This window comes from Roseomonas sp. AR75 (genome assembly GCF_005222815.1).
Lineage (GTDB): Bacteria > Pseudomonadota > Alphaproteobacteria > Acetobacterales > Acetobacteraceae > Falsiroseomonas.
In genome coordinates this window covers 224,840-280,528 of sequence record NZ_STGB01000003.1, presented here as the reverse complement: position 1 = coordinate 280,528, position 55,689 = coordinate 224,840, and the positions used below count along the sequence as shown (strand labels likewise).

The window sequence follows — 55,689 nt, the reverse complement described above, 5'->3', positions numbered from 1 at the left end:
TGGACAAACCGCCGGTGGCCAGCACCAGCGACGCCGCGCCGAACGCACCATGGTCGGTGGCGATGCGGAAGCGGTCCGCGCGGGTGATGTCGGTGACTCGATGGCTGACGCGCAGCTCCACGCCGACGGCGCCGCATTCCGCCAGCAGCATCGCGACGATCTGCCGCGCCGATCCGTCGCAGAACAACTGGCCGAGCGTCTTCTCGTGGAAGGCGATGCGGTGCTTCTGCACCAGCGCGCAGAAATCGTGCTGCGTGTAGCGCGCCAGCGCGGAGCGCGCGAAATGCGGGTTCTGCGAGAGGAAGCGATCCGGCACGCAGCCGAGATTGGTGAAGTTGCACCGCCCCCCGCCGCTGATCAGGATTTTTTGTCCCGGTGCTTCGGTGTGCTCGAGGACCAGCACGCGGCGGCCGCGCTGTCCCGCGCGGATCGCGGCCATCAGCCCGGCTGCGCCCGCGCCGATCACGACGACGTCGAAGTCTTGCATGGTCAGGCGGCCGCGGCTTCCAGCCCGGCCATGTCGCGTGCCACCGCTTCCGCCACGCGGATGCCGTCCACGCCGGCGGAGAAGATGCCGCCCGCATAGCCCGCGCCCTCGCCGGCCGGATACAGGCCGAGCGTGTTGACGCTGCGGAAGCTGGCGTCGCGCCGGATGCGCACGGGGGAGGAGGTGCGCGTCTCCACCCCCGTCATCACCGCATCCGCCATGTCGAAGCCCGCGATCTGGCGGCCGAAGGCGGGCAGCGCCTCGCGGATCGCGGCGACGACGAAATCTGGCAGGCATCGCGAGAGGTCGGTCGGCGTGACGCCAGGCTTGTAGCTGGGGACCACCTCGCCAAGCTGCGTCGAGCCGCGTGACGCGAGGAAATCGCCGACGCGCTGCGCGGGCGCGCGGTATTCGCCGCCGCCCGCGACGAAGGCCGCATCCTCCCATCGCCGCTGCAGCGCGACGCCGGCGAGCGGATCGCCGGGGTAGTCCACCTCCGGTGTGATCCCCACGACGATGCCGGCATTCGCGTTGCGCTCGGCGCGCGAATACTGGCTCATGCCGTTGGTCACCACGCGCCCATCCTCGCTGGTGGCAGCGACCACCGTGCCGCCCGGGCACATGCAGAAGGAATAGACGCTGCGGCCTTCCAGCCCCTTGCCGCGGCAATGATGCACCAGCTTGTAGTCGGCGGCGCCGAGGATGCGGTTGCCCGCGAAGCTGCCGAAACGCGCGCGGTCGATCAGCGATTGCGGGTGCTCGATGCGCACGCCGATGGAGAAGGGTTTTGGCTCCACATGCACGCCGCGTTGCAGCAGCGTGGCGAAGGTGTCGCGCGAGGAATGGCCGATCGCCAGCACGACATGGTCGGTCTCGATCGTCTCGCCGGATTCGGTGACGATGCCGCGCATGCGGCGCAGCCCGTCACGGCCGGTCTCGACGACGAAATCCGTCACCTTGGTGCCGAAGCGGTATTCGCCGCCAAGCGCCTCGATCTTGGCGCGCATGGATTCGACCATCTGCACCAGGCGAAAGGTGCCAATATGCGGCTTGGCGACCCACAGGATCTCTTCCGGCGCGCCGGCCAGCACGAACTCCTCCAGCACCTTGCGGCCGAGATGCTGCGGATCCTTGATGCCGGACCACAGCTTGCCGTCGGAGAAGGTGCCGGCGCCGCCCTCGCCGAACTGCACGTTGCTTTCCGTGGTGAGCTGGCCGCGGCGCCACAGCGCCCAGGTGTCCTTGGTGCGTTCCCGCACCACCTTGCCGCGCTCCAGGATGATCGGCCGGAAGCCCATCTCCGCCAGGATCAGCGCGGCCAGGATGCCGCAGGGCCCGGTGCCGATCACCACGGGCCGCTTCGCCGGCGGCGTGCGCGCCCGGGTCACATGGCGATAGGTGGTGTCGGGCGCCGGCCCCAGCGTGCGCGCCAGCACCGCATCGCGCGCGTGCCGGCGCAGCAGCGCGGCCTCGTCGCGCACGGTGAAGTCCAGCGTGTAGACCAGCTCGATCGCGCTGCGCCTTCGCGCATCCCAGGCGCGGCGCGCGACGGTGCAGGACAGCAGCTCGCCCGGCCGCAGATCGAGCCGCGCGACCAGCGCGGCCTCGACCGCGCCGGGCGGATGGTCCAGCGGCAGCTTGAGTTCGGTGAGCCTCAGCATCGCCGCGCCATATGGTCCGCCGCTCAGCCCTCCGCCAGCACCGCCGGCGCGATGTCCCATGCCGTGCCGCCATCCTTGGGCGGCGCGATCAGCATGGGCAGGGCGTTCGGCGTGCGGACATTCGGCTCATGCCCGAGCGCCAGGCGCAGCGCGCGGAACAGCGCGCCATGCGCCACCACCGCCACCGGCGCCGGAAGCGCCAGCGCCGCGTTCACGCCCCGCACCGCGCGTTCCAGCAAACCTTGGAAGGTTTCGGCGCCGTGCGGCGTGTAGGTGCCGGCGATCCAGTCGTCGTACCAGTCGCCCATCGGCAAGCCTTCCTGCTCGCCGAAATTCACCTCCGCGAGGTCGTCGTTCAGCACCACCTTGAGGCCGAGCGGCGCGGCGACCACCTCCGCCGTGCGCTTCGCGCGCAGCAGCGGGGAGGCGACGATGCTCTTCACGCCGCTGCTGCGCATGGCATGCGCCGCGCGCTCCGCCTGCATCTCGCCGACACGGTTGAGCGGGATGTCGGTGCGGCCCTGGGAAAGGCCCTGCGCGTTCCAGTCCGTCTCGCCGTGACGGATGAACCAGAACGGCCGGCGGAGCAGCGCGGGGAGGCTCACGCGGCCAGGCCTTCCTGCGCCAGGGTGCGCTGCACGGCAGGCCGCGCCAGCATCGCCTTCAGATGCGCATCCAGATGCGGCGGCAGCGTCATCCCGGACCGGCGCGTCGCCCAGTATTCAACGAAGAACAGCGCGGCATCCGCCACCGAGTAGCCCGAGGGCAGCAGCCAGGTGCCGCCCTTCCAGCCCTTCTCGATCGTCTCGAAATACTTCTGGGCGTTCTGCTTCCCGAGCTCCACCGACTTCGGATGGTCTTCCTCGCGGAAGGAGAAGTTGCCGGGGCGGAACTGGCGGGTGAAGCCGTGCGGATGCACCGTGCCGCAGATGTAGTCCAGCATCTCCAGGCAGCGGACCTCGCCTTCGAAGTCGCTGGGGATGAGGCCCGCTTCCGGGTTGGACTTCGCCAGCCAGAAGGCGATCACCGGGAATTCCGTCAGCACCTTGCCGTCGCCGCGGTCGAGCGCCGGCACCTTGGACTTCGGGTTGACCGCCATGTACTCAGGCTTGTACTGCGCGCCGTCCTTCAGCGCGACGAGCGAAAGCTCATAGGGCTTGCCGATCTCTTCCAGGATCACGTGGATGCCAAGCGAGCAGGCGCCAGGCGAATAGTGGAGCTTCACGGCTTTCCTCCGTTGCGGGTGCGCCCTTCTAGGGCGCGGCGGGGGGGCGCGGCCAGCCCCCTTGGCCAGCCCGCCCGCAGGCCGCAATCTGCCGGCGGAGGACCGTTCCATGCCAATCCGTCGTCGCCACCTGCTGGCAGCCGTGCCGGCACTCTCCCTGCCGCGCCTGGCGCAGGCGCAGCAGGAATACCCCACCCGCACCGTGACCATCGTGGTGCCGTTCCCGCCGGGCGGCGGCACCGATGTGCTGGCACGCATGCTGGCGCAGCACTTCCAGGAGTCATGGCGGCAGAGCGTGGTGGTGGAGAACCGCGGCGGCGGCGCCGGGCGCATCGGGCTGCAGCAGGTGCAGCGCGCCGCGCCGGATGGCTACACGCTGATGGTGACCTCGACCGGCGGCATCATGGGCCTGGCTGGCGCGCAGCAGGAATTCCGCGTGCGCAGCCAGCTCACGCCGATCAGCCTGATCGCGGCGCCGGCCTATGTGCTGGCGGTCAATCCCGCGCTCGGCGTCCAGGATGCGGCGGGGCTCATCGCGAAGGCGAAGGCGCAGCCCGGCAGCATCGCCTTCGGCAGTTCCGGCACCGGCGCGGCCAGCCACCTGGCGGCGGAGCTTTTCGCATCGCTGGCCGGCATCGAGATCCTGCACGTTCCGTATCGTGGCACGGGTCCGGCGCTGACCGACCTGATCGCGGGCCGCATCCAGCTGATGTTCGCCCCGCCGCAGACGGTGGCGGCCGCGGTGCAGGCGGGGCAGGTGAGGAACCTGGCCGTCACCTCGGAACGGCCGACGGCCCTGCTGCCGGGGCTGCGCACGGTGAGCGAGACCGGGCTGCCCGGCTATTCCGCGGTGGGCTGGTTCGGCCTGTTCGCCCCGCGCGGCCTGCCGGAGGCGCTGGCCAGCCGCATTGCCGCCGACGCCGCCCGGGCGCTCGGCACCCCGGAGACGAAGGCGCGCCTGGCCGCGCTGGGCGCCGAGCCGGAGCCGATGACGCCGGACGCCTTCGCCGCCTACATCGACGCGGATATCGCCAAGTGGCAGCGCGTCGTCCGCGAACGCGGCATCACCCTGGAGTAGTCACCGCATGATCCGACTGGCCAGCTTCCTCTCGCCCGGCGATGTGCGCCCGCGCTTCGGCGCGGCGGAAGGCGATACGCTGCGCGACCTGACCGCGGCGCATGGCCCGGACTGGGACATGGTGCGCGCGCTGCGCCTGACGCCGGCGGAGCTGCGCGACTTCGTCGCGGCGGGAAGCATGCGGCTGCCGTTGGCGCATTGCCATCTGCTGCCGCCGGTGCCCGTGCCGGGCAAGATCTTCTGCGTCGGCAAGAACAGCAAGGTCCACCGGCAGGAGCTCGTGCGCGAAGGCATGCTGAAGGAGGACCCGCAGGAACCCACCGGGTTCGTGAAGCTGGTCGAGACCATGGTGGGGGAGGGCGCGCGCGTCGTGCGGCCGGAGGGCATCTCCACCTTCGACTACGAGCCGGAACTTGCCTTCATCGTCACCCGCCGCGCGCATCGCGTGCCGCGGGAGCGCGCGCGGGAGTACGTGGGCGCCATCACCGTGCTGAACGACCTGACCGCGCGCGAGATCCAGAAGCAGGAGGTGGTGTCCGGCACGAAGTTCTGGACGTCCAAGAACATGCCGGGCTTCTGCCCGGTCGGGCCTTATGCGGTGCCGCTGTCGGAGATCGCCGATCCCTACGACCTGTTCCTGACCTGCGCGGTGAACGGCCAGCAGCGGCTGCGCGTCAGCACCGACGAGTACATCCACCGGATCGAGGGCATCATCGCCCACTTCACCCGCTTCATGCCCTTCGAGGCCGGCGACGTGATCGCCACCGGCGCGCCGCGCGGCACCGCCATCGGCCATCCGAACGCCGCGGAGCTGTATCTGAAGCCGGGCGATGTCTGCGTGGCCGGGCTGGAAGGTGTCATGCAGTTGACCACGCGAATCGTTGCGCCCGGGGAGGCATGAGCCCGGCGGGGTGCTATGCTGCCCAGTGCGCGCCTGGGGCGCGAGGAGGATGAAGCCATGATCACGCGCCGCAACGCCGCCGCCGGACTTCTCGCCGGGACCGGGATTGCCGCCCTGAGCGCCACGCCGGCGCGCGCCGACACCAAGGCCGAGATCGACGCCAATGTCGCGGCCGCGATGGAGCGGCTGCGCCGGATGGACAATGCCGAGCCGCTGCTGCGCGTCTCCGTCGCGCAGCTGATCTTCCCGCGCATCCTGAGCGGCGGGTTCATCGTGGGCGGCCAGTATGGCGAGGGCGCGCTGCTGCGGAACGGCGCGACGGTCAGCTACTACCGCATCGCCGGCGCCTCCTTCGGCCTGGTGGCGGGCGCGCAGACCGCCGGGCTCGCGATGCTGTTCATGAAGGAGGAGGCGCTCGCGGCGCTGCAGCGCAACGATGGCTGGGAGATCGGCACCGGGCCTTCGGTGGTCTTCCTCGATCGCGGGCTGCAGGCCAATGCGAGCACGACGACGCTGAGCGAGCCGGTCTATGCCGTCAGCTTCAACCAGCAGGGGCTGATGGCATCGCTGACGATCAACGGGACGAAGATCACGCGCTTCACGCCGGGGACGTAAGGGGGCCTCACCTCCCTCCCCCGCATGCGGGGGAGGGTCGGGGTGGGGGCAGTTCCAGGTTGGCCAGGAAAGTCTGGCCTGCCCGCTACATTCGCCAGCGGCGGTGCTGCCAAAGCCACTGACCCGGATGCTCGCGGATCCAGCCTTCGACGATGTCGTTGATCGCCTGGGTCGCGGCGTCCACGGCCACCTGGCCGCGGGCATCGCGCGGCAGCGCCACCTCCTCCGTCAGTTCCAGCCGGAAGCGATTGCCGGGCAGGCGGATGGCGCGGGTGCCGTGCACCGGCACATCGAAGCGGCGTGCCAGCCGGGCGATCAGCGGGTTGGCGGTGGCGGTTCGGCCGAAAAAGCGGATCTTCGGGCCGCGGCCGAAGCGCTGGTCCACCAGCATGCCGACATGCACGCCCGCATCCAGCACCTCCATCATGCGCACCGGTGCGGAGATGCCGGCCGGGATCAGCTCGCCCATGACGTCGCGGCGCATCGCCAGGATGTCGCGTGCGATCGCGCGGTTGTTCGGCGTGCGGTAGAGCGCGGCGGCGTCCAGCCCGTGCATGCGCGCGGCGACCGCGGGCAGTTCCCAGTTGGCGAGATGGGCAGCGAAGAACAGCGCGGCGCGGCCATCGTCGCGCAGGCGCAGGAAGCGCTCAGCCGTGTCCTCGTCCATCACGATGCGACCGCGGTTGAAATCCTCGGGATCGTGGTCCCAGAGCGCGCCGAGATGGACATATTCGCAGGCGGTGCGGCCGAGATTGTCCCAGCTCTCGCGCAGGATCGCCGCGCGTTCGGCGTCGGATTTCTCGGGGAAGGCGGCGGCGATGTTCTCGTGCGCGATGCGGTTCGCCGGCGTCAGCGGCGCGATCAGCCGGGCGCCCGCGCCGCCGAGGTTGGAGGCGCGGTCGGGTCCCAGCGCACGCACCAGCGCGAAGGCGCCGCGCACGATGGCGGCGAGGGATTCGTCGGCGAGGTTGCGGAGCGTGTCGCGCATCGTTCAGGCGTCATGCCAAGCGTCGGTCGGCAGGCCCAGCGCGCGACCGCGCGCCGCGCACAGACCGAAACCACCCTCTAGCCCGCCCGTGGCCTGCGCGAAACCAGGGCCGCGGAGCGGCCGCCCGGCGTCTGACGGCATGTCATAAGGTCACGATGATCTTGCCGAAGACGCGGCGCGATTCCAGCCGCTCCAGCCCCTCGCCGAAGCGCTCCAGCGGCACGACCGTGTCGAGCACAGGCAGGATGCCCTGCGCCATCTTCGCCACGCCGTTCGCCACGTTCTCGATCCGGCAGCCGAAGCTGCCGAAGATGTGGAGCTGGCGCTGGAACAGCATCATCAGGTTGGTCTCTGCCGTGACGCCGGAGGTCGAGCCGCAGGTGACGAGCCGCCCGCCCATGCGCAGCGACAGCAGCGAGGCCGCCCAGGTCGCGGCGCCGACATGCTCGAACACCACATCCACGCCGACCTTGTTGGTGACACGCCGCGCAACGGAAGAGAAGTTCTTCTCGCTGTAGTTCACGACGTGATCGGCGCCGAGCTCTTTCGCCTTGGCGCATTTCTCGTCGTCGCCGGCCGTCGCGATCACCGTGCAGCCCAGCGCCTTCGCCGTGCGGATGGCGTAGGAGCCGATGCCGGAGCCCGCGGCCTGGATCAGGATGGTCTCGCCGGGCTGCAGCCTGGCATTGTCGAACAGCATGTGCTCGACCGTGCCGACCGTGACGACGGAGCAGGCGGCATCCTCGTAGCTGACGGAGGCCGGCACCTTCACCATCGTGCGCGCCGGCCAGTTCGCGACCTCGCGCGCGAAGCCGTCCACATGGAAGCCGGCGACGCCCTGCACGTTCTCGCAGAGGTTATCGCGGCCCGCGCGGCATTGCGCGCAGGTGCCGCAGGTGCGCGCGCCATAGGGCGTGGCACGGTCGCCGACGGACCAGCCGGTCACGCCCTCGCCCAAGGCCACCACCTCGCCCGCGGCCTCCGCGCCGACAACCAGCGGCAGCGTGCGCTGCGCGAAGGCCATGCCGCGCCAGCCCCACACATCGATGTGGTTCAGCGCGACGGCGCGCACCCGCATCTGGATCTCGCCGGGACCGGGCGGCGGCGGCGGCGCGATCTCCTCCAGCCGCAGATCCTTGTCGCCATGCAGGCGCAGCGCGCGCATCAGGCGGGCGCCCCGGAAATGACCAGGCAGACATTCTGCCCGCCGAAGCCGAAGCTGTTGGAGAGCACGTTCGTCACCTTCGCGTCTCGCGCGACATTCGGCACCACGTCCAGCGTGATCGCGGGATCGGGTTCCTCGTGGTTGATGGTCGGCGGCAGCACCTGGTCGCGCAGCGCAAGCAGGCTGAACGCCGCCTCGATCGCGCCGGCGGCGCTCAGCGTGTGGCCGATCATGGATTTGTTGGAGGAGATCGGCGGTGCCGCGTCGCCGAACACGGCGCGCATGCCCAGCGTCTCCATCTTGTCGTTCTCGGGCGTGCCGGTGCCATGGGCATTGACGTAGTCGATCGCGCCCGGCTCCAGCCCCGCATCGGCGATGGCGTTGCGCATCGCCTTGATCACCGCACCGCCATCCGGGTTCGACCGCGTGCGGTGGAAACTGTCCGACTTCTCGCCGCAGCCGCGCAGGATGCCCAGCACCTTGGCGCCACGCGCCGTCGCATGCTCCAGGCTCTCCAGCACCAGGCAAGCGGCGCCCTCGCTCATCACGAAGCCGTCGCGCGTCTTCTCGAAGGGGCGCGCGGCCTTCGCCGGATCGTCGTTCCGCGTGGACAGTGCCGAGAGCAGCGAGAAGCGGATCAGCGCCTCCGCCTGCACGGTGCCGTCCGCGCCGATGGCCAGCGCCGCCTCTGCCTCGCCACGGCGGATCGCCTCGACGCCGAGCTGGATCGCCGAGGCACCCGTAGCGCAGGCGGTGGAGAGCGCGATGGGCGCGCCGCGCGTGCCGAAGCGCTCCGCCAGCTTCTCGCCGACGCTGGCGAAGGCGGCGACGCGATAGAGCGATTCCAGCCCTGTCGCGGCTTCCGTCAGCGCCGGATAGAGCGGCGGCGTCGGTGCGATCTTCGCGGCCAGGCGGAAGCGGTCGGGCCATTCCGTCTCGACCGGCGGCATGCCGAGCATCAGCGGGCCGGGGAATGCCCCGCGCGGCAGCCCGGCGGTGGCCAGCGCCTCCTCGGCGGCAAGCGTTGCGTAGCGCGTGACGCGCTCCGAGGAGCACATCGCGCCGGTGTCCTCGTTAGGCAGGTCCACCGTACCGGCGATGGTGGTGCGCAGATGCGCGATCGGGAAGCGCGTGATGCGGCGGATGCCGGAGCGTCCGGCGCGCAGCGCCGACCAGTTGTCCTCCACGCCAACACCAAGCGGCGTGACGAGCCCGATGCCGGTCACGGCGACGATGGGCCGCCCGGCATGATCGCGATACGCGCTCATGGCTGCTCCCCCGCCGGGATCGCCGAGAGATGCGCCATGGCCTCCCCACGCCAGGCAGCGAAGCCGGTGACGAGGATGTCGCGCGGCGCCTGCTCGTAACGCGCTTCGAGCTTCTCCATCGAAGCGGGGAACACGCCTTCGGACAGGCACAGCGCCGCGAGCGCGATGTTCGCCGGGAAGGTCGCCTCCACGCCCCAGCCGAAACGGCTGCCGGTGGCGCGCACGGCCAGCGGCCGTGTCAGCGCGCCCAGCACCTCGCGCTCCAGCACGGTCGGGATGGCGGCGCCGGTGCAGCCGGAGAGCACGGGCAGCACGCCCTCGCCGAGCCGCGGCGCGATACGGGCGAAGGCCTGCGCCATCGCCTCATGGCCGGTGTCCTCCGCGGTGCGCCGCGCCTGCGCGCTGGCCACGGCGTTGAGTTTCGCAAGCCCCTGCGCGCCGCGGGCGCGGGCATGCGCCGCCGTCTCCATCACCACGAAGCCACCGAGCGTGCCGGTGATGGCACCGGGCGCATCCTCCCGCGAGAAGACCGCAGCCCAGGGTCCGCGGCGCAGCAGGCTGGCGTTGTTGTACAACATCAGCATGTCCCAGCGCGGCGCCGAATAGGCGCCCCCGGCGAGGGCGATGGGCGAGTTGCCTTCCGCCACGCGCGCAGCGGCGATGCGCACAGCATCGGCGCCGGCCTGGTCCTCGCCCATGAAGGTGCGCGAAGCGCCGGTGACGCCATGGACGATGGAGATGTTGCCCGCCAGCAGGTTGGACAATTGCGCGAGGAACAGCGTCGGCCGCAGCCCGCCCGCCAGCATCTCGTTGAGCTTCACCGCGGCTTCGGCCGGCGGCAGCGGCGCCAGCGCCGAGAGCACGGCATCGTCCAGCGCCACGTCCCGCTCGCCGCCGCCGGCGGCGACGATCAGGTCCATGTCGCCGACCAGGCCACGCGCATTCGCGTCGTCGATGGCAAGCCCGGCGGTGTAGGTGCCGAGGCGCTGCCAGGGCTCCATCTGCCGCTGGTCGCCCTTCTTCGGGATCTGCCTGTCCAGTTCCAGCGTCGGGCTCGGATGGATCGGGAAGGGGGTGTAGGTCGTGTCGTCCAGCGCGGCCGGCGCGGTGGATTCCAGCGCCGCCAGATGCGCCGCGCGGCCTTCACCGGCGGAGGACACCAGGCCGATGCCGGTGATCCAGATATCGGTGTCGGCCATCAGCAGAAACCCGGCAGGCCGATGCGCTTCGCGTTGCCGCGCATCGCCGCCTCCAGCTCCGGCGCCGGGAAGGGCATCAGGCGGAAGTTGATTTCCGCATCGGCGACGCGCTTGCCGCCCGCTTCGATCCGCGCCTCGGTCACGGCATAGCCGGACCCGTCATGCGTACGGCGGGAGGTGACGGTGAGCTCCGTTCCCGGCGTGACGAAGCCGCGGAACTTCGCTTCGGCAACCTTCAGCAGGAAGGGCATGGTCGTGAAGCCGCTGAGCGCCATCAGCAGCCAGCCGCCGGTCTGCGCCATGGTCTCCACCATCAGCACGCCCGGCAGGATCGGATGGCCGGGGAAATGACCCTCGAAGACGGGGCTTTCGTTCGGCACGAAGCTGGCGACCGTGATCGTCTCGTCCTCGAGGGCGAGCACCCGGTCCACCATCTGGAAATATTCAAGCCGCATGGCGGCCCTGACGCCCCCCCTTGCGTGGCGCGGCTCAGGCCGCGCCCTTGGCCGCCACCAATTCCTCGATGCGCTGCGCCAGGTTGCCCATGACGAAATACTGCTCGGCCGGCGCCTTCCCGGCGTTCACTTCCTGCGTCCAGGCTTCCACCGGCACCTTGATGCCGAATTCCTTGTCGATCGCGAAGACGATATCCAGGAAGTCCAGGCTGTCGATGCCCAGGTCGTTGATCACATGGGCTTCCGGCGTGATCTTCTCGCGCGGGACTTCGCTGTTCTCGGCAATGATATCGGCGATTCGGTCGAAGACCGGGGAGGTCATGGGGCGGGACTCCGGGCGGATGCGCCGGGCGGCGCTCGCCCGCGTCTTGGCCCGATCCGGGCGGCTTGTCCAGCGGAGGGGGCGAACCCCTCCGCCGGGCCGCGGCCAGCCGGTTATTCCGGCTTGAGCCCCGTCGCCTCAACCAGCGCCTTCCAGGTGGTTCGCTGCGCCCGCATCAGCGCTGCGAACTCGGCCGGGGTGGAAGGATAGGGCGCATTGCCGTTGGCCTCGAGCCGCCGGATCAGATCCGGATTCTTCAACCCCTCGTTGATGATGCGGTTCATGCGGGCGACGATCGGCTCCGGGATGCCCTTGGGGCCCATGATCGCGGAAAAGCTGGGCAGGTCGTAGTTCGGCACGCCCTGCTCCTGCACCGTGGGGAATTCCGGCGCCAGGGGCCAGCGCTGCGGGCTGGTGACCGCCAGGGCGCGCACCTGGCCGGCGCGCACCGCGGGGATGATGCCTGCGAAGCTGTCGAAGACGAGCTGGATGTTGCCGGCGATCAGGTCGGCCAGCGCCGGCGCCGCGCCGCGATAGGGCACATGCGTCAGCTCCACCCCCGTGCGCTGCATGAACAGCACGCCGAGCATGTGGTTGGCGCCGCCCGCGCCGGCCGAACCGTAGTTCAGCCTGCCGGGATTCGCCTTGGCATAGGCGATCAGCTCCTGGATGTTGCGGACCGGCAGCGAATTGGTCACGCAGACCATGGCGGTGCCGGTGGCGAAGGTGGCGATGGCGGTGAAGTCGTCCACGCCCTCATAGCCGGCATTCTTGAACAGCAGCGGCGCGCCGAGATGGCTGGAGGGGCTCGCCATCATGACCACGTAGCCATCCGGCGCGGATTGCGCGACATGCGCGGTGCCGATCGTGCCGCCGGCGCCGGCCCGGTTGTCCACCACCACCGGCACGCCGAGCCCCTCCTGCAGCACCTGTGCCTGCAGCCGGCCGGCGATGTCGCTCGCGCCGCCCGGGGGATAGGGCACGACCAGCCGGATCTGCCGGCTCGGCCAGGCGGGCTGTGCCAGGGCCGGCATGGCCAGGGTCGCGGCGCCAAGGGCGGGAAGGGCAGCGAGCACGCTGCGGCGGCGGATCATGCGGTGGTCTCCCGGTCGTGTGTCGGTCCGTCAGCCTGGGGCACGGACGTCCTGTGCGTCTGTCGAGAAGCAAGAATGAGACCAGCGCGTTCTGCAACCCAGCCGGCGTTTGCCGTGCGGATGCGACCCGCGCAGAGTGCCGCGCCGCCTCCGGAGGACGACGCGCAATGGAACACCGCAAGCTCGGCGCCAGCGGGCTGAAGGTCTCGCCGCTCTGCCTCGGCACGCTGATGTTCGGCGGGCCGACGGAGGAAGCCGAGGCCGCGCGCATCGTGGGCCTGGCGCAGGATGCGGGCATCAACTTCATCGACACGGCGGACGCCTACAATGCCGGGCTGTCGGAGGAGATCACCGGTCGCCTGGTGAAGCGGGCGCGGAGCTGGTGGGTGGTGGCGACGAAGCTGGCCAACCCCGTCGGCGAGGGGCCCAACGACCGCGGCCTGTCGCGCCGGCATTGCATGGATGCGGTGGAATCGAGCCTGCGTCGCCTGGACATCGGGACGATCGACATCCTTTACCTGCACAAGGAGGATCACGGAACGCCGCTGGCCGAGACGGTGCGCGCCATGGGCGACCTGATCAGGCAGGGCAAGGTGCTGCATTTCGGCGTCTCCAACTACCGCGCCTGGCGCGTGGCGGAGATCTGCCGGCTCTGCGACGAGATGGGCATCGACCGCCCGATCGTCAGTCAGCCGCTGTACAACGCCCTGAACCGCCAGGCGGAGACCGAGCACCTGCCGGCCTGCGCCTTCTACGGCCTTGGCGTCGCGCCCTATTCGCCGCTGGCGCGCGGCGTGCTGACGGGGAAATACGCAACCCAGGGCGCGCCGGACCCGGAGACGCGGGCCGGCCGCGCCGATCCGCGCATGATGCAGACGGAGTTCCGCCCGGACAGCCTGCGCATCGCGCAGGTCCTGCGTGCCCATGCCGAAAGCCGCGGCATCACCGCGAGTCAGTTCGCGCTGGCCTGGCTGCTGAACAACCGCATCGTGTCCAGCGCCATCTGCGGTCCGCGCACATTCGGGCAATGGCAGGACAATCTGGGCGCGCTGCGCTATGCCTTCACGGCAGAGGACGAGGCGCTGGTGAATGGGCTGGTCCCCGCCGGGCATCCCTCGACGCCAGGCTACAACGACCCTGCCTATCCGATCGAGGGTCGGGTGCCGCGCAACGCGGCATGAGGCGGCTGCGACCGATCTTCTCGCGAAGCAAGACACTTGACACCCGCGGCGTCGCGCGCGGCAATCGCCCCGATGTGGGGCCCTGGGAGATAATCACATGCCGATACTGACCCGTCGCGCCGCCATGGTGGGCGCCACCGCCTTCGGCGTCCTGCCGGTGATGCGCCTCGCTCACGCGCAGCAGAGCCGCGATGTGCTGCGCTTCGGCCTTTCGGTGTGGCCGCCCAACCTGCAGCCCTGGCAGTCGGTCGGCCAGGCGGCCGGCATGATCAAGATGCTCGTCGGGCGGCGCCTCGTCGGGTTCGACGCGGCCGGCGAGCTGCGCCCGGAACTGGCCCGGGAGTTCGGCCGCGACCCCGCCGACGGCGCCTGGGTGTTCCGGCTCGATCCGCGCGCGACCTTCCACAATGGCGAGAAGCTGACATCGGCCGACGTGAAGTGGTGCATCGAGCAGATCGCGGGCGAGCGCTCCACCGCCTATTACCGCGTCCAGATGCAGGGCATCGCGCGCATCGAGACGCCCGACGCGCACACCGTGCGGCTCTACACGAAGGAGCCAACGGCGACCGTCGCGCACTGGTTCGCCAACTACAACATGCCGATCATCTCCCGCGCGACGCGGGACATGAGCAACCCGATCAATTGCGGCCCCTACCGGATCGCCAGCCAGGAGCGCGGCAGCTGGATCGAGCTGCAGGCTGTGCCGAACTACTGGCAGCCCGGCGCGCCGAAGACGCGCACCATCCGCATGACGCTCGTGGCCGACGAATCGCTGCGCCTCGCGGCGCTGCAATCGGGCGACCAGGACTTCATCGAATTCGTGCCCTGGACCGGGATGGCCGCGGTGGAGGCGGACCCGCGCTTCAAGCTGGAAAGCACGATGGGTCCGTTCATGGACATCCTGTTCAACGGAACGCGCCCGCCCTTCGACAACCCGCTGGTGCGCCGCGCCGTGGCGCATGCGGTGAAGCGCGACGACATCGTGCGCGTCGCCTTCTCCGGCCGCGGCAAGCCCCTGGAGGGCATGCCGATCGTGGAAGGCACGCCCTGGTGGGACGCGGAGCTCTCCCGCGGCCACAACTACGATCCCGAACGCGCCAAGGCGCTGCTGGCCCAGGCCGGGCATCCGAACGGTTTCAATACGACGCTGCTGACCACCGGCGCCTTCGCGATGCACAAGGACAGCGCCGAGGTGGCGCAGCAATACCTGGCTGCCATCGGCATCCAGGCGGAGCTGCGCGTGGTGGATTGGTCCACGCGCACAAGCCTGGGCATTCGCGGCCAGTACGATCTGGCGGTGCACGGCGTCTCCGCCGACTTCAACGATCCGGACGGCCTGACCGTGGTGCTCGACACCTCGCTCTCCGCCGCGCATGGGCGCAGCTTCGGCCTGCGCACGCCGCGCACGACGGAGCTTCTGCGCAAGGGACGCGAGGAGTTCGACCAGGCGAAGCGGGTCGAGATCTACAAGGACATGCAGCGCGCCGCGCTGGAGGAGGTGCCGATCGTCGGCCTGGCCTGGCGCGAGCAGGGCTATGCCTTCACCCGGCGCGTCACGGGCTTCAACATCCTGCCCGGCTCGCTCGCGCTGTCGAGCGGCGTCAACCTGGAGTTCGTGAGCCTCGGGTAGCGGCCTTGTCGGTTCCCACATCCGCGGCACGCGGGCGCCTGCATCCGGCCGCCTGCTAGATGCTGTACGTCGCGAAGCGCCTCGCCGTCTCGCTGCTGCTCATCTGGGTGGTGGCGACGGTGGTGTTCATGACCCTGCACATGGTGCCGGGCGACCCGGCCGAGGTGCTGCTGTCCACCGGCGGCACCTCGCCCGATCCCTATGCCGTGGCGGAGCTGCGCGAGAAGCTCGGCCTCGACCGGCCCCTGCTGGTGCAATATGCCGAGTTCCTGGAGCGGCTGACGCGCTTCGACCTCGGCAATTCGCTGGTGGATGACTACCCGGTGGCGGAGGAGATCGCGCTGCGCCTGCCGCGCACGCTGGAACTGATCCTGGCGGGCACGCTGATCGCGGTGGTGATCGCGTTGCCGACCGCGACCTATGCCGCGCTGCATGCCGGCGGCGCGTTCGACCGGGCGGCATCGGCCACCGCCGCGGTGTTGCAGGCGCTTCCGGTCTTCGTGCTCGGCACGCTGCTGATCCTGTTGCTGGCGCAATGGCTGCGCTGGATGCCGGCCGGGGGCTACGTGCCGCTGGCGCAGGATCCCGGGCGGCATTTTCTCCTGCTGTTGCTGCCCGCGGTCGCGGTGGCGAAGGGGCTGGCGGCGACGGTGTTCCGCATGGCGCGCGCCTCCGTGCTGGACCAGCTCTCGCGTGACCATGTGCGCACGGCGCGCGCGAAAGGTCTGACGCAGGGGCGCGTGATGCGGCGCCATGTCGTGCGCAACGCGATGATCCCCGTTACCACCGTGCTCGGCTTGCAGATGGGCACGCTGCTGGGCGGCACGGTGCTGGTGGAATACGTGTTCAACTGGCCGGGCCTCTCCACGCCGCTGCTGCGCGCCGTGGAGGGCCGCGACTATCCGATGGTCGTCGGCATCGTGCTGGTCGTCTCCGGCCTGTTCCTGCTGATCAACCTGGTGATGGACCTGCTCTACGCCGTGCTCGATCCGCGGATCAGCCGGTCTTGAAGCGCCTTCTGTTTCCGGGCGCCCTGGTGGCGTCCATCGTGCTGGTTGCGCTGGCCGCGCCGATCCTCGGCCTGCCGGATCCGGTGCGGCAGGATGTGTCGAACCGGCTGGCGCCATACCTGCCGGGCAGTCCGCTGGGTCGCGACGAGTTCGGCCGCGACGTGCTGTCCCGCATCATCTGGGGCGCGCGCGCCTCGCTCGGCGTCGCCTTCACCTCCGCGCTCATCGCGGGGATCGTGGGCACGCTGCTCGGGCTGATTGCCGGCTGGTTCCGCGGCACGGTGGAATTCATCTCCGTCCGCATCGCCGATGTCGTGCTGTGCTTCCCGCCGATCCTGCTGGCGCTGCTGGTGGTGACGCTGCTGGGGCCGGGCGCGAGCACGCTGATCCTGGTGCTGTCCATCCTGTATCTGCCGGGCTTCGTCCGCGTTACCTATGCGGAGGTGCTGTCGGCCGGCCGGCAGGACTATGTGGAAGCGGTACGCGCGCTGGGTGCCCCGACGCCGCGCATCCTGCTGCGCACGGTGCTGCCGAACATCGCGGGGCCGGTGCTGGTGCAGTTCTCGCTGGCCGTCGCGGCGGCGGTGGTGGTGGAGAGCGGCCTCTCCTTCCTCGGCCTCGGCGTGGTGCCGCCGACGCCCTCCTGGGGCCTGATGATCCGCGGCGCGCGCGCCACGATGGAGCAGGCGCCGCTGTACCTGCTGTACCCCTGCCTCGCGCTGACGCTGACCATCCTGTCCATGAATCTCCTTTGCGATGCGCTGCGCGATGCGGTGGACCGCAAGGGCGGCGCGCGCGCCCCGAGGCTGCGCGCGGTGGACCGCATCCTGCCGGGCCTGTTCCCGGCGCGGGATCCGGCGCCGCTGCTGGAGGTCCAGGCGCTGACGGTGGAGATCGCGACGCCCTCCGGCCCGATCCGCCCGGTGGAGGATGTCGCCTTCACGGTGCGCGCGGGCGAGACGCTGGCGATCGTGGGCGAGAGCGGCAGCGGCAAATCCATCACCGCGACCGCCGTGATGGGCCTGCTGCCGCCGGTGGCGCAGGTGGTCGCCGGGATCGCCCGCTTCGAAGGCCGCGACCTGCTGGACCTGCCGGAGGAGGAGCGCCGGAAGCTGCGCGGCGGCGCCATCGCCATGGTGTTCCAGGACCCGATGAGCAGCCTCAACCCGGTGCACCGCGTGGGCGACCAGGTCGCGGAGGCGATCCGTGCGCATCGCGAGGTCTCCGCTGCGGCCGCTTCGCAGGAGGCGGTGGACCTGCTGAAGCGCGTCGGCATCGCCGATCCCGAACGCCGTGCGCGTGCCTATCCGCACGAACTCTCGGGCGGCATGCGTCAGCGCGTGATGATCGCCATGGCCATCGCCAACCGCCCGCGCCTGCTGATCGCCGACGAACCGACGACGGCGCTGGACGTGACGGTGCAGGCCGGCATCCTGGATCTTCTGGCGCAATTGCGGCGGGAGACCGGAATGGGCGTGATCCTGATCACGCACTCGCTCGGCGTGGTGGCGGAGACGGCGGAGGAGGTGGTGGTGATGTATGCCGCGCAGGTGGTGGAGCGCGGCACGGTGGCCGAGGTCTTCGCCCGGCCGCTGCATCCCTACACGCGCGCGCTGCTCGCCGCCGTGCCGGAAGGCGAGGCGGAGCCGGAAGGCATTCCCGGCGTGGTGCCGCGGCCCGATTCCTGGCCGCCCGGCTGCCGCTTCGCGCCGCGCTGCAGCTTCGCCACGGCCGCCTGCGAGCGCCCGCCGCTTCTCGAACAGGCCGGCGAACGCCTGGTGCGCTGTATCCGCTGGAAGGAGTTGGCGTGATGGCGCTGGTGGTGGCGGAAGCGGTCGAGAAAAGCTTCGCGCCACGCGGCGTCTTCGCACGCGGCAGGCCCGTCCGCGCCGTGGCCGGCGTGGATGCGCAGGTGGCGCGCGGCGAGGCGCTGGGGGTGGTGGGCGAAAGCGGCAGCGGCAAGTCCACGCTGGGGCGCCTGCTGCTCGGGCTGCTGGACGTGACTGCCGGACGCGTGCGCTTCGACGGCGCAGATCTGCCCAAGCCAGGCAGCGCGGCGTGGAAGACGCTGCGCGCCCGGATGGGCATCGTGTTCCAGGATCCCTTCGGCAGCCTCGACCCTCGGCGCAGCGTCGGCGCGCAGGTCGGCGACGGTCTGGCGATCCATGAAGGCGGCGCCGATCCCGCGCGCGTCGCTGCGCTGTTCGAGCGCGTGGGGCTCGATCCGCAGCGCCGGGATGCCTTCCCGCACGAGTTCAGCGGCGGCCAGCGCCAGCGCATCGGCATCGCGCGCGCGCTGGCGACCAGCCCGGACTTCCTGGTGGCGGATGAGCCGGTCAGCGCGCTGGATGTCTCCATCCAGGCGCAGGTGGTGAAGCTGCTGGCCGATCTGCGGCGTGACCTGGGGCTGGCGATGCTGTTCATCAGCCACGACCTGCCGGTGGTGCGGCACCTCTGCGACCGCGTGGCGGTGATGTATCTGGGACGCGTGATGGAGGAGGGGCCGGTGACGGAGGTGTTCGCGCGGCCGCTGCACCCTTACACGCGCGCCCTGCTGTCGGCGACGCCGATGCTCGATCCGGCGAAGCGCGCCACGCGCATCATCCTGCCCGGCGATCCGCCCAGCCCCTCCGACCCGCCATCGGGCTGCGTGTTCCGCACCCGCTGCGCGGAGGCGCGGCCCGAATGTGCGGAGACGGTGCCGGCGCTGCGCGATTTCGGCGGGCCGGGCCAGCGCGTCGCCTGCATCCGTGCCGAAGAGATCAATTGAGACCTGCCAGAGGAAGGCCAGCATGACCGACGTGTCCCCGCAGAAAGTCCGCATGGGCGAGATCACCGGCGACGAGGCCCGTGCGCTCTACCCGAAGAACCCGGTGATCCTGCTGCCGATGGGCAGCCATGAGGACCAGGGCCCGCATGCCCCGATGGGCGACTACTTCCTGGCCGAGAAGATGGCCGAGCTGATCGCGCTGAAGGCGACGGCCGACGGCACGCGCACGGTGGTGGCGCCCGTGCTGCCCTTCGGCAAGGGCGACTTCTTCGGCCCGATGATCGGCGGCATTGCGCTCTCCGCCGCCACCTTCCGCGCCGTGCTGGACGAGCTGTTCGCCGAGCTGCTGCGCCACAAGCTGACGAAGCTGGTCATCATCAACGGCCATGGCGGCAACGTGAATGCGATCAACGAGGCGACGCGCGCGGTGATGCACAGGGGCGGGCCGATCATCCCTTCGCTCTACCTGTGGCGCATCGCCTACGCCGAGATGCCGAAGCTGCTGGGCGCGGAGAAGGCGAAGGCGGTCAGCAGCCATGGTGCGGATCCGCTGACCAGCCTGTGCATGCATTTGTTCCCGGAGCGTGTGCGCAACGACCTGATCCCCGAGCCGCGCAAGGGCGGCGCTACCGCGCTCGGCCTGCCCTTCCAGGGCTGGGGTTCGCTGAGCTTCAACGGCGCGGAGGTCACCACGCCGCATGAATACGACAAGGTCAGCCCGAACGGCCTGGGCACGGGCGATCCACGGCTGTGCAGCGCGGAAAGTGGCAAGCTGATCGCCGACCGCCTGACCGAGATCGGCGCCGGCTTCGTGCAGCACTTCGCAAAGCAGTAGCGGCTACCTTCTCCCTCCCCTGCGAAGCGGGGGAGGGTCGGGGTGGGGGCATCCAGCAGGACACCCCTTCGCATATCCCCCCACCCCATCCCTCCCCCGTGAACGGGGGAGGGAGCCGCGACGAGCTGGGAACCAGCGCTACAGAACCCGATCCTTTTCCGGGATCTCCTCGCCGCGATGCACGTGCAGGATGTTGCCCAGCCAATGCGCCACGCTGCGGCGCGAATTCTCATACGCCGTTGAAGCCGTGTGAGGCGTGCAGATGACGTTGTCCATGTGCAGCAGCGGGTGGTCCTTCGGCGGCGGCTCCTGGTCGAAGACGTCCACCGCGGCGCCGGCCAGGTGGCCGGATTTCAGCGCGGCCACCAGGTCGTTCTCCACCACGATGCCGCCGCGCGCGACATTCACCAGCAGCGCGCCTTTCTTCATCATGCCGATGCGCCGCGCATCCAGCATGCCCGCCGTCTCCGGCGTCAGCGGACAGTTCAGCGAGACGATGTCGCTTTCCGCCAGCAGCGTCTCCAGCGGGCGATACTGCACGCCGAGCTCGAGCTCCTCGGCCTCCGGCAGGCGGTTGCGGTTGTTGTAGAGGATCGTGCAGTCGAAGCCGCGCAGCCGCTTCGCGACACCCTTGCCGATGGCGCCGAGGCCGATGATGCCCACGGTCTTGCCGCTGATCAGGATGGAATGGCGCCACACCTCGTTCTTCGGCCAGCCGCCGGCAACCACGGCGATGTGTGCCTGCACGATGCGCCGCGCGATGGCGATCATCAGCCCGATCGTCGCTTCCGCCACGGGGATGGCGTTCGATCCGGTGGTGCGCGCGATGCGGATGCCGGCGGCGCGGCAGGCCGCGATGTCGATGTTGTCGATGCCGACGCCCCATTTGTGATAGAGTTTCACGCGCGGACCGGCGGCGACGATGTCGGCGGTGACCGGCAGGTCCCACCACACGCAGTAGTCTGCCTCCGCTACGCCGGCCTTGAGGTCGTCGGGCGAGCGCCCCTTCACCGAGCCGAGCGTGAAGCCCTCCGGCAGCAGGGATGTGATGATCGCTTCCTGCTCCGCGCCGATGGGTTGCAGCATCATGATCTTCGTCATGAAGGGGCCTTCGTGTTGGGTTCGGTGGAAAAGCGCACGCCGGCTCGCGCCAGACCGCCGCCCAGCGCGGCGACGCTGCCATCGGCGCGCCAGCAGGCGGCGCCGGTCATGCTGCCATCGGGTTCGAAGGCGATGCCGTTGATGCCGCCGCCGATGGTTTTGACTCGTTTGACCGCGTGGCCCATCGCGGCCAGCGCTTCCGCGACCGTATCAGGGATGGCGGGCTCCAGTTCCAGCGCATTGCCCATCGTCCAGATGCGCGGCGCTTCCAGCGCTTCCTGCAGCGGCATCGCGTGGTCGATCAGGTTCAGCAGCGCCTGGAACGCCGAGGGGAAGATGCGCAGGCCCCCGGGCAGCCCGAGTGCATAGCGCGGCGCGCCATCCTTCAGCACGATGGTCGGCGCCATCGAGGTATAGACCCGCTTGCCTGGCGCGACCGACAGCGCGAAGTCCGGCCGCGGATCGAAATTGTGCATGTAGTTGTTGCAGATCAGCCCGGTGCCCGGCACCGCGATGCGCGCGCCGAACAGCGCGTTGATCGTTTGCGTGGTGGCCACGATGTTGCCCGCCGCATCCGCCACCGTGACATGCGTGGTGCAGTTGGATTCCGTCAGCGTGGGATCGGCTTGCCACGCCTGCGCCGCGGCCATGTGGAGCATCGCGCGCCGCCGCGCCGCGTAGTCCTTGCTGGTCAGCATCGCGACCGGCACGCGCACGAAATCGGGATCGGCGGTCGCCACCGCGCGGTCGGCGAAGGCCATCTTCAGCACCTCCGCGACCAGGTGCAGCCCCTCAACCGTGCCAAAGCCCTGCGCGGCGACGTCGAAGTCTTCGAGCACGTTCAGCATCTGCGCCACATGCACCCCGGCCGAGGCCGGCGGCGGGGGGCCGAACACCTCGAAGCCGCGATAGGTGCCGCGGATCGGCGCGCGTTCCAGCGTGCGCACGCCGGCGAGATCGGCCAGCGTGACGATGCCGTCCTGCCGCGCCAGCGCCTCCGCCATCAGCCGCCCAAGCGCGCCGCCATGCAGCAGGTCCGGCCCCTCCTGCGCCACGGCGCGCAGCGTCTCGGCATAGGCCCCCTGCACCAGCCGCGTGCCGGCTTCCAGCCGCGATCCACCAGGCAGGAAGCGCGCGGCGAGGTCGGCGTCGCGCGCCAGGTCCGCGGCGGCATCCGCGATGCAGTCGGAGAGGTAGGGCGTCACCCGGAAGCCGCGCGAAGCGAGCCGGATCGCCGGCTCCATCACGTCGGCGAGCGGCCAGGTGCCGTGCCGCGCCAGCGCATGCGTCCAGCCCCGCAGCGCCGCCGGCACGGCGACCGAGAGCGCGCCCACCGCGTTGCGCTTGCCTTCCGTCTCCCGCTCCTCCGGCGGCGATCCCGGGATCGGTCGATACATCTCCGGCGTGGCCGCCGCCGGCGCCGCCGACAATCCGTCCAGCACCGCATGCGTGCCGTCGGCCATGCGCAGGTGGCAGACGCCGCCGCCGGTCAGGCCGACCATCATCGGCTCCACCACCGTCAGCGCGAAGAGCGTGGCGATCGCGGCATCCACGGCATTGCCGCCGGCCAGCAGCACCTCGGCCCCGGCGGCACTGGCCAGCGGATGGTTGCTGCACACGACGCCGCGCGCGCCGCGTGCCGGCTGCTTCTCGCAGACCAGGGGGAACCCGTTGCGGCCGACCAGGGTTGGGGGCAAGGCGCGCTCCTTCGATGCCGCGGCAGTTTGGGCGGAGCCGCCGGGCGCGGGAAGGGGGGCGGGTTGAGCCGCGCGCCATGCGGCGCCATCTGCCGTGCCAAGCCTGCCGGGAAAGCCCCATGCCCGTTGCCGAATCCTATCGTCCCGCCACGACCCACGCCGACCTCGGTGACGATTTCTTCGATCCCGTTGCCGCGGCACGCTTCCCCACCCAAATCCTGCGCTGGCGCAACCAACGCTGGGCTGCGCGCGTCGGCCTGGATGGGCTGACCGACGCGGAATGGGTCGCGCATTTCGGAAAATTCGAGCCGCTGCCCGGCAGCTTCGAGACGCCGATGGCGCTGCGCTACCACGGGCATCAGTTCCGCTCCTACAACCCCGATCTCGGCGATGGCCGCGGCTTCCTGTTCGCGCAGTTGCACGATCTGCGCGACGGGCGGCTGCTCGATCTCGGCACCAAGGGCAGCGGCCGCACGCCCTATCACCGCGGCGCCGATGGGCGGCTCACGCTGAAGGGCGGCGTGCGGGAGGTGCTGGCGACGGAGATGCTGGAAGCGCAGGGCGTCTATACCAGCAAGTCCTTCAGCCTGGTCGAGACCGGCGAGGCGCTGGAACGGCATGACGAACCCTCGCCGACGCGCGCCGCGGTGCTGGTGCGGCTCAGCCATTCGCACATCCGCATCGGCACCTTCCAGCGTTTCGCCTTCCACAAGGACACCGACGCCATTGCGCGCCTCGTCGCGCATTGCTGCACGCACTACATCTCCGAAGCCCGCCGGGACGATGCCGGCGCGCAGGTCGTCGCCTTCTTCGAAGCCGTGGTGCGGCGCGTGGCGCGGATGGGCGCGCAGTGGATGGCCGCCGGCTTCGTCCATGGCGTGCTGAACACCGACAACACCAACATCACCGGCGAGAGCTTCGACTACGGCCCCTGGCGCTGGGCACCCACGTACAAGCCCGACTTCACTGCGGCCTATTTCGACTATGGCGGCCTTTACGCCCTGGCCCGCCAGCCGGAGGCGCTGCTGTGGAACCTCGCGCGGCTCGGCGCCTGCCTGCTGCCGCTGGCCGAGGAAGCGCCACTGCAGGCCGCGCTCGAATCCTTCCAGGACGCCCTGCAGGACGAATTCCGCGCCAAGGTGCTGTGGCGCCTTGGCCTCGCTTCGGCGGGCGGGGAGCGCGACGGCGCGCTCGTGGCCGCGCTGTATCAGTTCCTGCTCGACAGCCAGGCGCCGATTGACCAGGTGTTCTTCGACTGGCGCGGCGGCGCGCACAGCGTGGATCGCGCGGCGCGCAGCCCGATCGCCACGACCTATGCGGAGGACGCCTTCGCGCCGGTGCGCGCGCTGCTGCTGGAACAGCCGCCGTCGTCCGCCGCCAATCTCGACCACCCCTACTTCGCCGCGCGCAGCGCGCCCTGTTCCATGCTGATCGAGGAGGTCGAGGCGATCTGGGCGCCGATAGCCGAAGCCGACGACTGGTCGCGCTTCCACGCCAAGATCGCCGACATCGCGCTGATGGCGGAAGCGATGGGAAGCAGCACCCTGCCGCCCTGAACGGAACGGTTCCGCCCGCACCGGCGTTGACCCGGCCATGCTGGTCTCCGAGCTGATGACGCGGGAAGTCGAGTTCATCGCGCCCGACGCGCCCGTGCGGGAGGCGGCGGAGCTGATGGGCGAGCTCGATGTCGGCGCGCTGCCGGTCGGCGGGCCCGCGGAGCTGCGTGGCATCGTCACGGATCGCGACCTGCTCTATCGCGTCGTCGCGCGCGGCCTGGATGCCGGCAAGGTGCGCGTCGCGGAGGTGCTGACCAGCCCCGTCATCACCTGCCGGGAAGGGGACAGCCTGCAATCCGTGCTGGACCGTATGACGGCGCACCACCTGCGCCGGATGCCGGTGACGGATGCCGGCGGCCGCGTGGTGGGCTGGATCACGCTGGCGGATCTCGCCCGCACCCTGCTGCTGGAAAGCGAGCCCTTGCAGCGCGCCCTGGCGGAATTGACCGAAGCGGCGGATCAGGCGCGGTAGCGGCGCGCCAGCCCGCTGACCAGGGAAGGTGGCAGCCCGAAGCGCGCAGCCAGCCAGGACAGGAACAGGCGCTGGGCGGGCACGCGCCCGTCCATCACCAGTGCCGCGGCGGCGAAGGCGTGGGGGCCGAGCTCCGCCTGCTCAAGCGCCGCCAGCAGGGGGATCAGGTCCGGCGTGCCGGTCTCGTCCCCCTCCGCGCCGAGCCGGGTCAGCGCCGCGGCCAGCCGCGCCCGGTCCTCCTCGGCGCTGGCGCCGCAGGCCGCCAGGGAGGCACCCATCACGCCGACCAGCAGCCGGCGGTGATCGGGCGGAAGCCGGGCAAGGTTCAGCGCCAGCGGCACGCGGACCTGCTGGCGATTCTGCGACCAGGCATGCAGCAGCTTCTGCGCGAGGGCGAGGCGCAGCGTGTGTTCCGCCGGCGGTGGTGTCGAGACGTCCATGCGTCAGGCGACGCGGAGACCCGCGCCGGGTTCCCGGAAACCGTCGCCGCCCGCTGCGTTTCGCTGGCGTGACGCTTCCGGTGGGACCTTCGTGACACTCGACCAGGGCATGGCTTTCGGGATCGTCGGCGTGACGATCGGCCTCTTTGTCTGGGGCAGGCTGCCCTATGACCTCGTGGCGCTGCTCGCGCTGCTTGCCGGGCTCGTCACCGGCGTGGTGAAGCCGGAACACGCCTTCGACGGCTTTTCGGACGAGATCGTCATCATCGTCGCGTCCGCGCTGCTGGTCAGCGCGGCAGTGGCCAGGTCGGGCGTGGTGGAGACGCTGATGCGGCCGCTGCTGCCCTGGCTGCGCGGTCCGGCGACGCAGGTGCCGGTGCTGGCGGGCGCGGTGATGCTGCTGTCGGGCTTCGTCAAGAACATCGGCGCCGTGGCGCTGCTGATGCCCGTGGCGTTCCAGCTCGCGCGACGCACGGGCGGATCGCCTTCGTCCCTGCTCATGCCGATGGCCTTCGCCTCGTTGCTCGGCGGCCTGGTCACGCTGATCGGCACCTCGCCCAACATCATCGTCTCCCGCATGCGCGAGGAGATCCTGGGCGAGCCGTTCCGCATGTTCGACTTCGCCCCGGTCGGCGTCGTGGTCTCGCTCGCGGGGCTCGCATTCCTGGCGGTGGGCTGGCGGCTGCTGCCGCGCGACCGTCGCGGCAGCGCCGGCATGGAGGCCGCCTTCGCCCTTGAGGCCTACACCACGGAGGCGACGCTGCCCCCCGAAAGCCCCATGGCGGGCAAGACGCTGGCGGAGATGGAGGCGCTGTCGCACGGCGTGCGCGTCGGCGTGGTGATCCGCGAACGCTTCCGGCGCCTTCCGCCGGCGCCGGAGCTGGTGCTGCGCGGTGGCGACGTGCTGCTTCTGCAGGGCGAGCCGGAGGAGCTGGAGACGATGCAGGCGCGCGCCGGCCTGGTGCTGGCAGGCGAGAAGCAGGCCGAGAAGCGGCCCGCCGAGGACGCCGGCGTGGTCGAGGGCGTGGTCACCGAAGCCAGCCCGCTGGTCGGCCGCACCCCCGCCGATGTCGAACTGGCCCGCCGTCACGGCGTCGCACTCATCGCCGTCAGCCGCAGCGGGCAGGCCATCACGCGCAGGCTCGCGGCCCTGCGATTCCGCGCGGGCGACGTGGTGATCCTCAAGGGCGCGCAGGAGGCCCTGCCGGAGGCGCTCGGTGCGCTGCGCGTGCTGCCCTTGTCCGGCCGCGATATCGCGCTGGCGAACCGCCGGCGCAGCTTCCTGCCAGCGGCGATCCTGGGCGTTGCCATGCTGCTGGTCGGGATGAACCTGGTGCCGGTTGCCGTCGCCTTCTTCGGCGCCGCGGTCGCCCTGCTGATGGTACGCGCGCTGAGCATGCGCGAAGCCTATGAGGCGGTGGAATGGCCGGTGCTGATCCTGCTCGGCGCCCTGATCCCCGTCAGCGAGGCGATCCGTACCACCGGCGGCTCCGACCTGATCGCGGGCTGGCTGGCGGGTGCGGTGCAGTACCTGCCGCCCATGGGCGCGCTGGCCGCGATCATGGCGGTGGCGATGGCGGTGACGCCCTTCCTGAACAACGCCGCGACCGTGCTGATGCTGGCGCCGATCGCGGCGAGCCTGGCGGAGCGGTTGCAGCTCGCGCCGGATCCCTTCCTGATGGCGGTGGCGATCGGCGCAGCCTGCGACTTCCTCACCCCCATCGGCCACCAGTGCAACACGCTGGTGATGGGGCCTGGCGGATACCGCTTCGCCGACTACCCGCGGCTCGGCCTGCCGCTGACGCTCATCGTCCTGGCCGTCGGGGTGCCGATGGTGGCCTTCGTCTGGCCGCTTTCGCCCTGACGCGGGGGAACCAATGCGCGCTGCGCACGCTGCATCGCGCATGAGCGGATTGCGGGACGACAGCGGCTGGCTGCCGGTGGAAGCGAAGGATGCGCTGGAGGACCAGCGCGAGAAGGCCAGCGCGGAGGAGGCCGATCGCCTGCTCGCGCTGGATCCGCGCGCCAGGGTGTTGGTGCTGCTGGACCGGATCGCCTGCCGCAGCGTCGAGGAAACAGACTGCCCGCGGTTGCGGCCGGCCGATCTCGCGCGGGTGCTGGAGAGCTTCTCCGGCGAGGCGCAGCCTGAACCCGCGGCTCTGGCGGAGCGCTACCCGGAACTGGTGATTCCCGCGCGGGACTGACCGCACTGCCCCTTCCCCGCCTGTGGGGAAGGGGGCGGGAAGGCGCCTGCTAAGTCTCTTCGGCCTCGTCACGCTTCAGCAGCGCCGCGTCGATCTGTCCCAGGAGCCGGGAGAAATCCACCGGCTTCGGGTGGTAGTCGTCGCAGCCGGCCTCCATCACGCGGCCGCGGTCACCGGACATCGCATGGGCCGTGAGCGCGATGATCGGGATGCCCTTCGTCTGCGCATCCTCCCGCAGCAGCCGAGCGGCGGTCCAGCCATCCATCACCGGCAGGTTCATGTCCAGCAGGATCACGTCGGGCGTGAGGCTGCGTGCCTTGTCCACGCCTTCCTGCCCGTCATGCGCCAGCTCCACATCGAAGCCGCGGCGTCGCAGGCGGCGGGAGAGGAAATCCCAGAGTTCCTCATGGTCCTCCACCAGCAGGATGCAGGTCACCGATTATCCTCCGATCCGAGCGCATTCTGCGCCCCTACCCCGGGCGCATTGGGCGCCACGCCTGTCCCGGGCGCATTGGGCGCCACGCGCTTCAATTCGCTCACCAGTTCGCGCCCCGCCGCTTCGGCGGGGACGATGGTGTGCACCGTCTCGCGCAGGCGCGAAAGCTGCGCCTCGTCCACCTCGCCCCCGGTGATCGCGATCACCGCGAGGTCGCGCAGCATGGGCCGCCGGCGCAGTTCGCGCAGCAGCGCGAACCCCTCGCCGACCGCCGGCGCGCGCAATTCCAGCACCAGCACCGCCGGCACCGGCGGGGTGTCCAGCCGCGCCATGGCCGCTTCGGGATCGGCCACGATCTCCACGCTCCAGCCTTCGGCTTCCAGCAGCGCGCGCAGTTCCGCCCGCTCGCCCGGATCGGCTTCCAGCAGCAGCGCCAGCCCGGGCGCGACCTCGCAGCGGAAGCGATCCAGCACGCGCTTCAGCCGGTCCCAGCGGACGGGCTTGTTGAGGTAGTCGGCGGCGCCGAGCGAGAAGGCCAGCCCGCGCTCCTGCACCACGGTCAGCATGACGACCGGCGTTTCCGACAGGTCGGGATCCGCCTTCAGCGCGCTGAGCACGGCCCAGCCATCCATCCGCGGCATCATCACGTCCAGCAGGATGGCCGAAGGCCGCAGCCGTCTCGCCATGGCCAGCCCCTCCGCGCCATCCCCCGCGCAGCGCACCGCGAAGCCTTCGCGGCGCAGGAAGCGGGAGACGAGGTCGCGCGTGGCCGCGTCGTCGTCGATCACCAGCACAAGGCCGGCTGACCCGTCAGGCTCCTCCGCCGCCGCTTCGCCCACCAGCGTCGCCGGATCGTCGGGATCGGCGCGTACTTCCCGGATGTCCGCCGGCATGCGCAGCGTGAAGCAGCTGCCTTTGCCGGCCTCGCTGCGCACGGTGATCTCGCCGCCCAGCATCGTCGCGAAGGCCTTGGTGATGGCAAGGCCGAGACCCGTGCCGCCGAAGCGCCGCGTCGTGGAGGCGTCGGCCTGGCTGAAGCGGCGGAACAGCTTGTCGAGCTGTTCCGGCGTCATCCCGATGCCGGTGTCCTCCACCTCGAAGACCAGCATGTGCTCCGCGCGCCTGGCGCGCAGCGTGATGGTGCCGCCTTCGGTGAACTTGGCAGCATTGCCCAGCAGGTTGAACAGGCATTGCCGGATCTTCACCACATCGGAATGCGCCGCACCGATATCCGGATCGCACTCGACCACCAGCCGGTTCTGCCGCCGCTCCGCGAGCGCCTCCACCGTGCCGGCGACATCCTGCACCAGGGGACAGACGGCGAAATCCTCGGCCTGCACCTCCATGCGCCCGGCCTCGATCTTGGACAGATCGAGCACGTCGTTGATCAGGGAGAGCAGGTGACGCGCATTCGCGCTGATCTTGCGCAGGTCGTCCAGGAAGTCCGAGCCGCCCTCCAGCGCCTCCGCATCCTCCTCCAGCATCTCGGCATAGCCGATCACGGCGGAAAGCGGCGTGCGGAGCTCGTGCGACATGTTCGCGATGAACTGGCTCTTGGCCAGATTGGCGTCCTCTGCCGTCGCCTTCGCCGCGGCCAATGCTTCTTCCGTCTCTCGCAGCTCGGTGATGTCGGTGTTGGTGCCGAACCAGCCGATCGGGCGGGCGCTGTCTTCGTCCTCCTCGCCCGGCTCGAACAGCGGCAGCGCGCGGGACAGGAACCAGCGGTAATGGCCGTCCTTGCCGCGCAGCGGGAAGGTGTCTTCCCACGGGTTGCCGGCCTCGATCGCGGCTGCGAAGCGCTCCGCGACGCGGGAGAGATGCTCGGGATGCTGCACCTTGCGCCAGCCATCGCCCACGGCTTCCTCCGCTGCCTGGCCGGTGAAGTCGTACCATTGCCGGTTGTACCAGACGATCTGGCCGGCCGCGTCGGTCATCCAGGCGAGTTGCGGAATGGCATCCAGGATCGTGCGCAGCCGCGCTTCGCTGCGACGCAGCCGGTCTTCCGCGCGGCGGCGCAGCGTATCGTCGGTGGCGAACAGGCCGACACCGTCCGGTCGCCCATCGCCCTCGGCACCCAGCGGAAACACGCCGAGCAGCAGGTGGCGCGTCACGCGTTCGCGCCCGGGCGGGCGTACCGTCACCTCGAGCCCGGTCTGCGCGCGCCCGCCAGCCAGCACCTTGCGGAGCTGCGGCGCGATCTGCGCCTGCACCTCTTCCGGCAGGACGCTGTCCGTGCCGGCCTCCACCCCCAGCGTGCGCTCGCCGATCGCGGCGAGGTGCCGGTTCGCGTGGCGCAGCCGCAGGTCGCGGTCCAGGAAGCCGAGCCCGATCGGCGCGTTCTCCATCACGCCACGCAGCAGCGCCTGCGCCTGGCGCTCCGTGCGGCGCCTGGCGAGCGCCAGCGCGGCGAGAAGGCCGCAGGCCAACAGCACGCAGGCCATCGCAGCCACATAGCCCCAGGCGTTGTCGGCCTCGGCGCCCCAGGCCCAGATCGCGATGCCGATGGCGAGCAGCACCAGCGCCGCGGCCAGCAGCGGCGCACGGCGCGTCCATCCAGGCGGCGGGCGGTCGGGAGCGATGACGTCGGGGCTGCGGTTGCGGGTAGAGAACACGTCTGGCGGTCGCCTTTCTGGCCGGTGCATAGCGCGCGGAGGGCGGGCCGGTTCGCAGGAAAGAACTCTTCGCGAGCCGATGCGTTCCCGCACCGCAACGCGTGATCGGGGGACCAGTGCAGGTGGAATACGGCCCGAACGGGCGGCGGACGACGCCGCGTGCCGCTTCGGTCGCGGCGGCGGCGCCGCTTGTCTCGGCAGCCATCGTCGTGGCCGCCCTCTATCTCGGCCGCGACCTGCTGGTGCCGCTCGCGCTCGCGGTCATCCTGGCCTTCGTGCTGGCGCCGCTGGTGCGGCTGCTGCGGCGCGCCGGCCTGGGCGAGGTCGCGGGCTCGCTGCTCGCGATGCTGGCGGCGGTTGCGGCGCTCGGCGCGCTGTTCACGGTGGTCCTGCGCCAGCTTGCCGAACTCGCCAACGATCTGACGGAGTATGGCGGCAACCTGCGCGACAAGCTGGCGGGGCTGCGGATCGCCGAGCTTCTGTCTGGCGCTGAGGACGCGGTGAACGGCCTGCGGGAAATGGTGGGCGTGCGCCCGCCCCTGCCCACGCCGACCGTGTCCACCGATGATTCCACGCCGTTGGAGGTGGTGGCGTCCTTCATCGGCCCGGTCCTCGCACCGCTGGCAACCGCAGGGCTGGTGCTGGTCTTCGCGCTGTTCATCCTGCTGTACCGCGAGGACCTCCGGAACCGCCTCATCCGCCTGGCCGGCGTGCGCGACCTGCACCGCACGGTCGGCGCGCTGGATGATGCCGCCTATCGCCTGTCCCGCCTGTTCCTGGCTCAGCTTGCGCTGAACGCGGCCTTCGGTGCGACTATGGGCGTCGGGTTGTGGCTGCTCGGCCTGCCCGGCGCGCCGCTCTGGGGCATCCTGGCTGGCTTGATGCGCTTCGTGCCCTTCGTCGGCACGCCGGTAGCCGTGATCCCGCCCTTCCTGGTGGCCATGGCGGCCGATCCGGGCTGGGGCATGGGGCTGTCGGTGCTTGCGCTGTTCGCGCTGGGAGAGCCGCTGATGGGCCAGCTGTTCGAGCCGCTGATCTTCGGCCGCAGCGCGGGGCTTTCGCCGGTCTCGGTGATCGTGGCGGCGACCTTCTGGACCTTCATGTGGGGGCCGATCGGCCTGCTGCTGGCGACGCCATTGACCGTCGGCCTGGTGGTACTGGGCCGCCATGTCCCGCGGCTGGAGTTCCTGGAGGTCATGCTGGGCGACAGGCCGCCGCTGCGCCCGGAACAGAGCTTCTACCAGCGCGCGTTGGAGGGCGATGCGGACGCCCTCGTGCTCCAGGCCCGCGCGGCGATGCGCGAGGGCAGCTCCCTGGTCGCCTGGCATGACGAGGTGGCGCTGCGTGGCCTGGCGCTCGCCGAATCCGACTGGTCGCGCGAGGTGCTGGAGCCCGAGCGCCTGGCGGTGGTCCGGCAGCAGGCGGAGACGCTGCTCGACGAGTTGTCGGAGACGCCGCAGGCGACGTCAGCCGAGGCCCTGCCGCAGCCCTGGCGGTCGGATGGCACGGTGCTTTGCGTCGCCGGCCGCGGCAGGCTGGACGATCTGTCCGCCGCCATCGCCGCGCAGGGGCTTCGGCATGATGGCTTCGGCGCGGTCGCGCTGCCCAGCGCTGCGCTGGAAGGGTCGCCGGATTCCCGGCTGGATCCGGCCCAGGTGAAGCTCGTCTGCCTGTCGGTTCTGGAGGAAGGCAGCAGCGCTGCGGCGGTGCGGTATTTCCTGCGCCGCATTTCGCGCCGCCTGCCGGATGTTCCGGTGATCGTGGCGCTCTGGCACGCGCCGCCGGACAGTGCGACCCTGGCTGAACTGCGCGAGGAACGGGGCGCGGCGGCGGTGATCGCGACCTCGCTGGGGGAGGTGGTGGCCTACTGCCAGGCGGCGGCGGGGCAGGCACCCGCCGTGCCGGCGCCGGTTGCCCGGGCCTGACGCTGGACAGCCCGCGGGGCGGGCCGCATTGTCAGCCCTCGCTCTTCGTTCCGGGAGGCAATGAGACGAATGCGCAAGTTCAGCTTCCGTGCGGTGCTGCGCGCCACGGCCTGCGCCCTGGCTCTGTGCGGGGCGGCCGCCGCCACGCCGGCATCCGCGACCACCTTCACCTGGGCCACGGCCAACGACATCCTCGGGCTGGATCCGCACGCCAACAACCACGGCGTGACCAACACGATGAAGGAGAACATCTACGAGCCGCTGGTGAAGCGCCAGCCGGACGGCTCCATCCGCCCCGCCCTGGCCGAGCGCTGGGAGCAGCCGAGCCCGACGGTGTGGCGGTTCCACCTGCGCCGCAACGTGCGCTTCCATGGCGGTGAGCCCTTCACCGCCGCCGATGTCGTGATGTCCGCCGAGCGCGTGCGGCAGAACGACATGGCCTATGTGCTGCAATCCGTCGCGGCGGTGCGCGCGGTGGACGACTTCACCGTGGAATTCGAGACGCGCGGCCCTAACCCGATCCTGCTGCAGGACCTGGTGCTGTTCTTCATCATGAGCAAGCCCTGGGTGGATGCGAACAACGCGTTCAACGTGGCACGCGCGGGCCAGCCTGGCGCGAACACCGCCTTCGCGCAGCTCAATGCCAACGGCACCGGCCCCTATCGTGTGACGGAGCGTGTGGCCGACGAGCGCACGGTGCTGGTGCCGAACCCGGAATACTGGGGCGCTTCCGGCATCAACACCGGCATCACCCGCGCGGTGTTCCGCCCCATCGCCTCCGCGCCGACGCGGCTTGCCGCGCTGCTCTCGCGCGAGCTGGACATCATGTACCATGTTCCGCTGCAGAACGTGCAGCAGGTGCAGGCGGCGCAGGGCGTGCGGCTGGTGCAGGGGCCGACGGCGCGCACCATCTACTTCGCCTTCGACGTGACGCGGCCGGAGAGCCTGGACGAGCCGGGCAGGCCGAACCCGTTGCGCGACGTGCGTGTGCGCCGCGCGATGTACCAGGCGATCGACATGAACTCGATCACCCGCGTCATCCTGCGCAACTCCACCAGCGCGTCCGGCCTGCCGATCGCGCCGGCGATCGGCGGCTATGTGGAATCGCTGGCCGCGCGCCTGCCCTTCGATGCCGACGCCGCGAAGCGCCTGCTGACCGAGGCCGGATACCCGAACGGCTTCCGCATCACGCTGAACTGCCCGAACAACCGCTACGTCAATGACGAGGCGATCTGCCAGGCGGCCACGGCGATGCTGCAGCGTGCCGGCATCCAGGCTCGGCTGAACGCCATCCCCTTCGGCCGATTCCTGGCCGGCGGCGCGAACAACGAATACCAGTTCTGGCTGCTCGGCTGGACGCCCGGCAATTTCGACATGACCAACCCGGCACGAGAGCTGCTGGGCGCCGGCAGCTTCAACTGGGGCAAGTTCGAGGATGCACGCATGAACGAGCTGGCAGCGGAGATCGGCACGCTTTCGCCGGACAACCCCCGTCGCCAGCAGCTCGCCGCGGAATACTGGACGCGCTATCGCGACCTGGTCCCGCAGATCCCGCTGCACCAGGAGCCGCAGATCTTCGCCGTGCGCGACACCGTGGCCGACTTCACGATGCGCGTGCAGGAAGACCTGGAGCTGCGCTGGGTGCGCATGCGGCAGTAGCCGCCTCCCCGCGTGCCCTCCCCCGCTTGCGGGGGGTTCGATGCCGAAGGCGTCGGACGCCGTAGCCAGGCAGCGAACGCTGCCTGCTGCGCAGGCTGGTTGGGGGGGCCGCGCGCGCCTCGAACGCCGCTACACCAGCCCTCCATTCACATGGATCGCCTGGCCCGTGACGTAGCCGGCATCCTTCCCGCACAGGAACGCCGCCATCGCCGCCACGTCGTCCGGCGTGCCCAGCCGGCGCAGCGGGATCTTCGCCGTGACCGCCTCCCACTGCGCCGCGCTGAGCGCGGCATGCGCGCCCGGGTCCTTGCGTGTGTAGCCGGGCACCACCGCATTCACCGTCGTGCCGCGCGCCGCCGCCTCCACCGCGATGGCGCGCACCAGCGCCTCCATCCCCGCCTTGGCCGCGGCGCTGGCGGGGAAGGTGCTGACATCCGTGCGGAACACATGCGCGACGAAGGAGGAGATCGCGACGATGCGGCCTTCCTGCAGATGCGGCAGCGCGGCGCGCGCCGTGCGCAGGAAGCCCCACAGCACGGCATCGAGCGATTTCGCGAACACCGCATCCGGCGCCTCGGCGAAGGGCGTCTTATCCGCGAAGCCCGCGGCGAACACCACCGCATCCAGCCTTCCGAATATTTCGAGCGTCTTCGCGACCAACGCCTCCGGCACGGCGGGATCGGCGATGTCGCCGAGCATCACCGCCGCCTCGCCGCTGGCCGCGCGGATCTCGGCCGCGACGCGCTCCGCGCCCTCGGCGTTCTTCCGCGTATGCACCAGGATCGCCGTGCCCGGCCCCGCCAGCCGCCGGCAGCAGGCCGCGCCGATGCCGGAAGCGGCGCCGGTGACGAGGATCGCGCGCGTCATTGCGGGAACTCGTTCGGCGCGAAGCCGAAGGCCTCGCGGAAGCGCGCCGCATAGCGCGGCCAGGCTTCCGGGTTCACCAGCCGCGGCGGCACCTGGCCGCGGAAGATCGCGATCCATTGCTCCGCCGCGCCGGCCGCCATGTCGTGCAGCGCCTCCTCCGTGATGCCGGCATTGTGCGGGGAGACGATGACGTTCTCGAAGGCCAGCAGCGGATGGTCGGCCGGCGGCGGCTCCTTCAGGAACACGTCGAGCCCCGCGCCCGCGATGCGCCCGGCCGCGAGCGCATCCGCCAGCGCCGCCTCGTCATGGATGCCGCCGCGCGCGGTCTGGATGAACCAGGCGGTCGGCTTCATGCGCGCGAATTGCGCGGCGCCGAACATGTTCATCGTCTCGGCATTGCGCGGCGTGTGGACCGAGACGAAGTCGCTACGCTCCAGCAACTCCTCCAGCGCCACCTTCCGCGCGCCGCGCGCGGCGACCTGCTCCGCGGTGAGGTAGGGATCGCAGGCCAGCACGGTCATGCCGAACAGGCCGTTGCACAGCTCCGCCAGCCGCGTGCCGATCTCGCCGATGCCGACGATCCCAAGCGTCTTGCCGCGGATGTCGCGGCCGGTCAGGGCGAAGCGATCCGGCGCCGCTCCGCGCCGCAACGCCTTGTCCGCCTGCGCGAATTTTTTTGTCAGTGCCAGCATCATGCCCAATGCGTGCTCGGCGACGGCTTCCTTGTTCGTGCCGGATTGGTGGCAGACGATCACGCCCGCTTCGGTGCAGGCCTCCACGTCGATCACGTCGAAGCCGGCGCCGGTGGAACAGGCGGCGAGCAGCGCCGGCGCGCGCTTCAGCAATGCGGCGTCGCAGAACCAGGGCTCGACGATCTCGACGCGCGGCAGGGCGTGGTAGCCATGCGCGGCCGCTATCGCGGCATCCAGCGCGGCGCGGTCATCGGCGAAGCGCAGGCGTTGCAGCGCGATGTGCTCGGCCCCGCCCAGCATCCGCTCGGCGACGGGATTGGTGAAGTTCTCGAAGTAGACGAGGTTGGCGCGGGTCATGACTTCCATGCGGGGTCGGGGGCGGCGAGACCGCCGCGGGCGGCGGACCAGCCGAAGGGATCGGCGAGATAGCGGCGCAGCTCCGCCAGGTCATCGGCGGGCAGCGTCGCGCGCTCCTCCGCCACGGGCAGCACGTCCTGCCAGGTCGCCAGCGCGAAGAGCTCGGCGCCGATGTCCTGCACTTCCGTCACCAGCCGGTCGAAGATGCCGTAGTTGAACAGCACGAAGACATGCGCGACGGAGGCGCCGGCCTGGCGAAGCGAACGCGCATAGCGCGCCTTGCTGCGGCCATCCGTGGTGACGTCGCTGACCAGCAGCGCGCGCGCGCCCTTGGGCAGCGCGCCTTCCACATGCGCATCCGCGCCGAATCCCTGGGCGCGGCGGCGCACCGTGACGAAGGGCAGCCGGAAGCGCTCGGCGAGCATGGCGGCGAGGGCGATGCCGCCCTGCTCGGTGGCGGCGACCGCGTCGAAGCCGGCATAGCCCACGCGTTCCAGGATGCGCGCCTCCGCGCCGTCCAGCAGCGCCGCGCGCGCCAGCGGGAAGGACAGTGCGCGGGGGATGTCGAGATAGACGGGGCTCGCCCAGCCCGAGGAGAAGATGAAGGGCCGGTCCGGGCGCAGCAGGATGCAGCCGGTGTCGAGCAGGATCTGCGCGGTGCGCCGCCCGATGCTGCCATTCATCGCAAGGCATCCGCGCCGGTGAGGAGCACTTCGCGCAGCAGCGCCGCGCCGTGCAGGAAGTCGTCGAACTCCATCGCTTCCCTGGGATTGTGGCTGCCATGCTCGTTGCGGACGAACACCATCGCCGCCGGCACGCCAACGTTCGAAAAAATCGCGGCGTCGTGGCCGGCGCCGCTGGCCAGCACCTCATGCGGCATTCCCGCCGCCGTGCAGATCGCGCGCGCATGCGCCAGCAGGCGCTTGTCCATCGCCGCCGGCGGCGTGCGCACGCCGGCGCCGAGCACGATGCGCACGCCGCGCTCCCGCCCGATCTCCTCGGCTTCCGCCTGCGCCAGCGCGCCGAAGGCGTCGAGCGTCGCCTCGCTCTCGCTGCGCCATTCCAGCGTGAAGCGCAGGTCTCCCGGCACGCGCGTCATCGCATGCTCGCGCGGATCGGTGGTGAAGATGCCGAAGGTCATGACCAGATCCTCGCCGCGCTCCAGCAGCGTGCGCCAGCTTGCGTCGAGCCGCATGGCGAAATCCGCGGCGCCTAGCACCGCATCGCGCCGCAGCCAGCGCGGCACAGCGCCGGAATGCGCCGCCTCGCCGATCGCGCGGCCATTCGGATGGCGCTGGTTGCCGCGGATGCCGGAGACGAGGCCGACCGGCACGCGGCGCGCGATCAGCACCGGCGCCTGCTCGATATGCAGTTCCACGAAATGCGAGAGCGTCGCGGGGTCGCACAATACGCGGCGCGCCGCGATCGCCTCGACATCCGCGCCTTCCCGCCGCATCGCCGCGCCGAGCGTCAGCGAGGGATCGTGCAGGTTCGGCAGGTTGAGCCAGGCCGGATCGAACTGTCCGAACAGCGCGGAGGAGCCGAGATAGGGCCGGCCGTACCAGGCGCTTTCCTCGCCGCGCAGCACGAACAGATGCACGCTGCGCGGCTGGCGCGGACCGCGCGCGGCGTGCAGCAGCGCCAGCAGCCCGGCAATCACGCCGGCGGCGCCATCGAAATTCCCGCCCTGTGGTACGCTGTCCAGATGCGATCCGCAGGCGGCAGCGGGCAGCGCCGGATCGGTGCCTTCCAGCGTGATGTGCAAATTGGCCGCCGCGTCCCAGGCGCAGGCGAGCCCGGCCTCCCGCGCGATCGCCTCGATGCGCCGCATCGCGCGGGTCTCGCCGGGGCCGTAGGTCTCGCGCGTGATGCCCACGCCGTCGTGATCCGCGGCGCGCAAGGTGTCGAACAGGTCGCGCGCGAGCGCGGCGAGATCGGGCGCGACAGCGAGCGGGGCCGGGACGGCGAGGTCCATGCGCCGGACCATCGCCCGCCGCGCCGCCACCGGCAAGCCGCGCGCTTGACTTCGCGCCCCTGCGCCCGAACATCGTTCTGGCAGGCAGGGAGACCGGCCGGATGGATCTCGGGGCGGCCGCCTTCGCGGTGGCCGAGCGCAGCGTGACGGTGATCGAGAGCGCGCCGGTCGGCCGGCGCTATCATCGCATCCTGCTCGACGCGCCGGAGCTGTCGGCGCGCAGCCGTCCCGGGCAGTTCTTCCATCTGCTCTGCCGCGACGGCGGGGGCGCGGGCCCCTATCTGCGGCGCCCGATGAGCATCTGGCGCTGCGGCGAAGGCCGGCCGCTCGGCTTCCTGTTCCATGTAAAGGGCAAGGGCACGGCGGCGCTGGCGCTGCTGCGCGCCGGCGATGCGCTGTCGGTTGTCGGGCCGCTCGGCCATGGCTTCCGGCTCGATCCTGCCTGGCGGCGCATTCTGGTCGTCGCGCGCGGCGTCGGGCTGGCGACGCTGGCGCCGGTCACCGAGGCCGCCGCCGCGATGGGCATCGCGGTGGAGGCCGTGCTGTCGGCGCGCGCGGAGCCCGACCTGATGGCGGCGGAATTCGCGGGCGGATCGGGCGCCGCGATCACCGCAGTGTTCGACGCGGATGGCGGCAGCGAAGTCGCGCGCGTCGAGAATCTGCTGCGCGCGCGCTTCGCCGCTTCGCGGCCCGATGCGGTGTTCACCTGCGGCTCGAACCGCCTTTTTCTCCTGTTGCAGCGCCTCGCGGCGGAGCATGGCATTCCCGGCCAGGTCGCGCTGGAACAGCAGATGGGCTGCGGCCTCGGCATGTGCTTCTGCTGTGTGCGCCAGGTGCGCGACGAGCAGGGCAAGGTGGTGAATCTCCGCGTCTGCGCGGAAGGCCCGGTCTTCGACCTGCAGGCCGCACTTGCATGGTAGAGCTCACCACGCGGATCGGCTCGCTGACCCTGGCGAACCCGGTGATGCCGGCCTCCGGCACCTTCGGGCCGGAGCTTGCGCAGGTCTTCGATCTCGACCGGCTCGGCGCGCTGGTCACGAAATCCGTCACGCCGGAGTTTCGCGCCGGCAATCCGCTGCCGCGCCTCTGCGAGACCGAGGCGGGCGTGCTGAACTCCATCGGCATCCCCGGCAAGGGGCTGGATCACTTCATCGACCACGCCATGCCGGAGTGGCGCCGCTTCCGCACGCCGCTGGTCGTCAGCCTCTCCGCGCCGACGGTCGCGAGCTTCGCCGACTGCGCCGCGCGCCTCGCCGCAACGCCGGGCGTCGCCGCCATCGAGGCCAACATCTCCTGCCCGAATCTCGAGGAGGATGGCCGCGCCTTCGCCATGCATCCCGAGCCGGCCGCGGCGGCGACGGAAGCGATGCGCCGCGCGGCGGGCGCGCTGCCGCTCTGGGTCAAGCTCTCGCCGAACACCGGCGACATCGCCGCGGTGGCGCGCGCGGTGGAGGAGGCGGGCGCGGATGCGGTGGTCGTCGCCAACACCATCCTCGGCCTCGCCATCGATATCGAGACGGCGCGGCCCAAGCTCGGCAGCGGCATGGGCGGTTTCTCGGGCCCGGCCTTCAAGCCCATTGCGCTGCGCCTGGTGTGGCAATGCGCGCAGGCGGTGCGCATCCCCGTCATCGGCGTCGGCGGAATCGCCACGGGCGAGGATGCCGTGGAGTTCCTGATGGCCGGCGCCAGCGCGGTGCAGGTCGGCACCGCCAGCTTCGTCAGCCCGACGGCGATGCTGACGGTGCTGGACGATCTCGAGGAATTCTGCGCGCGCAAGGGCATCGCGCGCGTTACCGATCTCACCGGCGCCGCACTGCCGCGCCCGCTGCGCGAGGCGGCGGAATAGCTACTCCGCCGGCAGCGGGTTGCCGTTCAGCGCCGGGTTCATCCGCCACAGCGTCCAGTTCAGGAAGCCCGCGAAGCTGACCCAGGCGAGATAGGGCACCAGCAGCCACCCCGCCGCGGCGCTGATCGGGAAGAAGGCCAGCACCATCGCCAGGATGGACAGCCAGAACACCACCAGCTCGTAGAACGCCAGGTCCATCCGGCGCAGGCCGAAGAACAGCCAGGACCAGGCGGCGTTCAGCAGCAGGGAGACGACCCAGATCCAGATCGGCAGCCCGAAGCCGACCTGCCGCCAAACCAGCCAGCCGGCGATCGCGACGGAGATGTACAGAACCGTCCAGGCCGGGGCGAACAGCCAGTTCGGCGGATTCCAGCTCGGCTTGCTGAGCGCGTCGTACCAGGCACCCGGCCGGAAGAAGGCGCCGGTGGACGCGGCCGCGAAGCAGGCGAGCATGAAGCCGCCGAGGGCGAGGATGGGTGTCAGGTTCATGCCGCGCTAGGTGGCGCAGCGCCGGCCCGGTGTCGAGCGAAACCGCAACCGCGGAGGATCAGCGTGTCGCGACCCGCGGTGGCAGGGTGGCCGGCAACGCCCGGGCCAAGGGCGGGCGGCCGGCGATCGGCACGGGCTGGCTGCGGTAGAGATCCAGGCTCCGCCCGGCCGGAGCGGCGCCGGAGGGCAGCGCCACGCGTGCCGCCCCGTTCGACAGCATCGCGCCCCCGCCGCCGGCCCTTGCCAACGCGGCAGGCGGCGGCAGCGCCACCGGCGGGTGCGGCCTGGCCTGTTCCTGCGCCCAGGCCGCCATCACGCGCGCGCGGTAGGGCTCGGCGAATTCCGGCGTCTGGGAATGATACGCGCTGGCGGCGCGCTGCCAGTCGTTGCGGCTGGCATTCAACTCCGTCAGGAAGCGCGCGGCGTAGCGGGCATTCGTGGCGGGGTCGAAGGCCGCGTCGAGGTTCGGGAAGGCGTCGGGGTGGTGGCGCAGGTTGATCTGCATGCAGCCCACATCGATCGAGCGCACGCCCTGGGCCTGCAATTGCTGCACGGCGGCGATCGCTGCCGCCTTGGTGGGAAAGAACTGCCCGCGCCCCTCGGCATTGATGGTCCATGGCCAGGGGTGGAAGGCGCCGGTGTCCGGGTCGCGCCGGCCGGACTCGACGCGGCCTATGGCCATCAGAAGCTGCGCCGGGATGCCGGCCGCGCGCTCGGCCGCCTGGATGGCGGCGCGGCAGAGGCGGCCGGGCTCCGCCGTGGCGGGGACAGGGGCGAGCATCAACAGGACAGCCAGCAGACGGCGCATGCCGCCGGCGCAGCAACGCCCGTGCCAGCCAGGCGCTAGGGGGCCGCGACCGGATGCAGCGCCGGTGGCGCGGGGAGCGGGGCAACATCCGGTGGCGCGGCCGGCGGCGGCGGGGCAGCATCGGCAGTCGGCAGCGGCGGAAAGGGCTGCGCTGCCGTCTGGGCCGGCGGTGTCGGCTCGGCCGGGACGGTTGTGGGGGGCGGATCGCCTGGCATGGTGTAGTCCGGCACGATCCGCGCCTGGTTGCCGGCGATGACCAGCACGCGGGCCCCGACCTCCAGCGGCGTCTCGTCGCGCTGGGTGACGGAGACGAGCTCGTTGTTCGCCTTGCGGACGATGTATTCATGCGCGGTGGTGTCCCCCACCACCCGCTCGGCCGCGCTGCCGAACAGTCCGCCGACCAGCGCGCCGCCGACGGCGCCGATCGCGCCGGCCATGTTCCCGCCGGGCGCCTGGGAGCCGATGATGCCGCCTGCCGCGCCGCCGGTGGCCGCGCCGGTGGCGCCGTCCATCTGTACCGCGACATCGCGCCGGCCGATGATGACGCCCTGTTCCACGCGATTCACCTGCTGGACGGCTCGGGTCGCGTAGGCATCGGGCGAGTAGCGTTGGCCGCAGCCGGCAAGGGCGAGCGGCAGTGCCAGGAACAGGGCAGCGCGCATGCCCGTGACATAGAGGACCATCGCGCCTCGCGCCATCCGTGCGCGCCCTCCGAATCCGATCCGCGCCCTCCGCGCGTCCTGCAAGCGCCGCATGCCGGGCTGGCGGTGCCGTGGCGCAAGCATGTCATCGGCGGGGCAGAAACCGGCCCGGTCTGGACAGGCGATCCCGGCGGCGCGCAGCATCGCCGCACCATCCGAGAGGCGACCGCGATGCGTTCGGACCGTCCATCCCAACTGCCCTGCCCATCCGCCTGGACGCGGCCGCGGCCTGTCCTCGCGCGGCGGCGCTGACGCCATGGCGCGCATCGGCTTCGCCGGGCTTGGCAACATGGGTGGGCCTATGGCCCGGAACCTGGTGAAGGCGGGGCATCAGGTCGCCGTCTTCGACATCGTGCCGGACCTCGTGGCGCGCTGCGTCGCCGTGGGCGCCTTGGCGGCCGGGAGCGCGGCCGACGCGGCGCGCGACGCCGACCTCGTCGTCACCATGCTGCCCGCCGGGCAGCATGTCCGCGACGCGTGGCTCGGCGTCGGCGGCATGGCGGCGGCATCGCGGCCCGATGCGGTGCTGGTGGATTGCTCGACGATCGATGTCGCGACGGCGCGGGAGGTCGCGGCCGGATGTGGACGCGCATTCCTCGACGCCCCGGTTTCCGGCGGCGTGATGGGGGCGGAGAATGCGACGCTCACCTTCATGGTCGGCGGCCCCGATGCGGCCTTCGCCGCGGCGGAGCCGATCCTGAAGCAGATGGGCCGTGCGGCGATCCATTGCGGCGGCGCCGGCGCGGGCCAGGCGGCCAAGGCCTGCAACAACATGATCCTGGCGGCGACGATGATCGCGACCTGCGAGGCCTTCGTGCTGGCGGAGAAGCTTGGCCTGACGCACCAGGCGCTGTTCGACGTGGTCTCGAAATCCTCCGGCCAGTCCTGGAGCGTGACAACCTATTGCCCGGTGCCCGGCCCGGTGCCCGCGAGCCCGGCGAACCGCGACTACGCGCCCGGCTTTTCCGCCGCGCTGATGCTGAAGGATCTCGGGCTGGCGGCGGAGGCCGCGGCGCAGACCGGCGCGGAGACGCCGATGGGCGCGAAGGCGCTGGAACTCTACCGTGCCTTCGTCGATGCGGGGAATGGCGGCAAGGATTTTTCCGGCATCATCCGCACGCTGCGCACCTGACTCCCGCCCCCGCTACTCCGCATAGATCATCTTCCGCGTCATCCCGCCGTCGATGACGAACTCCGCTCCGGTGACGAAGCCGGCCTCCGGCCCCACGAGCCAGGCCACCAGCGCCGCGATGTCCTCCGGCCGGCCGACGCGCCCGGCTGGGTGCTGCGCGTGGTCCTCCGGTCGCAGCGCCTCGCCCTTCGTGTCGATCCAGCCGGGGCTGACGCAGTTCACGCGCACATCCGGGCCCAGGCTGATTGCCAGCGCATGGGTCAGCGCCAGCAGCCCGCCCTTGGACGCGCTGTAGCTCTCCGTGTTCGCCTCCGACTGGTGTGCGCGGGTCGAGGCCACCGTCACCACCGCGCCCTTCGCCGCGCGCAGCATCGCCTCGGCTTCCCGCACCAAGAGGAAGGTGGCGGTGAGATTGGTGCCGAGCACCGCGTTCCACTCAGCCAGCGCCAGGTCGCGGATCGGCTTGCGGATCATGAAGCCGGCATTGGAGACGAGCGCGTCCAGCCGCCCTTCCTGCTGCGCGATGCCGCCGACCAGCGCGCGCACCGCCGCTTCCTGTGACACATCGGCCGCAACATGGCGGACGGCGAGGCCGGCAGGCGGCTTTTCCGGATCCGCCGCCACCACACGCCAGCCGTCGCGCAGCAGGCGCTGCGCAACGCCGAGGCCGATGCCCTTGGCCCCGCCCGTCACCAGGGCCACGCGCTGGTCAGCCATGTCGCTTTCCCTCATGCCCCCGGAGGAACGCCGGCCTGCTGCAGCAGATGCCAGGCAGCCTCGGCATCCTCGGCGAAGTGCATCAGCGACAGGTCCTCCGCGCCGATCATGCCATCCTCCATCAGCGCGTCCCAGTTGATCAGCCGGCGCCAGTAGCCCTCGTCCACCAGCACGATCGGCACCGCCCCCATGCGGCCGGCCTGGCGCAGCGTCAGGATCTCGAACAACTCGTCCAGCGTGCCGAAGCCACCGGGGAAGATCACCAGCGCGCGGGCGCGCATCGCCAGGTGCAGCTTGCGGATGGCGAAGTAGTGGAACTGGAAGGTGAGCTCCGGCGTGGTGTAGGGGTTCGGCAACTGTTCCCGCGGCAGGCGGATGTTGAAGCCGATGGAAGGCGCACCGACGTCATGCGCGCCGCGATTTGCCGCCTCCATCAGCCCCGGCCCGCCGCCGGTGGCGATCACGTTGTCGCGGAGGCCCGCGATCGGATGCAACGCGCCGCCGCGTTCGGAGGCGATGCGCCCGAACAGCCGTGCCTGCTCGTACCAGACGGCGTGCCGTGCCTCGCCGCCGGACATCACCCGCGCACTGCCGAATACCACGATGGTCGAGCGCACGCCCCAGGCGCGCAGCGCCTCGTCCGCCTTGGTGGATTCCACCTGCAGCCGCACGCCGCGCATGGTGGGGCTGAGCAGGAAATCGCGGTCGAACAGCGCGAGCCGGTAGCTCGGCCCCTGCTTCGGCCTGTGGCCGCTGCGTGGCGGGCTGGCCATCCTGGTTCCTCCGTGGCTGCCGGCCTATGCTGGCCCGGCGCGCGGCATTGTGGGAGGTGGGCGTGGCGATCCGGCTGAAGGTCTGCGGCGCGGCGCGCACGGTCACCGGCCTGTCCCTGCTGTTCGAGACGCCGCGCAGCCGCGTGCTGGTCGATTGCGGCATGTTCCAGGGTCCGAAGACCCTGAAGGCGCTGAACTACGAGCCCTTTCCCTTCGATCCCGCCGGCATTGACGCAGTGCTGCTGACCCATGCGCATATCGACCATTCCGGCCTGCTGCCTAAACTGGTGCGGCAGGGCTTCCGGGGCGCGATCCATGCCACGCCGGCAACCCGCGACCTGTGTTCGGTCATGCTGCCGGATGCCGGCGGCATCCAGGAAAGCGAGGTGGCGCAGCTCAATCGTCGCAACCGCCGCCGCGGCCGCGACCCGGTCGAGCCGATCTACACCGCCGAGGATGCGGAGCGCACCATGGTGCTGTTCCGCGACGTGGAGTACGGCGCCTGGGCAAAGCCCGTGCCGGGCCTGCGCGCGCGCTGGTGGAATGCCGGCCACATGCTCGGCTCGGCCTCCATCGAGCTGGACTTCGCCACGCCGGACGGGCCGATGCGCGTGCTGGTCTCCGGCGATATCGGCCCGGACCTCGGCCCGATCCAGCGCGATCCGGAAGCCCCGGCCGACGGGTTGGACCATGTCTTCCTCGAGAGCACCTATGGCGACGAGAACCGGCCGACGATCGCCCCGGCCGCCCGCCGCACGGAGTTGGCGAAGCTGGTCAACGACGCATCGCGCCAGAACGGCGCGCTGCTGATCCCGGTCTTCGCGGTGGAGCGCGCGCAGGAGGTCATGCTGGACCTCGTCACGCTGATGCAGGCGAAGCAGGTGCCGGCGGCCGACATCCACCTGGACAGCCCTTTGGCGCAGCGCGCGACCCGCGTGTTCCTCAAGCATGCCGCGCTGCTGGAGGATGGCGCCGCGATGCGCGCGGCGCTGTCCGACCACCACATCCACCATGTCGAGGATTGGCGGCAGAGCGCGGAGCTGGCGCGGCAGGAGGGCTTCCGGGTGATCCTCGCCGGCAGCGGCATGTGCGAAGCCGGGCGCATCCGTGCGCATCTCAAGGCCAAGCTGTGGGATGCCCGCACCATCGTCGCGCTGGTCGGCTTCCAGGCGCAGGGCACGCTAGGGCGGCTGCTGCAGGAGGGTGCCGACCGGGTGCGCATCCAGGGCGAGCCGATCCGCGTCGGCGCGCGCATCGCGAAGATCGAGGGCTATTCGGGCCACGCCGATGGGCCGGAATTGCTGCGCTGGCTGCAGGCGCGCGGCCCCGTCGCGGGCGGCGTGTTCCTGGTGCATGGCGAGGAGGAGGCGATCGACGGGTTGGCGCAGCGCGTGCGGGGCGCCGGCGTGGTGCCGGAGGCGGGGCTGATCCGACCGGTGCTGGACGAGGCCTTCGTGCTGCGCCCCGGCGTGCCGCCGGAGCGCGACAAGACAGGGTCCAGGGGGCGCCGCCTGGCGCCGGAGCGTGTGGGTCTGCCGGATTGGCACAATGAGCGCGCCGCCCTCACCCTGCAGATCGAGGAGGCGCTGGAAAAGGCCGGCGACGACCGTGGAAGGGCCGCGCTGCTGCACCGCCTGCGGCGGGCGCTGGACGCGCGCTGAGGCACGGCCCAGATATCCCGCATGACTCAGAACCCGCTTCTCGAAACCTGGACCACGCCCTTCGGCGTGCCGCCCTTCGACCGCATCCGTGCCGAACACTTCCCGCCGGCCTTCGAAGCCGCGCTGGCCGCGCATCGCGCGGAGATCGCCGCGCTCGGCAACGACCCCGCACCAGCGTCCTTCGCCAACACGGTGGAGGCGCTGGAGCGCGCCGGCGGCCTGCTCACCCGCGTGGCCGCCACCTTCTTCAACCTGGCCGCCAGCCAGGCCACCGACGCGCTGCAGGCGGTGGAGCGCGACTGGGCACCGAGGCTCGCCCGCCACCGCGCCGAGGTCGCGCTGGACGCCGGCACGTTCGCGCGCATCGCCGCGCTGCATGCGCGACGCGGGGAGCTCGGCCTGGAACCGGACCAGCTTCGCCTGCTGGATCGGCTGCACATGAACCGCCTGCGCAGCGGCGCCGGGCTGGACGCGGCGGCACGCGCGCGCATGACCGAGATCTCCGCGCGCCTCGCCGTGCTGCACACCGCCTTCGGTCAGAACGTGCTGGCCGACGAGAACGCCTGGCAGATGGTGCTGGGCGAAGGCGACCTCGATGGCCTGCCCGGCTTCCTGCGCGAAGCCGCGGCGCAGGCCGCGAAGGAGCGCGGCGCCGAAGGATACGTGATCACCCTCGCCCGCTCCTCGGTCGAGCCCTTCCTGACCTATTCGGCGCGGCGCGACCTGCGGGAGCGCGCGTGGCGTGCCTGGGTGGCGCGCGGCGCGCTCGACCCGGCGCGCGACAACGCACCGCTGGTGCGGGAGATTCTTGCGTTGCGTGCCGAGCGCGCACGGCTGCTCGGCCATGCCGACCATGCCGAATACCGCCTGGCCGACACCATGGCCAAGCGCCCGGAGGCCGCGGAGGCGTTGCTCCTCGCTGCCTGGGAACCGGCGAAGCGGCGCGCGGCGGAGGAGCGCGCGGAACTCGCAGCGCTGGCGCGCGCGGAAGGCCAGAACGAGCCGATCGAGGCCTGGGACTGGCGCTACTGGGCGGAGCGCGCGCGGCTGGCCAAGCACGATCTCGACGGCGCCGCGCTGAAGCCCTTCTTCGAGCTGGAGGCGATGCTGCGCGCGATCTTCGCCACCGCCGGCCGCCTGTTCGGCCTGCGCTTCACGGAGCGCGCGGACATCCCCGTCTATCACCCCGATGTCCGCGCCTTCGAGGTGCTGGACGCGGACGGCGCGCATCGCGGCGTCTTCCTGCTCGACAATTTTGCCCGCGTCGGCAAGCGCTCCGGCGCCTGGATGAGCAGTTTCCGGGTGGGCGAGCGCTTCGCCGACCGGGTCTCGCCGATCATCGTCAACAACAACAACCTGGCGAAGTCGTCGCCGACGCTGCTGTCCTTCGACGATGCGCGCACGCTGTTCCACGAATTCGGCCATGCGCTGCACGGGCTGATGAGCACCGCGCGCTATCCCTCGCAATCCGGCACGGCGGTGCTGGGCGATTTCGTGGAGTTCCCCTCCCAGGTGATGGAGCACTGGCTGTCGGTGCCGGAGACGCTGCGCACGCATGCGCGCCATCACGCGACGGGCGAGACCCTGCCGGATGCAATGATCGAGAAGCTGCTGGCGGCGCGGAACGAGGGGCAGGGCTTCGCGACGGTGGAATACGTCTCCTCCGCGCTGATGGACCTTGCCCTGCACCGCCATGCCGCGCCCGAGCAGCTAGACATCGACGGTTTCGAACAGGAATTCCTCGCGGAGATCGGCATGCCGGAGGGCATCGTGCTGCGCCACCGCCCGCTGCATTTCGGCCATCTCTTCGCCGGCGGCGGCTATGCGGCGGGCTACTACTTCTATCTCTGGGCCGAGGTGCTGGACGCCGACGGCTTCGAAGCCTTCGAGGAGGCGGGCGATCCGTTCCAGCCGGAACTCGCCGCGCGCCTCAAGGCAATCTACGAGGCCGGCGACACACGCGAGCCGATGGAACTCTACACGCAGTTCCGCGGCCGCCCGCCGCAGGTGGATGCGCTGCTGCGCAAGCGGGGCCTCGCCGCCTGATTGCCGCGCCCGGCCGAGTGACCGGCGCAGCAACCAAAGTTGCGTGAACATCCCGATATCGGGCTGAGCACACTTGTCACCGCCAGTGAAGGCAGACAGGTGTTGCTCCGACAGTCAGGTTCGCGTCCCGGATCAGGCGCGGCCTGACGGCGCGGCAGGCCAGCGGCACGACCCGCGCGGATCGGAGGGCTCGCATGGCCGACACGGTGGCGCTCGGGCCGGACGACCGGACCTATCGCCTGCTGGTCGAGGCGGTGGTCGACTACGCCATTTTCCTGCTCGACCCGGAGGGTCGCGTGGCGTCCTGGAACGCAGGGGCGCGGCGCATCAAGGGCTATGCCGACCAGGATGTGATCGGCCGCCACTTCTCGATGTTCTTCACCGACGAGGATTGCCGCGCCGGCCTGCCGCAGCGGGCGTTGGAGCGTGCCCGCGACGAAGGCCGCCACGAGAGCGAAGGCTGGCGGCGCCGCAAGGACGGCTCGCGGTTCTGGGCGCTCGCGGTGCTCGACGCCGTGCGTGACGATTCGGGGCGGCTGCTCGGCTTCGCCAAGGTCACGCGGGACCTCTCGCAGCGACGCGCGACGGAACTGGCGCTGCTCGAGAGCGAGCGGCAGTTCCGCCTGCTCGTGCAGGGCGTCACCGACTACGCGATCTTCATGCTCGCGCCGGACGGATCGGTGACGAGCTGGAATGCCGGCGCGCGGCGGATCAAGGGCTACGAGACCGGGGAGATCCTCGGCCAGCACTTCTCCCGCTTCTACACCGAGGAGGATCGGAGGGCGGCGGTGCCGGCCCGTGCGCTCGCCCAGGCCGCCACGACCGGCCGCTTCGAGGCGGAAGGCTGGCGCCTGCGCAAGGATGGCACGCGCTTCTGGGCCAGCGTGATCATCGATGCGATCCGGGACGAGCAGGCTGCGCTGATCGGCTTCGCCAAGGTGACGCGCGACATCACGGAGCAGCGCAATGCCAAGCTGGCGCTGGAGGAGACCCGCGCACAGCTGATCCAGTCGCAGAAGCTGGAAGCGCTGGGCCAGCTCACCGGCGGCGTCGCGCATGACTTCAACAACATCCTTCAGGTGATCTCCAGCGGCATCACCCTGGCGCAGAGGCTCCCGGCGGGCAGCGATCGGCTCGCCCGCATCCTGCAGGAGATGCGCAGCGCCGCGGCGCGGGGCGCCGACCTCACGCGCCAACTGCTCGCCTTCTCGCGCCAGGCGCCCCTGCGCCCGGAGTTCCTGGAGACGGCCAAGGGTATCGAGGATGCGGTGGCGCTGATCAGCCGCGTGATCCGCCCCGGCATCACGCTGGAGGTCGCCGTGGCGCCGGAGTGCTGGCCGCTGCGCGTGGATGTGTCGCAGTTCGAGGTCGCGCTGCTGAACCTCGCCGTCAATGCGCGGGATGCGATGCCCGAAGGCGGCACGCTGCGCATTGCCGCGGAGAATCGGGTGCTGGACGGTACGCCGCAGGGATTGAGCGGACGCTTCGTGGCCATCGGCGTGCGCGACACCGGCATCGGCATCCCCGGAGAGATCCTGGAGCGCATCTTCGAGCCTTTCTTCACCACGAAGCCGGTGGGCAAGGGCACGGGCCTCGGCTTGAGCCAGGTGCATGGCTTCGCGCAGCAGGCCGGCGGCGCCGTGACGATCGCCAGCAGGGTGGACGAGGGGACGGAGTTCACCCTGCTGCTTCCCGCCGCCACGGAAGGCCCCGAGGCCGGCGAGCAGGATGAGCCGGGCGAACAGGGCGCATCCGCACCGCTGCTGCCGGCGGGGCTGCGCGTGCTGGTGGTGGATGACGACGCGGCGGTGGGCCGGCTGACCGTCGGCATGCTGGAAGGGGCCGGCCAGAGCCCGAAGGCGACGACCGAAGCCGATAAGGCGCTCCGCTGGCTGTCGGAGGGCATGGCGTTCGACGTCGTCGTGTCGGATGTCGTGATGCTCGGTGGGATGGGCGGCCTGGACCTCGCGCGGGCGATCCGGCAGCGCTGGCCCGCCCTGCCGGTGCTGCTCGTCACCGGCTATACGCGCGATGCGGAGATCATCCAGCGGGAGTTCCCGGTGCTGCACAAGCCCTTCACCGCGCTGGAACTCACCCTCGCGATCCGCGGATTGCTGCGCCGGGCCGCGGCACCGGCGCGATAGGCCGCGCGGCGGGCCGCCGCGTCAAAGCGCCGCCCAGCCGCCATCCACCGGCAGGTCCACGCCAGTGATCTGGCGCGACACGTCGCTTGCCATGAACAGGCAGGCATTCGCCACGTCCACGTCGTTCGTCACGCGGCCCAGCGCATAGTCGGCGGCGTGGCGGCGCGCCGCCTCCTCCTCGGTGATGCCCAGGCGCTGCGCCATCTCGCGGCAGACCTTCTCGCGGAAGCGCGGGCCATCCACCATGCCGGGCGCGACGTTGTTGACGTTGATGTTGTGCGGCCCGAGTTCCAGCGCGAAGGATTTCGTGATTCCCCGCAGGCCCCACTTGCTCGCGCTGTAGGCCAGCCGCCCGGCGCGGCCGCGCATCCCGAAGGTGCCGCCGACATTCACGATCTTGCCCCAGCGCTGCGCGACCATCATGGGCGCGAAGGCGCGGATGGTGTTGAAGCAGCCGCGCATGTTGAGCTCGATGATCTCGTCGTACTCGGCCTGCGTCGTCGTCAGGCCGGTCTTGCCGATCGGCCCCGATCCGCCGGCGACGTTGACGAGGATATCCACCGTGCCGAAGCGCGCCTTGGCCTGGTCTGCCGCGGCGAAGCAGGCGGCGTCGGAGGTGATGTCGGTGCCGATAACCAGCGCCTCTGTCACCCTGGCCGCTTCTTCCGCCACCGGCGCGATGGCCGCCGTGTCGCGGCCGATCAGTACCAGGCGGCAGCCCTCGGCGGCAAAGGCCTGCGTGATCGCTGCCCCCATCCCCTTGGCCGGGCCGGTGATGGCCGCAACGCGGCCGCGCAACATCAGGTCCATGGGATCGGGGCTCCGCCGTTTCGCCCTCGGCTTCGCGCGGCACGCGCCCCGACGCAAGGGGGTCAGCCGCCTTCGCGTCGACCCATGAGCAGCGCGATCAGCATGCCCGCGCCCGCGCCCCAGAGGATCCAGGCCGCCGCCGGCGCCAGGCCGGGCGTCACACCGCCATAGAGCGACGGCACCCAGGTGATGGCGACGCCGTCGCACAGCGTGGCCGCCATCGTCGCGGCCGAGACGCCCGGGAAGAGTTGCGACGCAGAGAGACCTGCGATGCGGCGCGTCACCACCACCGCGGCCCAGAGGCCTGGCAGCGCGACGACGAACAGCAGCAGGCTGCCCAGCCCGCCGAACCAGCCCGCCGGCGCGGCGAAGCGGCAGAACAGCGCCGCCAGGAACCAGAAGACGATCCCCGACGCGACGCAGGTCCAGAACTGCGTCGGCGTCAGGCCGGCGATCCGGCTCGCTGCTGTCATGCTGTGCTCTCCTGCTGCGTCGCCGATGCTAGCGCGCACGATGTAGCGGCTGCTACAGGAATGTAGCAGGTGCTACGCAGACGCATGGGCATCCGCGAAGACCGCCGGCAGGCGCTGCTCGATCCCCTGGCAGACCATCTGCTGCGCCAAGGGCTCGGCGGCGCCGGGCTGCGCGCCATGGCGGCGGCGGCCGGCACCAGCGACCGCATGCTGCTGTACTATTTCGCCGACAAGGACGACGTGCTGAGCGCGGTGCTTGGGCATGTCGCGGAGCGGCTCGCCACGCTGCTGGAGGCGGCGGTCCCGCCCACGCCGCGGCGCCGCTTCGCACCGCTGCTGGAGGAGGTCTGGGCCGCGCTGCGGCGCCCCGCGCTGCAGGGCTGCATGCGACTGTGGTTGGAAGTCGCGGCGCGCTCCGGACGGGGCGAGGCGCCGTATCGCGCCATTGCGGCGGACATCGCCGACCACTTCGCCGCCTGGGCCGCCGAACGGCTCGATGCGCCGGAAGCCGAGCGCCTGCACCAGGGCGCACTGCTGAGCGCGACAGTGGACGGTCTTGCGCTGCTGGGCGCGGTGGGGCGTGGCAGGCTGGCCGATGCGGCGGCGCGCAGCGCGCCCTTTGCCGAGCGCGGCTGACGCCGCGCAGCCTCAGCCGCGCCGGGCGGCGATGAGGAACTCGCGGTTGCCTTCCGGCCCGAGGATCGGGCTCGCCTCGATGCCAAGGACGCGCCATCCCGGCAACTCGCCCCACCAGTTGCGGATCTCGGAGCAGACGCGCGCATGCACGCCGGCGTCGCGCACCACGCCGCCCTTGGCGATGGCCGGGCCGACCTCGAATTGCGGCTTGATCAGCGCCACCGCCCAGGCGCCGGGCGCGGCGAGCGCCAGCGGCGCGGGCAGCACCGTGCGCAACCCGATGAAGCTGGCATCGCAGACGATGGCGCCGATCGGATCGGGAATCTGCGCCGCCGTCAGGTAGCGGGCATTCACGCGTTCCATGACGACGACGCGCGGGTCGTTGCGCAGCTTCCAGGCGAGTTGCCCATGCCCGACATCCACGGCAAACACCTTCGCCGCACCGTGATGCAGGAGCACATCGGTGAAGCCGCCGGTGGAGGCGCCGACGTCAAGGCAGATGCGCCCTTGCGGCGAGAGGCCGAAATGCGCGAGGGCATGGTCGAGCTTGAGGCCGCCGCGCGACACCCAGGGATGGTCCTGGCCGCGCAGTTCCAGCGGCTGGTCCGGCTTGATGAGATCGCCGGCCTTGGCCACGCGCTGCTCCCCGCTGAACACCAGGCCAGCGAGGATCAGCGCCTGCGCGCGCGTGCGGGATTCCGCCAAGCCGCGTTCCACGAGCGCGACATCGGCGCGGAGCTTCTTCGTCATGGTGGCGCTCAGACCCCCACCCCGACCCTCCCCCGCTGCGCGGGAGAGGGAGAATAGCGGCGACCTGCTCCCTCTCCCGCTTGCGGGGGAGGGTCGGGGTGGGGGTTAGCCACGCCCGGTGTCACACCGCGAACCGCCTGAGCGCATCCCGATCCACCTGTACGCCCAGCCCCGGCGCCTCCGGCACGCGTACGCGCCCTTCCGCCGAGATCGCCGGCATGCTCGTGACCTCGTCGCGCACCGGATGCGGCGAGCGGTCCAGCTCCAGCAACGGCGGGCGCGGGAAGAGCCCCGGCGGGTTGTCCGGGATCACCGCCAGCAGATGCAGCGAGGCCGCGAGCGTCACGCCGGTGCCCCAGACATGCGGGTTCACGCGCACCCCGAAGGCGCTCGCCATGTCCGCGATCTTCTTCAGCTCCGAGATGCCGCCGCAGGCCGCGACGTCCGGTTGCAGTATGTCCACGGAGCGCCGCGCAATCATCTCCGCAAACCCCCAGCGGGCGAAGCTGGCTTCGCCGCCCGCGACGGGCAGCGGCTGGCGCGCCTTCACCTCGAGGTAGCCGGCGATGTCCTCCGGCGGCACGGGCTCCTCGAACCAGCCGATGTCGCAATCGGCGACGGCGTTGCCGTAGGTGATGGCCGCCGTTGCATCGTAGGCGTGGTTGCAATCCACCAGCAGGCCGCAGTCAGGCCCGATGGCGGCGCGGAACTCCCGCGTCAGCGCGATATCCTGCTTCAGCCCCCAGCCTGTCTTGAGCTTCAGCGCCCGAAAGCCCTCGGCGCGGCGCTGTTCGGCTTCCTCGACGAGATACTGCAGGTGGTCGCCGCGCTCGCGGCGATAGAAGCCGGTGGCGTAGGCCTCGATCTCCAACCGCAGCGGGCCGCCGAGCAGCCGGTGCACGGGCAGGCCGAGCGCCTGGCCCGCGATGTCCCACAGCGCGATGTCGATGGCGCTGATCGCCTCCACGACAAGGCCGCGCTGCCCGTGGTCGCGCAGGCGGTTGTAGAGCGCCTGCCAGATCGCCTCGCGCGCCATCGCGTCCTGGCCGATCACCAGCGGCGCCAGCCAGACGACGATGGGCGCGGTCAGTTCCGGCGGCCCGAACGCCTCGCCCCAGCCGGTGATGCCGTCTTCGGTGGTGATCTCGACCAGCATGGCGCCTCGCCTGCGGTACCAGGCCTGGGAATAGGCGAAGGGTTCCGACAGCTCCGCCATCAGCACATGCGGCGTGATGGCGCGGATGGTGGTGCCAGTCATGGGCGTATCTCCCGTCCACGCATCCCTACTCCCTCCCCCGTTCACGGGGGAGGGCCGGGGTGCGGGGGCGCCCTGGAAGGGCGCGTCGGAGCCCGCGCTACGCCCGCGCCGGCTGCGCCATCGGCACGCCCAGCGCCGCCACCGCCGCCGCGACGATGTGCTTCGCATTCAGCCCGGCCCAGTCGTACTGCACCTTCGGCGCGGCATGGTCCAGGAAGCGGTCCGGCAGCGTCATCGGGCGGAACTTCAGCCCGCCATCCAGCAGCCCCTGCCAGGCCAGGTGTTGCGCCACCAGGCTGCCGAAGCCGCCGACGCTGCCTTCCTCGACCGTGATCAGCACCTCGTGCTCACGCGCCAGCCGCTCCACCAGCGCCGTGTCCAGCGGCTTGGCGAAGCGCGCATCGGCCACCGTCGCCGAAAGCCCCTGCGCGGCAAGCTCGTCGGCCGCCTTCATCGCTTCGGCCAGCCGCGTGCCGTAGGAGAGGATGGCGATGCTCGTGCCCTCCCGCAGCACGCGCCCGCGCCCGATCTCGAGCGGCGTGCCGCGCGCCGGCACGGCGATGCCCGTGCCCTCGCCACGGGGATAGCGGAATGCGGAAGGCGCATCGTCGATCGCCGCCGCGGTGGCGACGATATGCGCGAGCTCCGCCTCATCCGCCGCCGCCATCAGCACGACGCCGGGCAGGCAGCCGAGATAGGCGATGTCGAAGCTGCCCGCATGCGTCGCGCCATCGGCGCCGACCAGCCCCGCGCGATCCATCGCGAAGCGCACCGGCAGCCCCTGCAGCACCACGTCGTGCACCACCTGGTCATAGGCGCGCTGCAGGAAGGTGGAATAGATCGCGCAGAAGGGCTTGAGGCCTTCCGTTGCCATGCCGGCCGCGAAGGTCACCGCATGCTGCTCGGCGATGCCGACGTCGAAGCAGCGCTTCGGGAAGCGCTTCGCGAACAGGTCGAGGCTGGTGCCGGAGGGCATCGCGGCATTCACCGCGACAATCCGTTCGTCCACCTCGGCTTCCGCGATCAGCGCCTGCGCGAAGACCTTCTGGTAGGCGGGCGGGCCGGGCGGGGCCTTCTGCTGCTCGCCGGTGATGACGTTGAACTTCTGGACGCCATGATACTTGTCGGCGCTGGCCTCGGCCGGCGCGTAGCCCTTGCCCTTCTGTGTCACCACATGCAGCAGGATCGGCTGCACGTCGTCCTCGGCGTCGCGCAGGTTGCGCAGGATCGGCAGAAGGTGGTCCAGGTCGTGCCCGTCGATCGGGCCGACATAGTAGAAGCCCATCTCCTCGAACAGCGTGCCGCCGGTCAGCAGGCCGCGCGCAAACTCCTCGGCCTTGCGCGCGGTGCGCTCGATCGGGCGCGGGAAGCGCTTGGCCAGCTTGGCCATCATCTCGCGCACGTTCAGGAAAGGACGCGAGGACACCACCTTCGACAGATAGGCGCTCATCGCGCCCACCGGCGGCGCGATGGACATGTCGTTGTCGTTGAGGATGACGATCAGCCGCGACTTCAGGGCGCCCGCGTTGTTCATCGCCTCATAGGCCATGCCGGCGGACATCGATCCG

52 protein-coding genes (2 of these 52 only partly in view) are annotated in these 55,689 nt (G+C 71.0%); 22 read left to right on the top strand and 30 right to left on the bottom strand.

The annotated features are described in order from the left end of the window. The 4 genes in view from E4T13_RS13330 to E4T13_RS13315 are tightly spaced (at most 23 nt apart) and all read right to left on the bottom strand, a layout consistent with a single transcriptional unit that may run on beyond the window. Positions 1 to 487: the 5' portion of an NAD(P)/FAD-dependent oxidoreductase gene (locus E4T13_RS13330; protein ID WP_137178787.1), read on the bottom strand. 689 nt of this gene lie to the left of the window's left edge; only the first 487 of its 1,176 coding nucleotides appear in the window; its start codon is at positions 485 to 487; its stop codon lies beyond the left edge, outside the window. Between the two features lie 2 nt (positions 488 to 489). Next, positions 490 to 2,148, bottom strand: a complete 1,659-nt coding sequence (locus E4T13_RS13325) for an NAD(P)/FAD-dependent oxidoreductase (protein ID WP_137178786.1) — start codon at positions 2,146 to 2,148, stop codon at positions 490 to 492. 23 nt (positions 2,149 to 2,171) lie between these two features. Then, entirely contained in the window at positions 2,172 to 2,753 is a 582-nt protein-coding gene (locus E4T13_RS13320; RefSeq protein ID WP_137178785.1) for a histidine phosphatase family protein, read from the bottom strand. After that, the gene (locus E4T13_RS13315; protein WP_137178784.1) at positions 2,750 to 3,373 is read right to left on the bottom strand and encodes a glutathione S-transferase family protein; all 624 of its coding nucleotides are present in this window, start codon (positions 3,371 to 3,373) and stop codon (positions 2,750 to 2,752) included. Before E4T13_RS13315 ends, E4T13_RS13320 begins: the two co-directional genes overlap by 4 nt. Before the next feature lie 109 nt (positions 3,374 to 3,482). Between E4T13_RS13315 and E4T13_RS13310 the strand changes: the two genes are divergently transcribed. From E4T13_RS13310 to E4T13_RS13300, 3 genes are read left to right on the top strand one after another with little or no spacing between them, the layout of a single operon-like run. Next, entirely contained in the window at positions 3,483 to 4,451 is a 969-nt protein-coding gene (locus E4T13_RS13310; RefSeq protein WP_137178783.1) for a tripartite tricarboxylate transporter substrate binding protein, read from the top strand. 7 nt (positions 4,452 to 4,458) lie between these two features. After that, positions 4,459 to 5,352, top strand: a complete 894-nt coding sequence (locus E4T13_RS13305) for a fumarylacetoacetate hydrolase family protein (RefSeq protein WP_137178782.1) — start codon at positions 4,459 to 4,461, stop codon at positions 5,350 to 5,352. Between the two features lie 57 nt (positions 5,353 to 5,409). Then, positions 5,410 to 5,967: a YSC84-related protein gene (locus E4T13_RS13300; RefSeq protein WP_170984981.1), complete on the top strand. Its 558-nt coding sequence runs from the start codon at positions 5,410 to 5,412 to the stop codon at positions 5,965 to 5,967. 85 nt (positions 5,968 to 6,052) lie between these two features. Here the strand turns inward: E4T13_RS13300 and E4T13_RS13295 are convergent, their stop codons facing one another. The 7 genes from E4T13_RS13295 to E4T13_RS13265 form a co-directional block, all read right to left on the bottom strand. Further along, positions 6,053 to 6,955 carry a lipid A biosynthesis lauroyl acyltransferase gene (locus E4T13_RS13295; protein WP_137178780.1) on the bottom strand — a complete coding sequence of 301 codons (903 nt, stop codon included), beginning with the start codon at positions 6,953 to 6,955 and terminating at the stop codon, positions 6,053 to 6,055. A 142-nt stretch (positions 6,956 to 7,097) separates the two neighbouring features. Continuing rightward, complete coding sequence (locus E4T13_RS13290) at positions 7,098 to 8,120, bottom strand: zinc-binding dehydrogenase (RefSeq protein ID WP_137178779.1); 1,023 nt, start codon at positions 8,118 to 8,120, stop codon at positions 7,098 to 7,100. Next, a complete protein-coding gene (locus E4T13_RS13285; RefSeq protein WP_137178778.1) occupies positions 8,120 to 9,388 on the bottom strand; it encodes a beta-ketoacyl-ACP synthase in 1,269 nt (422 codons plus the stop codon). The genes E4T13_RS13290 and E4T13_RS13285 overlap by 1 nt, the downstream gene beginning before the upstream one ends. After that, a complete protein-coding gene (locus E4T13_RS13280) occupies positions 9,385 to 10,587 on the bottom strand; it encodes a beta-ketoacyl-ACP synthase (protein ID WP_137178777.1) in 1,203 nt (400 codons plus the stop codon). Before E4T13_RS13280 ends, E4T13_RS13285 begins: the two co-directional genes overlap by 4 nt. Continuing rightward, on the bottom strand, positions 10,587 to 11,042 hold the full coding sequence (locus E4T13_RS13275) for a 3-hydroxyacyl-ACP dehydratase FabZ family protein (RefSeq protein WP_137178776.1): 456 nt from the start codon (positions 11,040 to 11,042) through the stop codon (positions 10,587 to 10,589). The genes E4T13_RS13280 and E4T13_RS13275 overlap by 1 nt, the downstream gene beginning before the upstream one ends. Positions 11,043 to 11,076: 34 nt before the next feature. Next, positions 11,077 to 11,364 (bottom strand): acyl carrier protein, encoded by a 288-nt coding sequence (locus tag E4T13_RS13270; RefSeq protein ID WP_137178775.1) that lies wholly within the window; start codon positions 11,362 to 11,364, stop codon positions 11,077 to 11,079. A gap of 113 nt (positions 11,365 to 11,477) precedes the next feature. Then, positions 11,478 to 12,458, bottom strand: a complete 981-nt coding sequence (locus E4T13_RS13265) for a tripartite tricarboxylate transporter substrate binding protein (protein ID WP_137178774.1) — start codon at positions 12,456 to 12,458, stop codon at positions 11,478 to 11,480. Between the two features lie 167 nt (positions 12,459 to 12,625). Here E4T13_RS13265 and E4T13_RS13260 point away from each other — a divergent pair, with 167 nt between their 5' ends. From E4T13_RS13260 to E4T13_RS13235, 6 genes are all read left to right on the top strand, one after another. Continuing rightward, the gene (locus E4T13_RS13260) at positions 12,626 to 13,639 is read left to right on the top strand and encodes an aldo/keto reductase (RefSeq protein WP_137178773.1); all 1,014 of its coding nucleotides are present in this window, start codon (positions 12,626 to 12,628) and stop codon (positions 13,637 to 13,639) included. Positions 13,640 to 13,736: 97 nt separating this feature from the next. Next, complete coding sequence (locus E4T13_RS13255; RefSeq protein WP_137178772.1) at positions 13,737 to 15,269, top strand: ABC transporter substrate-binding protein; 1,533 nt, start codon at positions 13,737 to 13,739, stop codon at positions 15,267 to 15,269. A 59-nt stretch (positions 15,270 to 15,328) separates the two neighbouring features. After that, positions 15,329 to 16,279 carry an ABC transporter permease gene (locus tag E4T13_RS13250; protein ID WP_137178771.1) on the top strand — a complete coding sequence of 317 codons (951 nt, stop codon included), beginning with the start codon at positions 15,329 to 15,331 and terminating at the stop codon, positions 16,277 to 16,279. Further along, positions 16,276 to 18,090: a dipeptide/oligopeptide/nickel ABC transporter permease/ATP-binding protein gene (locus tag E4T13_RS13245; protein ID WP_137178770.1), complete on the top strand. Its 1,815-nt coding sequence runs from the start codon at positions 16,276 to 16,278 to the stop codon at positions 18,088 to 18,090. The genes E4T13_RS13250 and E4T13_RS13245 overlap by 4 nt, the downstream gene beginning before the upstream one ends. Continuing rightward, the gene (locus tag E4T13_RS13240; protein ID WP_137178769.1) at positions 18,090 to 19,049 is read left to right on the top strand and encodes an ABC transporter ATP-binding protein; all 960 of its coding nucleotides are present in this window, start codon (positions 18,090 to 18,092) and stop codon (positions 19,047 to 19,049) included. The genes E4T13_RS13245 and E4T13_RS13240 overlap by 1 nt, the downstream gene beginning before the upstream one ends. A gap of 22 nt (positions 19,050 to 19,071) precedes the next feature. Next, positions 19,072 to 19,884, top strand: coding sequence for a creatininase family protein (locus E4T13_RS13235; RefSeq protein WP_240791114.1), 813 nt, complete (start codon positions 19,072 to 19,074; stop codon positions 19,882 to 19,884). Between the two features lie 138 nt (positions 19,885 to 20,022). On the opposite strand, the gene E4T13_RS13230 is transcribed toward E4T13_RS13235, so the two are convergent. Both E4T13_RS13230 and ggt read right to left on the bottom strand, forming a co-directional pair. Beyond that, positions 20,023 to 20,985 (bottom strand): 2-hydroxyacid dehydrogenase, encoded by a 963-nt coding sequence (locus E4T13_RS13230; RefSeq protein ID WP_137178768.1) that lies wholly within the window; start codon positions 20,983 to 20,985, stop codon positions 20,023 to 20,025. Continuing rightward, complete coding sequence (gene ggt / locus E4T13_RS13225; RefSeq protein ID WP_206030169.1) at positions 20,982 to 22,682, bottom strand: gamma-glutamyltransferase; 1,701 nt, start codon at positions 22,680 to 22,682, stop codon at positions 20,982 to 20,984. Before ggt ends, E4T13_RS13230 begins: the two co-directional genes overlap by 4 nt. Before the next feature lie 119 nt (positions 22,683 to 22,801). On the opposite strand from ggt, the gene E4T13_RS13220 reads away from it, so the two are divergent. Next, positions 22,802 to 24,238: a protein adenylyltransferase SelO gene (locus E4T13_RS13220; RefSeq protein ID WP_137178767.1), complete on the top strand. Its 1,437-nt coding sequence runs from the start codon at positions 22,802 to 22,804 to the stop codon at positions 24,236 to 24,238. Between the two features lie 37 nt (positions 24,239 to 24,275). After that, a complete protein-coding gene (locus E4T13_RS13215) occupies positions 24,276 to 24,710 on the top strand; it encodes a CBS domain-containing protein (protein ID WP_137178766.1) in 435 nt (144 codons plus the stop codon). On the opposite strand, the gene E4T13_RS13210 is transcribed toward E4T13_RS13215, so the two are convergent. After that, a complete protein-coding gene (locus E4T13_RS13210) occupies positions 24,698 to 25,150 on the bottom strand; it encodes a tellurite resistance TerB family protein (RefSeq protein ID WP_137178765.1) in 453 nt (150 codons plus the stop codon). The genes E4T13_RS13215 and E4T13_RS13210 overlap by 13 nt on opposite strands. Before the next feature lie 91 nt (positions 25,151 to 25,241). On the opposite strand from E4T13_RS13210, the gene E4T13_RS13205 reads away from it, so the two are divergent. Beyond that, entirely contained in the window at positions 25,242 to 27,014 is a 1,773-nt protein-coding gene (locus E4T13_RS13205) for an SLC13 family permease (protein WP_137178764.1), read from the top strand. 40 nt (positions 27,015 to 27,054) lie between these two features. Next, entirely contained in the window at positions 27,055 to 27,354 is a 300-nt protein-coding gene (locus E4T13_RS13200; protein WP_137178763.1) for a hypothetical protein, read from the top strand. Positions 27,355 to 27,403: 49 nt separating this feature from the next. Here E4T13_RS13200 and E4T13_RS13195 read toward each other — a convergent pair whose 3' ends face one another. Then, complete coding sequence (locus E4T13_RS13195) at positions 27,404 to 27,790, bottom strand: response regulator (RefSeq protein ID WP_137178762.1); 387 nt, start codon at positions 27,788 to 27,790, stop codon at positions 27,404 to 27,406. Continuing rightward, entirely contained in the window at positions 27,787 to 30,402 is a 2,616-nt protein-coding gene (locus tag E4T13_RS13190) for a response regulator (RefSeq protein ID WP_170984980.1), read from the bottom strand. Before E4T13_RS13190 ends, E4T13_RS13195 begins: the two co-directional genes overlap by 4 nt. Positions 30,403 to 30,503: 101 nt before the next feature. Here E4T13_RS13190 and E4T13_RS13185 point away from each other — a divergent pair, with 101 nt between their 5' ends. Further along, entirely contained in the window at positions 30,504 to 32,327 is a 1,824-nt protein-coding gene (locus E4T13_RS13185) for an AI-2E family transporter (RefSeq protein ID WP_137178760.1), read from the top strand. A gap of 69 nt (positions 32,328 to 32,396) precedes the next feature. After that, a complete protein-coding gene (locus tag E4T13_RS13180; RefSeq protein WP_170984979.1) occupies positions 32,397 to 33,986 on the top strand; it encodes an ABC transporter substrate-binding protein in 1,590 nt (529 codons plus the stop codon). 129 nt (positions 33,987 to 34,115) lie between these two features. Here E4T13_RS13180 and E4T13_RS13175 read toward each other — a convergent pair whose 3' ends face one another. Genes E4T13_RS13175 through E4T13_RS13160 form a run of 4 tightly spaced genes read right to left on the bottom strand, consistent with a single transcriptional unit; the run spans position 34,116 to position 37,877 of the window. Continuing rightward, positions 34,116 to 34,853: an SDR family NAD(P)-dependent oxidoreductase gene (locus E4T13_RS13175; protein WP_137178758.1), complete on the bottom strand. Its 738-nt coding sequence runs from the start codon at positions 34,851 to 34,853 to the stop codon at positions 34,116 to 34,118. Then, on the bottom strand, positions 34,850 to 35,902 hold the full coding sequence (locus E4T13_RS13170) for a hydroxyacid dehydrogenase (protein ID WP_206030168.1): 1,053 nt from the start codon (positions 35,900 to 35,902) through the stop codon (positions 34,850 to 34,852). The genes E4T13_RS13175 and E4T13_RS13170 overlap by 4 nt, the downstream gene beginning before the upstream one ends. Further along, positions 35,899 to 36,585: an orotate phosphoribosyltransferase gene (locus E4T13_RS13165; protein ID WP_137178756.1), complete on the bottom strand. Its 687-nt coding sequence runs from the start codon at positions 36,583 to 36,585 to the stop codon at positions 35,899 to 35,901. Before E4T13_RS13165 ends, E4T13_RS13170 begins: the two co-directional genes overlap by 4 nt. Next, complete coding sequence (locus tag E4T13_RS13160) at positions 36,582 to 37,877, bottom strand: Zn-dependent hydrolase (RefSeq protein WP_137178755.1); 1,296 nt, start codon at positions 37,875 to 37,877, stop codon at positions 36,582 to 36,584. The genes E4T13_RS13165 and E4T13_RS13160 overlap by 4 nt, the downstream gene beginning before the upstream one ends. Positions 37,878 to 37,978: 101 nt before the next feature. Here E4T13_RS13160 and E4T13_RS13155 point away from each other — a divergent pair, with 101 nt between their 5' ends. Beyond that, on the top strand, positions 37,979 to 38,797 hold the full coding sequence (locus E4T13_RS13155; RefSeq protein ID WP_137178754.1) for a dihydroorotate dehydrogenase electron transfer subunit: 819 nt from the start codon (positions 37,979 to 37,981) through the stop codon (positions 38,795 to 38,797). Beyond that, complete coding sequence (locus tag E4T13_RS13150) at positions 38,791 to 39,723, top strand: dihydroorotate dehydrogenase (RefSeq protein ID WP_137178753.1); 933 nt, start codon at positions 38,791 to 38,793, stop codon at positions 39,721 to 39,723. The genes E4T13_RS13155 and E4T13_RS13150 overlap by 7 nt, the downstream gene beginning before the upstream one ends. Here the strand turns inward: E4T13_RS13150 and E4T13_RS13145 are convergent, their stop codons facing one another. The 3 genes from E4T13_RS13145 to E4T13_RS13135 all read right to left on the bottom strand — a co-directional run bounded on the left by E4T13_RS13145 (position 39,724) and on the right by E4T13_RS13135 (position 41,718). Beyond that, positions 39,724 to 40,212 carry a TspO/MBR family protein gene (locus E4T13_RS13145; RefSeq protein WP_137178752.1) on the bottom strand — a complete coding sequence of 163 codons (489 nt, stop codon included), beginning with the start codon at positions 40,210 to 40,212 and terminating at the stop codon, positions 39,724 to 39,726. 58 nt (positions 40,213 to 40,270) lie between these two features. After that, positions 40,271 to 40,993: a lytic transglycosylase domain-containing protein gene (locus E4T13_RS13140; RefSeq protein ID WP_170984978.1), complete on the bottom strand. Its 723-nt coding sequence runs from the start codon at positions 40,991 to 40,993 to the stop codon at positions 40,271 to 40,273. A gap of 62 nt (positions 40,994 to 41,055) precedes the next feature. Further along, positions 41,056 to 41,718, bottom strand: coding sequence for a hypothetical protein (locus E4T13_RS13135; RefSeq protein WP_137178750.1), 663 nt, complete (start codon positions 41,716 to 41,718; stop codon positions 41,056 to 41,058). Positions 41,719 to 41,977: 259 nt separating this feature from the next. Here E4T13_RS13135 and mmsB point away from each other — a divergent pair, with 259 nt between their 5' ends. After that, positions 41,978 to 42,853 carry a 3-hydroxyisobutyrate dehydrogenase gene (gene mmsB / locus E4T13_RS13130; RefSeq protein ID WP_137178749.1) on the top strand — a complete coding sequence of 292 codons (876 nt, stop codon included), beginning with the start codon at positions 41,978 to 41,980 and terminating at the stop codon, positions 42,851 to 42,853. Positions 42,854 to 42,865: 12 nt separating this feature from the next. Here mmsB and E4T13_RS13125 read toward each other — a convergent pair whose 3' ends face one another. After that, positions 42,866 to 43,570 (bottom strand): SDR family oxidoreductase, encoded by a 705-nt coding sequence (locus E4T13_RS13125; RefSeq protein WP_240791113.1) that lies wholly within the window; start codon positions 43,568 to 43,570, stop codon positions 42,866 to 42,868. Positions 43,571 to 43,581: 11 nt separating this feature from the next. Then, positions 43,582 to 44,343, bottom strand: a complete 762-nt coding sequence (locus tag E4T13_RS13120; RefSeq protein WP_137178747.1) for a TIGR00730 family Rossman fold protein — start codon at positions 44,341 to 44,343, stop codon at positions 43,582 to 43,584. Between the two features lie 62 nt (positions 44,344 to 44,405). Here E4T13_RS13120 and E4T13_RS13115 point away from each other — a divergent pair, with 62 nt between their 5' ends. From E4T13_RS13115 to E4T13_RS13105, 3 genes are all read left to right on the top strand, one after another. Next, positions 44,406 to 46,004 carry an MBL fold metallo-hydrolase RNA specificity domain-containing protein gene (locus tag E4T13_RS13115; protein WP_137178746.1) on the top strand — a complete coding sequence of 533 codons (1,599 nt, stop codon included), beginning with the start codon at positions 44,406 to 44,408 and terminating at the stop codon, positions 46,002 to 46,004. Positions 46,005 to 46,025: 21 nt separating this feature from the next. Continuing rightward, positions 46,026 to 48,050, top strand: a complete 2,025-nt coding sequence (locus tag E4T13_RS13110) for a M3 family metallopeptidase (RefSeq protein WP_137178745.1) — start codon at positions 46,026 to 46,028, stop codon at positions 48,048 to 48,050. 194 nt (positions 48,051 to 48,244) lie between these two features. Then, positions 48,245 to 50,194, top strand: a complete 1,950-nt coding sequence (locus E4T13_RS13105) for a PAS domain-containing sensor histidine kinase (protein WP_137178744.1) — start codon at positions 48,245 to 48,247, stop codon at positions 50,192 to 50,194. A 21-nt stretch (positions 50,195 to 50,215) separates the two neighbouring features. Here the strand turns inward: E4T13_RS13105 and E4T13_RS13100 are convergent, their stop codons facing one another. Next, on the bottom strand, positions 50,216 to 51,004 hold the full coding sequence (locus tag E4T13_RS13100) for an SDR family NAD(P)-dependent oxidoreductase (RefSeq protein WP_137178743.1): 789 nt from the start codon (positions 51,002 to 51,004) through the stop codon (positions 50,216 to 50,218). Between the two features lie 62 nt (positions 51,005 to 51,066). After that, positions 51,067 to 51,477: a hypothetical protein gene (locus E4T13_RS13095; RefSeq protein ID WP_137178742.1), complete on the bottom strand. Its 411-nt coding sequence runs from the start codon at positions 51,475 to 51,477 to the stop codon at positions 51,067 to 51,069. A 69-nt stretch (positions 51,478 to 51,546) separates the two neighbouring features. Here E4T13_RS13095 and E4T13_RS13090 point away from each other — a divergent pair, with 69 nt between their 5' ends. After that, a complete protein-coding gene (locus tag E4T13_RS13090) occupies positions 51,547 to 52,113 on the top strand; it encodes a TetR/AcrR family transcriptional regulator (RefSeq protein WP_137178741.1) in 567 nt (188 codons plus the stop codon). A 12-nt stretch (positions 52,114 to 52,125) separates the two neighbouring features. On the opposite strand, the gene E4T13_RS13085 is transcribed toward E4T13_RS13090, so the two are convergent. The 3 genes from E4T13_RS13085 to dxs form a co-directional block, all read right to left on the bottom strand. After that, a complete protein-coding gene (locus E4T13_RS13085; protein WP_137178740.1) occupies positions 52,126 to 52,863 on the bottom strand; it encodes a TlyA family RNA methyltransferase in 738 nt (245 codons plus the stop codon). A gap of 121 nt (positions 52,864 to 52,984) precedes the next feature. Then, on the bottom strand, positions 52,985 to 54,121 hold the full coding sequence (locus tag E4T13_RS13080; protein WP_137178739.1) for a mandelate racemase/muconate lactonizing enzyme family protein: 1,137 nt from the start codon (positions 54,119 to 54,121) through the stop codon (positions 52,985 to 52,987). Between the two features lie 97 nt (positions 54,122 to 54,218). Next, positions 54,219 to 55,689 carry the 3' portion of a 1-deoxy-D-xylulose-5-phosphate synthase gene (gene dxs, locus E4T13_RS13075; RefSeq protein WP_137178738.1) on the bottom strand. 449 nt of this gene lie beyond the right edge of the window, so 1,471 of the gene's 1,920 nt are visible here — the last part of the coding sequence; the start codon falls outside the window, past its right edge; its stop codon occupies positions 54,219 to 54,221.

Coding starts and splice junctions, on each gene's coding strand:
- E4T13_RS13325 (WP_137178786.1), bottom strand. CDS start 2,148: ATGCTGAGGCTCACCGAACTCAAGCTGCCGCTGGACCATCCGCCCGGC.
- E4T13_RS13310 (WP_137178783.1), top strand. CDS start 3,483: ATGCCAATCCGTCGTCGCCACCTGCTGGCAGCCGTGCCGGCACTCTCC.
- E4T13_RS13305 (WP_137178782.1), top strand. CDS start 4,459: ATGATCCGACTGGCCAGCTTCCTCTCGCCCGGCGATGTGCGCCCGCGC.
- E4T13_RS13300 (WP_170984981.1), top strand. CDS start 5,410: ATGATCACGCGCCGCAACGCCGCCGCCGGACTTCTCGCCGGGACCGGG.
- E4T13_RS13295 (WP_137178780.1), bottom strand. CDS start 6,955: ATGCGCGACACGCTCCGCAACCTCGCCGACGAATCCCTCGCCGCCATC.
- E4T13_RS13290 (WP_137178779.1), bottom strand. CDS start 8,120: ATGCGCGCGCTGCGCCTGCATGGCGACAAGGATCTGCGGCTGGAGGAG.
- E4T13_RS13285 (WP_137178778.1), bottom strand. CDS start 9,388: ATGAGCGCGTATCGCGATCATGCCGGGCGGCCCATCGTCGCCGTGACC.
- E4T13_RS13280 (WP_137178777.1), bottom strand. CDS start 10,587: ATGGCCGACACCGATATCTGGATCACCGGCATCGGCCTGGTGTCCTCC.
- E4T13_RS13275 (WP_137178776.1), bottom strand. CDS start 11,042: ATGCGGCTTGAATATTTCCAGATGGTGGACCGGGTGCTCGCCCTCGAG.
- E4T13_RS13270 (WP_137178775.1), bottom strand. CDS start 11,364: ATGACCTCCCCGGTCTTCGACCGAATCGCCGATATCATTGCCGAGAAC.
- E4T13_RS13265 (WP_137178774.1), bottom strand. CDS start 12,458: ATGATCCGCCGCCGCAGCGTGCTCGCTGCCCTTCCCGCCCTTGGCGCC.
- E4T13_RS13260 (WP_137178773.1), top strand. CDS start 12,626: ATGGAACACCGCAAGCTCGGCGCCAGCGGGCTGAAGGTCTCGCCGCTC.
- E4T13_RS13255 (WP_137178772.1), top strand. CDS start 13,737: ATGCCGATACTGACCCGTCGCGCCGCCATGGTGGGCGCCACCGCCTTC.
- E4T13_RS13250 (WP_137178771.1), top strand. CDS start 15,329: ATGCTGTACGTCGCGAAGCGCCTCGCCGTCTCGCTGCTGCTCATCTGG.
- E4T13_RS13240 (WP_137178769.1), top strand. CDS start 18,090: ATGGCGCTGGTGGTGGCGGAAGCGGTCGAGAAAAGCTTCGCGCCACGC.
- E4T13_RS13235 (WP_240791114.1), top strand. CDS start 19,072: ATGACCGACGTGTCCCCGCAGAAAGTCCGCATGGGCGAGATCACCGGC.
- E4T13_RS13230 (WP_137178768.1), bottom strand. CDS start 20,985: ATGACGAAGATCATGATGCTGCAACCCATCGGCGCGGAGCAGGAAGCG.
- E4T13_RS13220 (WP_137178767.1), top strand. CDS start 22,802: ATGCCCGTTGCCGAATCCTATCGTCCCGCCACGACCCACGCCGACCTC.
- E4T13_RS13215 (WP_137178766.1), top strand. CDS start 24,276: ATGCTGGTCTCCGAGCTGATGACGCGGGAAGTCGAGTTCATCGCGCCC.
- E4T13_RS13210 (WP_137178765.1), bottom strand. CDS start 25,150: ATGGACGTCTCGACACCACCGCCGGCGGAACACACGCTGCGCCTCGCC.
- E4T13_RS13200 (WP_137178763.1), top strand. CDS start 27,055: ATGAGCGGATTGCGGGACGACAGCGGCTGGCTGCCGGTGGAAGCGAAG.
- E4T13_RS13180 (WP_170984979.1), top strand. CDS start 32,397: ATGCGCAAGTTCAGCTTCCGTGCGGTGCTGCGCGCCACGGCCTGCGCC.
- E4T13_RS13175 (WP_137178758.1), bottom strand. CDS start 34,853: ATGACGCGCGCGATCCTCGTCACCGGCGCCGCTTCCGGCATCGGCGCG.
- E4T13_RS13170 (WP_206030168.1), bottom strand. CDS start 35,902: ATGACCCGCGCCAACCTCGTCTACTTCGAGAACTTCACCAATCCCGTC.
- E4T13_RS13165 (WP_137178756.1), bottom strand. CDS start 36,585: ATGAATGGCAGCATCGGGCGGCGCACCGCGCAGATCCTGCTCGACACC.
- E4T13_RS13160 (WP_137178755.1), bottom strand. CDS start 37,877: ATGGACCTCGCCGTCCCGGCCCCGCTCGCTGTCGCGCCCGATCTCGCC.
- E4T13_RS13155 (WP_137178754.1), top strand. CDS start 37,979: ATGGATCTCGGGGCGGCCGCCTTCGCGGTGGCCGAGCGCAGCGTGACG.
- E4T13_RS13150 (WP_137178753.1), top strand. CDS start 38,791: ATGGTAGAGCTCACCACGCGGATCGGCTCGCTGACCCTGGCGAACCCG.
- E4T13_RS13145 (WP_137178752.1), bottom strand. CDS start 40,212: ATGAACCTGACACCCATCCTCGCCCTCGGCGGCTTCATGCTCGCCTGC.
- E4T13_RS13140 (WP_170984978.1), bottom strand. CDS start 40,993: ATGCTCGCCCCTGTCCCCGCCACGGCGGAGCCCGGCCGCCTCTGCCGC.
- E4T13_RS13135 (WP_137178750.1), bottom strand. CDS start 41,718: ATGGCGCGAGGCGCGATGGTCCTCTATGTCACGGGCATGCGCGCTGCC.
- mmsB (WP_137178749.1), top strand. CDS start 41,978: ATGGCGCGCATCGGCTTCGCCGGGCTTGGCAACATGGGTGGGCCTATG.
- E4T13_RS13125 (WP_240791113.1), bottom strand. CDS start 43,570: ATGGCTGACCAGCGCGTGGCCCTGGTGACGGGCGGGGCCAAGGGCATC.
- E4T13_RS13120 (WP_137178747.1), bottom strand. CDS start 44,343: ATGGCCAGCCCGCCACGCAGCGGCCACAGGCCGAAGCAGGGGCCGAGC.
- E4T13_RS13110 (WP_137178745.1), top strand. CDS start 46,026: ATGACTCAGAACCCGCTTCTCGAAACCTGGACCACGCCCTTCGGCGTG.
- E4T13_RS13105 (WP_137178744.1), top strand. CDS start 48,245: ATGGCCGACACGGTGGCGCTCGGGCCGGACGACCGGACCTATCGCCTG.
- E4T13_RS13100 (WP_137178743.1), bottom strand. CDS start 51,004: ATGGACCTGATGTTGCGCGGCCGCGTTGCGGCCATCACCGGCCCGGCC.
- E4T13_RS13095 (WP_137178742.1), bottom strand. CDS start 51,477: ATGACAGCAGCGAGCCGGATCGCCGGCCTGACGCCGACGCAGTTCTGG.
- E4T13_RS13085 (WP_137178740.1), bottom strand. CDS start 52,863: ATGACGAAGAAGCTCCGCGCCGATGTCGCGCTCGTGGAACGCGGCTTG.
- E4T13_RS13080 (WP_137178739.1), bottom strand. CDS start 54,121: ATGACTGGCACCACCATCCGCGCCATCACGCCGCATGTGCTGATGGCG.